The sequence below is a fragment of the Bacillus paramobilis genome (genome assembly GCF_038096195.1).
GTDB classification, from domain to species: Bacteria; Bacillota; Bacilli; order Bacillales; family Bacillaceae_G; genus Bacillus_A; species Bacillus_A mobilis.
Genome location: NZ_CP151108.1, coordinates 2,615,195 through 2,672,865 on the forward strand (window position 1 = coordinate 2,615,195; position 57,671 = coordinate 2,672,865).

Here is a 57,671-nt window from a genome sequence, read left to right on the forward strand (position 1 = left end):
TCGTAACGCAACTCGTGCAAGGAATTCAATATTTAATGAAGAAAAATAAAATACAAGTTATACAAGGTAAAGCGAGATTTGAAACGGATCACCGAGTGAGAGTTGCACATGGTGATAAAGAAACCGTAGTAGATGGAGAGCAATTCATTATAGCCGCAGGTTCAGAACCAACTGAATTACCTTTTGCTCCATTTGATGGGAAGTGGATTTTAAATAGTAGCCATGCAATGTCCCTAGAAAATATACCGAAATCATTACTAATCGTTGGAGGTGGTGTAATAGGGTGCGAGTTTGCAAGTATTTATAGTCGTCTTGGAACAAAAGTTACGATTGTTGAAATGGCACCGCAATTATTACCTGGTGAAGATGAAGATATCGCACATATTTTAAGAGAGAAACTAGAAAATGATGGTGTAGAAATATTTATAGAAGCAGCTTTAAAAGGATTAAATAATTATAAGAAGCAAGCTTCATTTGAATATGAAGGAAATATCCAAGAAGCCAATCCGGAATATGTACTTGTTTCTGTCGGCCGAAAACCACGTGTACAAGGATTAGATTTAGAAAAAGCAGGCATTCAATTTTCAAATAAAGGGATTGCTGTGAATGAACATATGCAAACAAATGTATCACATATTTACGCAGCAGGTGATGTGATTGGTGGAATCCAGCTTGCTCACGTTGCTTTCCATGAAGGAACGACAGCAGCATTACATGCGAGTGGAGAAGATGTGAAAGTTAACTATCATGCAGTACCTCGATGTATATACACATCCCCAGAAATCGCAAGTGTAGGTTTAAATGAAAAAGATGCAAGAGAGCAGTACGGTGACATACAAATTGGTGAATTTCCTTTTACAGCGAACGGAAAAGCGCTTATTATTGGAGAACAAACGGGGAAAGTAAAAGTTATTGTGGAACCTAAATATCAAGAAATTATAGGGATTTCAATTATCGGTCCTCGTGCAACCGAACTGATCGGACAAGGAACCGTAATGCTTCATACAGAAGTTACCGCTGATATAATGAGAGATTATATTGCAGCGCATCCAACTTTATCTGAAGCGATTCATGAAGCATTATTGCAAGCGATAGGACATGCTGTACATGCTTAAATGAAAATATAATAAACCACTATTCTCTAAATGAATAAGAGAATAGTGGTTTGGATTTTTACAGAAAAAATTGAATATCCTATTATTTTTTTACGTCAATCGCTGAAGTAATATCGTTCCAATCAGCAGCTAAATTAGCAGTTTTACCGTACCAATCAGCATGTTTAAATACAACACCTTTTCCATATCCCTGTGTAGAAGTATGCTCCCAAAGTGTCGTTGAATAACTTGCTGAAGGCGATGCTGTACTTACAGAAGAAATTCTGTCATTCCAGCTAGAAGGCAAGTTTTTAAAACCGCTGCTCCAGTAAATATATTGGCCACCTTTATCTTTATGTTCATAAAAATCAGTACTACCAGCACCGCTACCTAAAGGATTAATTTTATTTTTAAGTGCTTTTTTATCCTTTTCAATATAAGCATCTAATGTTTCACGGCTAGTAAAACCATAAGCTAGCCAATCTCCATTTTCATTTTGCTCAGGTAACACCATAGTAATTTGGATGTCTTTTTTCTCCTGATCACTTAATTTTGCAAAGGAAGTAACATTCTGTTCATCAACTTTTAAATAATCAAATGATTTAATTACATTACTTTTTTCTTCAGCACTTGCTACTCCTAGTCCGCCAGTTAATGCAAATCCCGCTACTAATGTCCCTGCTACTAATTTCTTCAACATATAACCATCCCTTTTTGTTTAGATTTTTGTACAGGTGAATCTTTGTACTAGTAAAATGTATTCTAATTATTGATTGTTGTAAATATTCTGAAGTTTTAGAAATAAAAGGCGGAATATTTACAGTTTTGCATTTATTCTTTAGAAAAAATAGTTATTGGAATGATATAATAAATAGATATATCGCTTTTGTTGGATGTTAAAATGTTTTAGGAGGAAAGCCATTGAAGTATTTCAATAAAGATTGGTATAAAGAAATACAAATTATAGAATTTATAAGTTATATAGAGTCTATAAAAGAATGGTCAGAAATGGATATACAAAGTTTAATTGAGGAAATAAAGGAAAGGAAAACAGATTTATTAAAATTCCTTCCTGAATCCATACATCCATTTATTCATAGCAACACAATTAATTCAGAATATCCTTCTAGTGAATTGAAAAAACTTATGAAAGAATGGATAGGGGATTGTGAGAAAAGAAGGGCTCATTTAGATCGATTCTATTTAGATCACTTCCATTCAATTAAGAAAAAACTCCCAACAAATGTTATTCAGTTACATGAATACTTACTACATGACAGTGTAGTCAAATCAGTAGAGAGAAGATCAAACGATACGCTAATTATTATTTTAGATTGCAGTGGTACTTTCAGTGAATTTGATAGACTGCAAGTAACTTTTACAGGTGTAACGAAATGTTCTATTCCGGAAAATTTTGAAGGTGCTTGGTGGTTATGTCATGAAATAACTCTTATTGAAGAAGGTTTTGAATTGGGTATTTTATTTGATTGCCCATTTGAAGAAGTTACGATTTGTGCAAAAGACGTATTGCTTGAGTTAGGTAACTAGTAAATTTTATCACTTTACAAACAAAAAAACAGTCTTATAAGACTGTTTTTTATTTAGATGCTAAATTATCAAGTTTCCAATAAGTATCTGTTAACGGCGCAGCTTTGCTATCTATGTATAAATACATGGTATTTAAATCTTTTGGAGAAGCTTTCATATTAAATACAATGTCGGTAGTTAAAGAAAACTCAGAAGGAACCTTTTTAGCATTTTCATTTTGTATTACTTCACCTTCGTATTTTTCACCCGTTTTTTCATCTTTTATGAAATATTTTATTTCTGAAAGATCTATCGTTTGTCCGTCAGTACGAGCATTATTTATCGTAACTCGAGCTGTGAGACGCCACTCTTTGTCTATTTTTTCGAATTTAGCATTTTCAACAGTTGCTCTATAGTATTCATTTTTATATATTTCCCCATAGTGCATTGCATCCTTTTCAAGAGCGCTCTTTTCTTGTTTCGGTGTAGTATTCCCATTACATCCTGCCATTAGTCCTGTAAATAATAATGCTGTACAAGTTACTTTAATTATAGATTTCATAATAATTCCTTTCTGCGTTAAAAAGTAAAGCATAGGAATAATTTTACATCAATAGGAAGGGAAATGGAAGTATATTTATGTAATATATAGATGTACATTTATTTTAGTTGTCAAGTTAATGGGATAGAAAGTGGGAGTAAACGGTATAAAACTGAATAAATAAGAATTGAAAATATTGTAATACAGAAAAAGCATGCATATAATTAAAATAAAGATGAAATTTCAGAATCTTCAATGACGGTGGTGGGTACATGTTTACTGAAGAGCGTAGAGAGAAAATTTTAGAGTTACTTAAGAAAGAGGGAAGAGTAATCGCTAAGGATCTTGCGGAAAGTTTCGATATGTCTATTGATTCGATAAGAAGAGATTTATCTATTATGGAGAAGGACGGCCTATTAAAAAGAACACATGGAGGTGCAATCGAACTTACGCGAGTGAGAAACTTAGCTGCCGAACCAACGAAACGTTATCGTGATAGTTCAATAGAGGAAGATACGATTGCGAAAGTTGCTGTATCCTACATACAAGAAGGCGATTCCGTTTTTATTGGCGGGGCTTCTATTCATTATGCCATGTTAAAATGCTTACCTGAAATGTCATTTACAGTGATTACGAATTCTTTAGAAATTGCTAGTAAGTTACGGGATTATAAGAATGTAGATACATACTTAATTGGTGGAAAGGTGAAACCATCAGGAAATATGACAGATACACTTGCCTCTGAAATGATCAGTAGATTATCAATTGATATTTATTTCTCTACAGGTGGTGGTATTTCATTGAATGGTATAAGTAATACAACGCCGGAAGATGTTTATTTTGGAAAAGCAGTAAGTAAAATTGCGCGAAGAAACATTTGTTTAGCTCCTCATACGAAACTCGGAATAGACTGCTTTGTAAAAGGAGAGTCAATGAGTGAGATTAACCTTATAATAACAGATGAAGAGGCTAGTAAAGAAACGATTCAACAATTTGAGAAACAAGGTAAAGAAATTGTAATAGCATTAATAGACTGACTACATTTAAAAGGAGTTTCAAATGATTATAAAAGGACAAGAGTTTCATATAAATGGATTAACTTATACAATTCGTTCTGCAGCTGAAACAGATGCGGAGCAGTTATCAGAAATTAGAGTTCAGATCGATGGTGAAACTGAAAATATGGATAGAGAAGCTGGAGAGGGATTTATAGATAAGGTAGGTTTTCAAAAAATAATAAAAACAGATAGTGAAGAGATAAAGAATCTGTTTTTAGTTGCAGAAGTGCACAACCAAATCGTAGGATTTTCAAGATGTGAAGGATCAAATTTGAAGAGATTATCCCATAAGGTAGAATTTGGTGTTTGTATTTTAAGAGAGTTTTGGGGATATGGAATAGGTAAGAGTCTATTGCAACAATCTATTCATTGGGCTAATGAAAATGAGATTAAAAAGATATCATTACAAGTCTTAGAGACAAATGAAAAAGCCATTCAACTATATAAAAAATTAGGTTTTGAAGTAGAAGGTATTTTGAAACATGATAAAAGACTATCGGATGGGAAGTATTATAATACGGTTGTAATGGGAAGTTTCATAAAAGAGGTGTAGTGGGATGTTTTACAGAAGAAAGTACTATTTAGTAAAGAATGAATTTGTAGAAATATTTAATGAGCATTTTACTAATACGAACTTACCCAATCAATTAAAGCATGGTTCCAGGCTAATAGGACGCTGGATGAAAGATAATAATGATGGTACAACTGAAATATTCGCCATATGGGAATATGGTAGTTATAAACAGTATAAAGACATTGAATCGAAAATTAGAAGCGACGAGATGCATGTTAAAAGAATACATGATTGGTATGAAAAACATGGTGGAAGAGAATCTGTTTTTCAGAAGTACATAATAGAGTTAAAAAATGAAGAGTTAGCATGTACTGTAAAGTGATAGAGGAGTGAGAGATTATGAGAATTAAAACAAAATTATATTTTAGTTTAGCGTCTACCATTTTATTTGCAATAACGTTCATAGTTTTCTTTATAAATGATACTCCACAAAAGTGGTTTTGGTTATGTATTTTCTTTGCGTCCATTATACAAAATATAGTTCTACTAAAAAAGAATAAAGAAGCGCATTAAGATATTCAAATTATTAACATTTTTGTGTCGTCTTTCTAGTTTTATTGAAAACGCTTTTATTCAGTTTTATAATAAAACTATGTTTTTACAGATCTCCAAAACAATGAATAGGGAGATGATACAATGTTAGCTTCACCGTTTTACTTACATACATGGAAAAAGTTTGTTGATGAAGGTGTCCTTGATTCGAATCGTATGAACGAAAGAATTTCAGAGTCATGGCATCGATGTAAACAAGCAAATGTGAATCCTCATATGAATAAAGGTCAGAAAATTTTGTCTTCTGATATTTTTCAGGATCAAAAGAAAAAGAGTGAAATCTTCCTTGATATAGCAATACCTCAAATACAAAATATGAGAAAAACCATTGATGAACTGCAAATGATGGCATTATTAATCGATCCAGACGGTTACGTTCTATCGCTAAGTGGAAATAAACAAACGTTAAAACGAGCGAAACATATTAACTTCATTGAAGGTGTGAAATGGACGGAAGCAGCTGTTGGTACAAATGCGATAGGAACCGCGTTACAGATTGAAGAGGCTATTATGATAAGTGGTACAGAGCATTATTCTGTCGCATCTCATAGCTGGAGTTGTGCGGCCGCTCCCATTCATAATGATGATGGGAAATTAATTGGAGTTCTAGATTTCTCCTGTCCAATTGAATTTTCACATCCATATATGCTTGGAATGGTAACCTCGATTGCACATGCAATTGAACGTGAATGTAGTATTCGAGTGCATCAAAATGAACTGCATTTAATCCATCGTTTTTTAGATGTAATTGACAGTGATGAACAAGTTGTCATTTGTAATCATCGAGATGTTATCGTTTCTGCAAGTAAGAAGGTTCGAGAACGAGTTTCTAATTGGTCACGAATGAAACTTGAAGATTTAAGGCAAAATGGATTGAAACCTAAGTTAGAGGTGCCAGTATATAGTAATGATAGAATGATTGGGAAATGTATTTATGTAAAGGAAAATAAACAAGGAAATTTATTTTCAACTGCCCCATTTATTAGTGGAATTACTTTCCCAGGAGTTATTGGGACAAGCAATGCATTTCAACATACTTTAGAAGAAATTAAGCTTGTATCTCCAACTGACGCTAGTGTATATGTTTGTGGTGAAACAGGTGTAGGGAAAGAATATGTAGCGAGAGCGATTCATGAAAATAGTCCAAGAAAAAATGGCCCTTTTATAGCTGTTAACTGTGGTTCATTACCGAAAGAATTAATGGAAAGTGAATTATTCGGTTATGCTGAAGGTGCGTTTACAGGTGCGCGGCGCCAAGGGTATAAAGGGAAATTCGAACAAGCAGACGGAGGGACAATATTTTTAGATGAAATTGGTGAAGTACCGCCAGAGATGCAAGTCGCATTATTACGTGTTTTACAAGAACGAACAGTAACCCCAATTGGCAGTTCAAAAGAAGTACCGTTAAGTATTCGTATTATTACTGCAACACATAAAGATTTACTGCGATTAGTTGAAGAAGGCAAGTTCCGTCAAGATTTATACTATCGTTTACATGTTTATCCACTATATGTTCCGTCGTTAATAGAAAGAAAAGAAGATATTCCGTACTTCATACAAGATTTTTGTAGACGAAAGAATTGGAATGTGGTATTTCCAACGAGCATTTTTAATCAATTTTTACAGCATACATGGTCCGGAAATATTCGAGAGTTATTAAATGTGTTAGAACGTATTTACATTTTGTCGCAAGGACGGGAAATATGCGAAAAGCAAATCTCTTTTTTATTACAAACTATGATGGGAAATCAACATCAACTTGCATTACAAGTAGAAAATATAACAAAGCATACATTCAATCTCCGTGAGAAAATACAGCGTGATAGTATGATTGAAGCGCTAGAAAAGACGAATGGAAATGTTTCATTAGCTGCCAAACTGTTAGATGTACCTCGAAGTACATTTTATAAACGAATGCAAAAATATAAGTTATAAAGTAGATTTTTGTAATCTACTTTTTCTTTGTGGGCTCATGTTCTGTCGGAATGTGCGCTTACCGGGGAAATAATAGAATAGTTAGAAATTAATTTCCGGGAGGGGGACTTATGTGAAGTATATTGAAATTGGCATCGGAAATAGGTGGTTCGTTCGAACAGAAACTGAAAATACAGATGGAACTGAATTTGAAGAACGTGGAATTATAAAACCAATTTACTTTGAGTCTTTATATGTACGAATTTGGTTTCGGAAAACGTGTTTAATTTTTGATACGAAAGAAGGATTTAAAAAAGTTAAAAAGAGGAGGATTGAATATAAATTTATAGTCGGGATTGTAAGTAGAATGAATAAAGAAAAGGTGTGCTAACATACGCAGTTATATTGGCTAGGAAATTCTTTGGAATTATATCAAATTCATAAAAAGTAATTTTGTAAATATATATTGTTAATAAAGCCGCTAAGGAAACTTAGCGGCTTCTTTTTAAAGAGGAGGGATCTACGCATGAATAGGATCTTAACGATTTTACTTGCAATTATTGTAATGGGATTTTCCATTTATAGTTGGAATGATGCTTCGGAACAGAGTATGCTAATTTTGCAATTATTATTAGGTTTTATGCTTGCTGGTATGGGGATACAAAACATTAAGAAAGATGAAAAAGAGAATAAGAATATGGGACTGTTGCTTTTACTTACATCGCTAATTTGTATCATTGTATCGGTAATAAAATATTTAAAATAACCTGTTACTTAATATGTTGAGTAACAGGTTATTTTTTTGAAGTTTGCTCATTAAAAATTTTAATAGCTGTTTGATACATCTTTCTATCAATACAAAATCTTTCTGTCATCCAATAAGCGAGTTCAGAAGAGGTAAGGTTATGTTTTCTTTTCTTACCTTACCTTGGAAATATCGTTTTAAAACATTATCATTAAATGATAGAAATTCGTTTACTAGTTTTTCTGACAACATATTTTTTTCCTTTCTATATAGAAGTTAGCATTAAAAATATTATACAATTAATATCAGAAAATACAGTTATTTATTAATGGAGTGTGAGAGATTTATATGTCTATGTCGCTATATTATAAAAAAATCCGGGAGAAATTAGGCCATGAACTAATTTTTGTGCCGAGTGTAGCTGCTGTTATAAAAAATAGGCAAGGAGATATTTTGTTTCAATATCCTGGCGGGGAATACTGGAGTTTGCCAGCTGGAGCAATTGAACTTGGAGAAACTCCAGAAGAAGCAATAGTTCGGGAAGTTTGGGAAGAAACAGGATTGAAAGTGCAAGTGAAAAAACAAAAAGGAGTATTTGGAGGTGAAGAGTATCGTCATACATATCCGAATGGTGATGAAGTAGAATATATTGTTGTTGTGTTTGAGTGTGAAGTTACTAGTGGCGAGCTAAAATCGATAGATAGTGAATCTTTAAAACTACAATATTTCTCTTTATCTGAAAAGCCACCTTTAGCGTTACCATACCCAGATAAAATATTTTTATAGATGTAAAATAGCACACCTTATTTATTGAAGGTGTGCTATTTATATAACCCCGTCGTATACATTTCCGTCAATGTATGTACTATCTCTTCTAACTCTAATTTTTTATCATTTTTCACAATCGTCCAAAGAAACATCTCATTCATCGCGAACCAAGCACGGGCTACAATTTCTTTATTTAATTCAGTCTGTGCTAATTCACTTTCTTGAGAGTACGTAATATCCTGCGTAATATTGTTTATAAAGCGTTCCTGTATCTCGTCCCATTTTTGACGTATCTCTTTTGATAATCCGATTGCTTCTTGTACAACTTGCAATATAGCTCGTTCTTTCTCTGCTAATTGTAGAAATGCTCTAACTTGATTTTGAATCATGCTACGTGCTTCTTCTTTTGTTTGAGGCGAAAAGGAGCGCTCAGCAATATCATAAAATTGATTCATAACATCTTCCATTAAAACAATGAGGAGATCATCTTTATTTTTAAAGTATACATATGCGGTGCCATAACCAGTTTCTGCATGTTTAATAATTTGTGTAATTGTCGTTTTTTGAAATCCGTTATGTATAAAAATCGTGTAACCAGCGTGTAATAGTTTCTTCTTTGTTTCTAAGGAGCGGTGTTTTCTTGATGAAAGAGTATTGTTTTTCAAAGAATCACCTCTTTATACTGAAATATCTGAAAATATAACTGTATTGTAAAAGAAATGTATATATAAAGTCAACTGACATAATATCATTGACGTTATATCAACTAAGGTGATATATTTCAATTAGTTAGAATAAAAAGAAAATTAAGAGAAGGTGACACCATGTATAAAGAACCATTTCAATCAACTTATGAATATGCGCTTGAATGTGATAAACATGATGAACTGAAAGATTTTCAAACTGAATTCTATAAAAAAGAAGGAACAATATATTTAGATGGAAACTCATTAGGACTACTTTCAAAAAGAGCAGAGAAATCGTTACTCACTTTGCTAAATTCATGGAAAGAGTATGGCATTGACGGCTGGACAGAGGGTGAGCATCCGTGGTTTTTCCTCTCGGAGAAATTAGGTGAGTTGACTGCACCTCTTATTGGAGCTTTACCAGAAGAAACTATTATAACCGGTTCCACGACTACAAATATTCATCAAGTAATTGCGACATTTTATGAGCCAAAAGGAATACGTACAAAAATTCTTGCGGATGAATTAACATTCCCGTCAGATATATATGCACTTCAAAGTCAAATTCGTTTAAAAGGATTAGATCCAGATGAGCATTTAGTACGAGTGAAGAGCTGTGATGGTAGAACACTTTCAGAAGATGATATTATTCACGCAATGACAGATGATATCGCGTTAATTTTATTGCCTTCTGTACTATATAGAAGCGGACAAATTCTTGATATGAAACGTTTAACAGCGGAAGCGCATAAGCGTGGTATTCATATCGGATTCGATTTATGTCATTCAATCGGTTCTATTCCGCATTATTTCAAAGAATGGGATGTTGATTTCGCTATTTGGTGTAATTATAAATATTTAAATGCAGGACCTGGTGGTGTTGCGGGGCTTTATGTAAATAAAAAGCATTTTAATAGACTTCCAGGATTATCAGGTTGGTTTAGTTCTAGAAAAGATAAGCAGTTTGATATGGAACATACATTAACAGCTGCTGATCATGCAGGTGCTTATCAAATTGGTACACCGCACGTATTAAGTACTGCACCGTTAATCGGTTCTCTTGAAATATTTAAAGATGCTGGAATAGAACGTTTACGTGAAAAATCGCTACATATTACAAGATACATGCTTAATTTAATTAATCATGAATTAAAAGATTTCGCATTTACAATTGGCAATCCATTAGAGGATGAAAAACGAGGCGGCCACATTTATTTAGAGCATGCTGAAGCAGCACGCATTTGTAAAGCGCTAAAAGCAAATGGGGTTATTCCTGATTTTCGTGCACCTAATGGAGTAAGACTTGCGCCGGTTGCTTTATATAACACATACGAAGAAGTGTGGCATTCTGTTCAAATTTTAAAGAAAATCATGAAAGATGAAGAATATAAGCAGTTTGAAAATAAGCGAGAGGTTGTGGCATAAGCATGAAAACTTCAGAGTGGATTGATATTTCACAACCGCTAAATAACGATATTGCCACTTGGCCAGGAGATACACCGTTCTCGTATGAAGTTTCATGGTCAAAAGAAGAGAGTGGGTCAGTAAATGTCGGAAAGTTAACGATGAGTATTCATACAGGTACTCATATTGACGCACCGTTTCATTTTGATAATGATGGAAAGAAAGTAATAGATTTAGATGTTCAAGTTTATGTCGGTCCAGCGCGCATCATAGATGTTTCTAATCTTGAAAGCATTGGGAAAAAGGAATTATCCAGCTTTCGTTTAGAAGGCGTAGAAAGATTGTTGTTACGCACATCTTCACATGGTAAAGCGAATGAATTCCCAGATGTAATCCCGCATTTACGTGCAGATATAGCACCGTTTCTTTCAGAGAAAGGTATCCGTTTAATCGGGATAGATGTACCCTCAGTAGATCCATTAGATGATAAAGAATTAGCAGCGCATCATCAATTGTTTAAACATGGCATACACATTTTAGAAAATGTCGTACTAGATCATGTAGCAGACGGTGATTATGAATTAATCGCATTACCACTTGCCTTAACAGATGCAGATGGAAGTCCAGTTCGAGCAGTTATTAGACCAATTTAAGTAGAAATATATAAAAGGGGCGTTTAGCTAATATGAAAGAAAACGAAAAGGTAATTATGGAAAAAGGAATTCATACGGACTTTAAAGAGAATATGACGTACGGGGAGTATTTACAATTAGATAGTTTACTATCTTCTCAAAAGAGATTATCAGACCATCATGATGAAATGTTGTTTATCGTAATTCACCAAGCAAGCGAGCTTTGGATGAAATTAATTTTACATGAGTTAAATGCAGCAATCGAATCTATTAAAAATGATAAATTACAACCAGCTTTTAAAATGTTAGCACGTGTATCAAAAATTCAGTCGCAAATTATTCAATCTTGGGATATCCTTGCGACATTAACACCATCAGAGTACATTGAATTCCGTGACTCACTCGGTCAAGCTTCAGGGTTTCAATCGTATCAATATCGTATGATTGAGTATGCACTTGGCTATAAAACACCGCACGCATTAAAAATTTATGAAAAGGATCCAGAATTACACGCTCGACTTCATACAGCGCTACATGCACCAAGTTTGTATGATGTGGCAATTCAAGCTCTTGTAAAAGAAGGATTCCCGATCCATAAAGATGTGTTAAACCGTGATATTACGCAGCCTTATGAAGAAGATGCAACAGTAGAAGTAGCTTGGATTGAAGTGTATGCGGATGTGAAAAAACATTGGGATTTATATCAACTCGCTGAAAAATTAATCGATATTGAAGATTGGTTACAACAATGGCGTTTCCGTCATATGAAAACGGTAGAACGCATTATCGGACATAAAATGGGAACAGGCGGCTCTTCTGGTGTATCTTATTTAAAACGAGTACTTGATCAACGTTTCTTCCCAGAGCTTTGGAATGTTCGTACAAAATTATAAAAAGAAACCTGTCAGTAATGAACTGACAGGTTTCTTTTTTATTTAATCACAATTATGTTTTAATTGAAGTTACACGATATAATAAATCAAGTAATGATTTAATTGGAGGTAAAGTTTTGAATTTCAAGCAACTAGAAAATAAATTTGAAAAGAAAAAAGTAAATACATTTCTTGTTTATCAAAAAGGTGAGTTAACAACTGAGTATTATAAAACGTTAGAGTGTGAAAATAATCTGTATAAAATAAATTCGATTACAAAAAGCATCGTATCTATATTAATTGGTATTGCAATAGATAAAGGCTATATAAATGATATACATACACCAATTACAGCGTGGATTGAAAATGTATCTGAGGAAAAGCAGGATTTGACTCTGTATCATTTATTAACGATGACTACAGGTGAGGATTGGAAAGAATTTGGAAATGGAGTAGTATTCCCAAATGATTTTGTAGAATCGGAAAACTGGGTCCAATACATATTAGAAAAACCAATTATTGAAGAACCTGCTACAAAAATGAATTATAACTCAGGTTCTTCGCATTTGCTTAGCTACATTATTCAAAAAGCTACTGGAATGTCGACAGAGCAGTTTGCGAAAAGGTACTTATTTGATCCGTTAGAAATCACCGAGTTTGAGTGGCAACAAGATCCCCAAGGAATACATGTCGGCGGATTCGGCATGAAAATGAAATCTAAAGATTTATTAAAGCTCGGAATATTATGTTTGCAGAATGGATATTGGCAGGGGAATGAAATTGTATCCTCGAAATGGTTAGAAGAATCGAGTACAGCTCTATTTGAAACGTATGAACATGTTGGGGCGTATGGATATCACTGGTGGGTATTGAATAACGAAAGATTTCACATACCGTATTGTATATATTTTGCTATGGGATACGGCGGACAATACATCGTTATCATTCCGCGGTTAGAGCTTGTTGCTGTCATAAGTAGTCATATGCCAAAACGCGGACTCGTTCCATTGAAATTATTTATGGAGCATGTACAGGAGAATAATAATAAGTTTATATAAGAAGAGGAGACAATGTATGAAAGGTGTAAAAACATTATCTTTATTTAGACTATGTTTAAGTCTTTTAGCATGTAGCGCGATTATTACGCAATTTATAATAAGAGCACAAGTGAAACCATTCAATCCAGTTAATTTTTTTAGTTTTTTCACGATTGAAAGTAATATCTTAGTAACAGTTATTCTCCTTCTTAGTAGTATAGGAACTGCTACATTTGGTCGATCAGAGCAGTTTAGTATACTTCGTGGTGCGGCAACTGTATATATACTTACGACAGGGCTCATTTATTTTTTACTATTAAGAGGATTAGAAGAATCGCTTCAAACCGCAATACCATGGGTAAATACGGTGCTGCATTATATCATGCCAATTGCCATGCTTTTAGATTGGATTTTAAATCCACCAAGTAAGAAGATCACTTGGAAACAAGCGGTAAGTTGGCTCTTATTCCCGTTTTTTTATGTTGTATATAGCTTAATACGTGGTTTCATCGTGAATTGGTATCCATATCCTTTTTTAGATCCGAGAATAGGGGGATATGGTAAAGTTTTTTTATACAGTATAGGGATAGCAGTTGTAATAGGCGCTATTTGTATATTGGTAAGGTTTTTAGGGAATCGAAACTTTAGGAAAGAATTTTAGAAATGAAAGAACCCGACTGTTTATAATTTAAACAGTCGGGTTCTTTTATTTTATCTACTCGTCTTCTGAAACGACATTTTTATAAACTTATCCGTCTTCGTTTCAAACTCTACATCAACAAAAACACCATATTCTTTCCCATCCTCACGTAGCCACAATTTAAATTTTTCGACTGTAATCTGAACGGTTTTTGGTTTTCTACCTATATGAAGATAATCAATAATCTCTGCTTTTGGATATTGTTCTTTCGTCTTTTCTACAGCAAGTTTCCCCCATTTGGCATACGGAGGCTGCGCATGAACAATTGATGGCTCAGTATATATGTTTGAACATGTTGTTATGAACAGGATGGCGATTGCGATACGCTTAAACAATTTTTTCATGATGAACTCCTTTTATCTTTTTTTATATTGTTTACATATTTTTTTAACGATATGAGTTTGGATTTTTTTGTCTTCTTTACATAAAAGCGAGGCTTTTACAAAACATAACCAAGAAATCATTTACATAATTAAGGAGGGAAAATTATGCGCCAAAAAGCTATTTTTAAAATAGCAGTTTTACTTGCGTTCATCGGGCTATCTTTGATGGTAAGTAGTATACAACTAAAAAATGTAGAAGCTTTTTCTAATCAAGTCATTCAAAGAGGAGCATCTGGCGAAGATGTCATTGAACTGCAATCTCGTTTGAAATATAACGGATTTTATACGGGAAAAGTGGATGGTGTTTTCGGATGGGGTACATACTGGGCACTTCGAAATTTTCAAGAGAAATTCGGATTACCTGTTGACGGTTTAGCTGGAGCTAAAACGAAGCAAATGCTTGTGAAGGCAACGAAGTATGACAAGTCGACTGCTAATAAAGGAACGACAACGAATAAAGGCAATAGTGGTGGTACTGCACAAGAAAATAAACCACCTCAAAATAAAGGGACAAATGTTCCAAATGGCTATTCTCAAAATGACATTCAGCTCATGGCAAACGCAGTGTATGGAGAATCTCGAGGTGAACCATACTTAGGACAAGTTGCAGTAGCAGCGGTTATTTTAAATCGTGTTACAAGTGCATCTTTCCCAAATACCGTTTCGGGTGTAATCTTTGAGCCAAGAGCATTTACAGCGGTAGCAGACGGACAAATATATTTAACGCCAAATGAAACAGCGAAAAAAGCTGTATTAGATGCAATTAATGGATGGGATCCAACAGGAAATGCATTGTACTACTTCAATCCTGATACTGCAACAAGTAAATGGATCTGGACTCGTCCACAAATTAAAAAGATTGGGAAACATATTTTCTGTAAATAGAGCGGAGGTGGAACTATGTTACGAGGTATTATAATCGTATTATTAACAGTCGGTGTAGTCGGAACTGGTTACTGGGGCTATAAAGAGCACCAAGAGAAGAATGCGGTATTAATTCGAGCAGAAAATAGCTATCAACGAGCGTTTCATGATTTAGCATATGAGGTTGATTTATTGCACGACAAAATTGGAACAACGCTTGCGATGAATTCACGTGCATCTTTATCACCTGCATTAGCAGATGTATGGAGATTAACATCTGAAGCACGTTCGGATGTAGGGCAATTACCATTAACGTTAATGCCATTTAATAAAACAGAAGAATTTTTAGCAAATATCGGTGATTTTAGTTACCGTGCAGCTATTCGTGATTTAGAAAAAGAGCCGTTAAATGAGCAAGAGTACAAAACATTGGAAACTTTATATTCAAATGCTGGAAATATACAAGATGAGTTACGAAAAGTACAACATCTAGTTTTGAAAAATAATTTACGCTGGATGGATGTTGAGATGGCACTCGCATCAAATCGTGATCCTGCAGACAATACAATTATTGACGGATTAAAAACAGTAGAGAAAAACGTAACATCATATTCATCTACAAACTTCGGACCTACCTTTACTAGTGCACAAAAAAATAAAAAAGGCGGATTTGAAGCAGAAGGGAAAGCAATTTCTAAAGATGAGGCAGCGAAAATTGCAAAATCGTTTTTGAACTTAAAAGGAAATGAAAAAGTAGATGTTGAGAAAAGTGGAAAAGGTGCGAAAGAATCTTTTTATAGTGTGAAAATAAAAGATCCAGCAACGAATAATGAGTTTTATATGGATATTACCGGAAAAGGCGGATATCCAATTTGGGTTATGAATAATCGAGATATTAAAGAACAGAAAATTAGTTTAAACGATGCAGGAAGTAAAGGTTTGACATTCTTAAAGGACCATAAGTTTAATAATATGGAGCTTTTTGATAGCTCACAATATGATAATGTTGGTGTATTTACGTATGTAGTAAGTGAGAATGGCATACGAATTTATCCAGAAGCAATTCAAATGAAAATTGCTTTAGATGACGGTTCTATCGTTGGATTTTCCGCAAAAGAATATTTAGCATCACATCAAAAACGAACAGTGCCATCAGCAAAGCTAACTGCAGCAGAAGCAAGAAAGAAAATCAATCCAGATGTTAAAGTTATGGAAGAACGAAAAGCTGTCGTGGTAAATGATTTGCATAATGAAGTACTTTGCTATGAGTTTGTAGGTACTTTAGGGAAAGATACGTACCAAATTTTCATTAACGCAAATAGCGGCGCAGAGGAAAAAGTGAAGAAAATGCAAGCTGTTGAAAAAATTTACGATTAAACTTTAATAGTAAAGTGGTGAGAATAATGAAGATCCTAATATATATGTTGATGCTTTGCTTTTTAATAACAGGATGCAGTATTGGAAAAAAGGACAATCCAAACGAAAAAACAGAGCAAAAAAATGTTTCGATGAAAAATGTTAACTATACAAACAAACCAAATAAGCCAAATGAAAAAGCAGCGGACCATTTAGCTTCTTTAGCCGCTAGTGTGCCAGGTGTCAATGATGCAACTGCCGTAGTAGTCGGCAAATATGCTATTGTAGGTATTGATGTAAAAGCAAAACTTGATCGAACTCGCGTTGAGTCTATTAAATACTCTGTTGCAGAAAGTTTGAAAAACGATCCTGACGGTGCTAATGCAGTCGTTGTAGCAGATGTTGATACGTATGAACGACTGAAACAAATTGGAAAGCAAATTAAAAAAGGAAAAACAGGTGAAGGTATACTTGATGAGCTAGCTGCAATCGTTGGCCGCGTAATGCCGCAAGTTCCAAATGACATGATTGAAAATCGAGAAACGAATCCAATTAAAGATAATGATAAACAATTACCAAAAGATGAAGAACAAGAACTAAGAAAAGAACAAAATGACCAATCAAATAATCATTTGAATAAATAAAATTAACCCCGTACTTACTTGTACGGGGATTTTTCAATATAATATTTAATATTCAGTTTATTTTCAAGGGAATATATGGTTTAATTATGATGGGAGGGACAACTGTTATGATGAAAAAAAGCGCATTAATAGTATGTAGTTTATGCTTAGGTTTCAGTATGACAGCGTGTGAACAGAAGAAAGAAGTGAAGAAACAAACAGAGACTTCTTCTACTGTGATGGAAAGGCAGCAGAAAGATTTTATCAATATAAATCATTTCTCGAACATAAATGAAGGTATGACTTATACAGAAGTGAAAGATTTAATTGGTTTTGATGGTAATTTACTTTTAGAAGAAGGTGTAGAAGATTCTACACAAATTAAACAAATTTTTTCTTGGAAGGGAAGCGATTCAACTTCATTAGTTGAAATTACCTTTTTAGATGGAAAAGTGCATTCAAAAGTGCAGCAAGGTTTAAGTTAATAAGTTGAAAAATGGGAGAGTTTCGCATGAGCATACATACAGGGGAAATTCAATTAGTTCCGTATAAGGAGAAATATAAGGAAATCATACAAACATTTACTTTACCAAGTGAACAAGTTCAATTCACATCAGATCCAGGTGAATTATTGGAGAAAGTAAAAAGTGATCGAACAAAAAATGTAATTGTTATTTTAGATTACAATGGGGTACCTGTTGGTCTTTTCGCATTGCAAACAGGAGATAGAGTACAGGAGTTCACAGACAATCAGGAGGCTATACTTTTAACATCATTTTCTGTAAATCACAATAGACAAAGGAAAGGATATGCTAAAAAGTCATTGGCACTATTACAGGAGTTTGTAAAACGTTATTTCCCGATGAAAAATGAGGTTGTACTTGCTGTAAATGAAAAAAATATTCCTGCACAAAATTTATATGAAAAAGTCGGCTTCCAAGATAAAGGCTTTAGAAGAATGGGACCAATTGGTCAACAAATCATAATGCATTTACCTATCATAAAATAACGAGAAGAAAAACTTACTCTTGCATAACAAAATAGTAAGTTTTTTTATGTAAACAATAAGAGAATACATATTAATAGGCTAAATTTAAGAGTAAAGAAATTATAGATAGTTCCACAAAAAATAAAGTTACTTGAAATATATTTATTTTTATAGTTCCACAATCATTAATTAATACTTTTGGGAGGCGTAGCTTTATGGAAATCATTCAATTACTAAAGAAGGATGACTTATTTAATAAGGCCATAGATGTTTTTTGGAAAGAATGGGGTGAGGAAAGTGGGCGTGCATTCTATGAAGATTGTATGATTAATGCTTTAAATAATCCAAATGGCATACCGAGTTTTTACATTGCAAAAGTAGATGATGAGATTATAGGAACGTATGCATTAATTCGCAATGATTTAAATAGTCGTCAGGATTTGAGCCCTTGGCTAGCATGTTTGTTTGTAAATGAAAAATTTAGGGGCAATTCTGTAGGAGCAAAATTGTTGAATCATGGACTGCTAGAAGCTGCAAAGAGAGGGTACCAATTTCTTTATCTTACTTCAGATCTTAAAGGCTATTATGAAAAATATGGCTGGGAAAAGATTGGAGTTGCTTATGGACCTAGTGGAGGGTACATACCTTTGTTTAAAAAGTCAACTGCTTTATAACGAAAGCACTTTTTACTCAACAAACAGATGCTTTCGTTGAATAAAATTAAACCGCTATAAGAACCTTACTATAATAAAATGTAGTAAGGTTCTTATAGCATATTAAATATCTTTACATCAACTTTGAAACACATTTAAACGAGGAGAAACGATATGACAATTTATATTGCATTACTAAGAGGAATCAATGTAGGTGGGCATAAGGTAATCAAAATGGCTACTTTAAAACAAATGTTTGAATCCATAGGGTTAAAACAAGTGAAAACATATATTCAAAGCGGTAATATCGTGTTCAAATCTGAGGAAGATATAAATTTCCTAAAGGAACGAATACAATCTGGAATTAAAAACGTTTTTGGTTTTGATGTTCCGGTCATGTTAAGAACATGTGATGAATTTATAAATATGATAAAAAGCTGTCCTTATGAATTCGATTCATTGCTAGAAGGAGAAAGTATATATGTTGCCTTCTTAGCAAATGAACTTTCTGAAAAAGAAAAAGATCAGCTGCTTATGCAAAAAAATGAAACTGAAGTTTGTTATATACATGAAAAAGTTGTGTATTTGTTATTCAAAAACAGCATTCGAAATTCTAAATTAATGAACCAGTTTCAAAAGTTACAGACACCAGTCACAATAAGGAATTGGCGGACTGTGAATAAATTAAAAGCGATAGTTGAGAGTATGTAAATTTAAAAAGGTGAGATTTTCTGTATATAGAAAATCTCACCTTTTTATTTATATTGTTTTGCGACTATAAGTTCGACAATAGGATAAATAAAGAAAGAAGAACAAAGGGCGATAAAAAGAGGAAGATTCTTTATTTCATCGAGTAATAAGAATGCAAATCCTTCTGATGCTATTAAAATAAAAAACATTAGGCATATAAGTACAAAGTAAGCAACTTTAAAGCTTTTATATTTAATTTGTTGTCCCATTTCATCTTGGCTTTCTTCCGACACTCCGTTTGGATCTCCCCAAGTAAGTTGATTAATTAAATTACCAAGTATTAACGAAAAAGCGAATATTGTTCCTCCTAAAATTGAACCTTCCGTTATATATTTATATGCGCCATGTAAGAGGATTCCGAGTAATGATGTAACGATAATTATGAAAATGATTTTTTTATGATTCAATTTAGAAATGACACCTCCTATAATGTAAAAAACTCTTTACATACATAGTATAAAATTGGAAAAGTTTTATGTCAAATACTTTTTACACAATAAGGAAATAATTTGATATTTTATTTTTATCTTTTATAAAAAATTACATTACATTTGAATGTAAAAGAATGGGCTCGCATATATTTGGAAGGGATGTCAGATTAATTTAGGGGGTAGTTATGTCTATTCTATTAAAAGCTGGTGCTGATGCAGGAAATAACGGTTTGAAGTTAATGGTGAAAGGGCAAGAGCCTATATTTATTCCGAGTATATATTCTTTATATATAGGAGAGCCTACAGGATTGTTAGATGAAGGAGATGTTTCATTATCTGAATTAGAAAATCACATTGACGTGACCATTAGTTCTCCATCGCTAATGTTAAATAACGTGCGGTATATTGTTGGAGAAAAAGTCATTCAAGATCAATTAAAAGGGACTGAGGTTGAGAAGAAATCGAATAAGTCAACTGATGAGTTAATGGTTATTACAATTCTATCTGGTTTAGCAGTAAGTGCTATGCGTCAAAGTCCAACGTCTAGTCATATTAATATTCGTTACGATTTATCTGTTGCTCTTCCTATGCAGCTTATTACTCAAGAAATAGCTGCGGAAAATGCGAAACGTTATATGGGCAATCATAAGGTTGTGTTCCATTATCCAAACGGACGTGATGTGACAATTAATATTTCAATCGAATATTGTAAATGCCTACCTGAGGGCGCTTCTGGTACGTGGGGCATTGTATATGATGAAGAAGGAAATGTAGTGAAACATAAAATAGAATGTGAACAAAATCAAGTTTCAGAAATTGATTTTGTTGATAAAACTTTATTGTCTTTTGATATTGGTGCAGGGACGACAGAAGAAGTAGTTTCACTAGGTGTGAACTTTAGACCACAACTAAGTAAGGGCTTATCATACGGTGTGAAAGAAACGTTACTACAAATTATTACAAGATGGAATCGGAAGTATCCAACAAAGACGATTGATAGTATTACAGAGTTTAACCAAATTTATTTACATGAAAAGCACCCAAGAAATGCGTTACTAGTTGAAGAATCACAACCAGCATTATTAGGTTTAGCAGCGCGTGTCGCAACAGATATCATAAACAAAATTGATGACATGAAAGACGATCCATACGTATTTATTTATGGCGGGGGCGCAGTAATTATTAAAAACAGTTTAAAAATGATTTTAAAACAAAAAGGACGACTAACAAATGTAATCTTTGTAGATAATCCATTATTTACAAATGCACGTGGATTATTAGTCTACACTTGTTCGCCAAAATATAGAGAGCATAAGCAAAAAGAGTTAGGATTTACAAACTTAACGATAAGTTAGTTGGTGGAAGTATGCGATCTAGGCGATATAAACGTGGTGATCGAGTAAAAATCAATATTCATAAATCAGTATCACCTGAAATGATTGCATGGCTGAATAAACAATCAAACCCAACCAATTTCTTTTTCTTTGCAGCGCAGCAACTCTTTAAACAAGTAGGAGATATTGATGTGTCAAAAGCTATACCAAGTAGCCATGTTTTCTCATTATACGTAGAACCATCTTCCATATTAAAAGTTGAAGTAAACCCTTTTAAAAACGTACCACTAGAAGCTAATAAATCCACCGAAAATATAAAAAAAAAATCATGGGAATCTGTTGATCAATTAGATTGTCCGTTTTTTTAAACATAGAAAAAATAAGTATTGCCCATCACTATACATACGGATACAGTGATGGGCTTTTTTACATGTAACGAATAGAAGGGGCACAAATTATGGTGTGCCCCTTCTATTCGTTATTTATCTATATTTTAGATGTATGTTCAATAACTGCATGAATGATGTCTTCCCAGTCATCAGGATGATTTTCATGTCCTGCGCCTTCAAGGGTTAGTAGGACTGAGTTAGGAATTTCATCAATAAGTGCGAGACCATGTTCAAAAGGGAGTGCAGTATCGTCTGTTCCGTGAATAACTAATGTAGGTGCTTGTATGGAGTGAAGCACACCTTCATAAGCATCATCACCTTGAAGTAAAGCGTGATTAAACATACTTAGTAGATTGTTTGCGCGTTCTATTTCTTGTTTTACTTGAGTATAGACTCTTTTTTCATCAAATGTTCGTTTAGATCCACATAAAAGGCGAGATCCGGAAACTAAATATTCTGCTACAACATTTTCATTTGTCCAATCTAAATGCGTGCCGTTTGCGTGATGTGTTAAAATCCTTTCATCCATCGGGGGTAAATCGCGCGTGTTATCGTCAGAGCCTATTACACTTGTAGCTAGTAATGTTAACGACAATATTCTTTCGGGATATTTTACAGCAGCAATTTGAGCTATCATACCACCTAAAGACATACCAAATAGATGTGCTTGATCAATATGATAAGCATCAAGTACCCCAATTGCATCTTCGGCCATAATTGTAACTGTATAATTGGAAGTACCGGGTTCATATGAAACAGAGCGTCCTACATCACGGTTATCAAAACGAATAACAAATTTCCCTGTGTTAGCCAACTGTTCACAAAACTCTTCATCCCAATAAACCATTGAACACGTAGCACCCATAATTAATAAAATAGATGGGTCTTTAGGGTTCCCAAAGCTTTCTGTACATATATCAATCCCGTTTATTTTAAATATCTTTTCAGTCATAAAATTATCCCCATTTCTTTTGAATGTAATTAAAAATACAGTTTTGAATGATTCTAAGGTGTGTGTAAGATTCATTTTGGAATTCATAATGTTTCTTACGTATTTACCTCCAAAAATAAGTTTATGATAATTCAAGGCAAAAAATTTTGAGAAATATTTGTAAGTTATTAAAATAAACAGCAAGGAGGAATGGAAATGAAAGCAATTGTTATAGATCAATATGGTAGTGTTAATGAATTAACAGAAAGACAAGTTTTAAAACCGGTTGTTAAAGATAACGAGGTATTAATACGCATTCTCGCAACATCTATTAATCCTGTTGATTGGAAAATAAGAAAAGGAGACTTACAACAACAGTTACGATTTTCATTTCCAATCATTTTAGGGTTAGATGTTGCTGGAATTATTGAAGAAGTTGGGGAAGAGGTAGAGTGTTTCAAAACAGGTGATAAGGTGTATACGAAACCTGAAAATATAGGACAGGGCTCTTATGCTGAATTCATTACAGTAAAATCGGATTTAGTATCCTATATGCCTACAAATCTAAGTTTCGAAGAGGCGGCTTCGATTCCTCTTGCAGGACTTACAGCGTGGCAAAGTCTTGTAGATTACGCAAAAATAAAAGAACATGACCGAGTACTCATTCATGCGGGAGCTGGTGGAGTTGGAAGTTTAGCAATCCAAATCGCAAAATCAGTTGGAGCTTTTGTTGCGACAACTGCAAGTAGTAAGAATGAAGAGTTTTTAAGGTCTTTAGGAGCGGATCTTGTTATTGATTATAAAAAAGATAAATTTGAAGAACTACTATCAGATTTTGATATTGTGTTAGATACAATAGGTGGAGAAGTACAGGAAAAAAGTTTTCAAATTATAAAACCTGGTGGTGTTTTCGTTTCGATTGTTCATGAGCCAATTCAAAAAGTAAAAGGGATAAAATCAGGTTTTTTATGGCTAAAACCAAATGGAAAGCAACTAGAAGAATTATCAGATTTAATTGTACATGGAAAAATAAAACCAATCATAAGTAAAGTTGTCCCGTTTAATGAAGCAGGCGTTAGAGAAGCTCATATTTTGAGTGAAGGTCAACATGTTAGAGGTAAGATTGTAATGAAAGTGGAATAAAAATGATTAATTATCCTTCAAAAAGTAAATACGCCAAAGCAAAAATATTTTGGGGTATTTACTTTTAGCTTAAAGATATTGTGCATATGCTTCTATAGCTTATAGTTTCGTACTGTATCATGTAATTTCTCTAAACCAATCAACATATCTTTTTCATTTAACATAGAATAGCTAAGCCTTAATTGGTTTTTATTTGTATCATTATTTAATAGACAAGCTGTTCCTGGTAAAAAAGAAACATCTACTTCATTTGCTTTTTGTAATAAGCTAAAGGGATCTATCGAATCAGGAAGTGTAATCCATAAATTAAATCCACCATTTGGTATTTGAAATCTTATTTCTTTAAGTGGTGATAACATATCAATCGTTATATCACGTCTAATTTGTAAAGCGGTACGTAATTTTTCTAAATGGTTTTTCATACGTTCTGCACGTAAAAACGGTAGAAGTGCTTTTTGTGTTAATAAAGGACTACCGATATCCATTGAACCTTTTACAGCAAATAACCATTCGAAAATAGGTCCATCAGCAATAAGCGAGGCGATACGCAGTCCAGGTGCTAACGTTTTACTAAATCCTTTTATATAAATTACGTGGCCATTCGTATCAAATTTTTTGATAGGAGGGGGAACAGTCGCACCCTCAAAATATATTTCTCCGAAAGAATCATCTTCAATTACAAAAAACTGATATAGCTCTGCTAGTTCTATAAGTTCCATTCTCCGTTCTTTACTCATTACTGTACCTGTTGGGTTCTGAAAAGTCGGATTCGTATACAATAATACGGGATTTTTACTTTGACAAATATCATCGACTAAATCGGATCGAATTCCATGATTATCAAGTGTAACTGGAATGATTTGAGCGCCTTTATTGATAAAAATATCAAGTGCTGCACTGTAACACGGACTTTCCACTAATACAATATCACCAGGTTTTAATAATGTTTGAGCAATTAAATCTATCCCTTGTTGTGCTCCGCTTGTGATTAATAATTGAGATGGGTCTGTCACTAATTGCTGGTGTTCATGTAAGTAATTTGCTATTTCAACTCGTAGTTCATAATCGCCTTGAACTGGCCCATATGTTGCAAGGATCATCTGGTCTTTATTCAGTATTTTATGCATTTCATCAGCTAAGAATGGATTTGGCAATAAACGAGGATACAAAATCGCTTGTGAAAAATCGTAATATTTCCGGTGCTGATTCATTGCATATTGAGATCGCATAACATTTATCGTTTTCGTTTGTTGCCAGTTATACGGAATTGGTTTGAAATCTTTCTTTCCATGTTTATGTATATAAGCACCTTTTCCTTTCTGGATGCGAATATATTCTTTCTTTTCTAATTGCTTATATGCTTTACGAACAGTTAGTAGGCTAATCTGTAAATCTTCGGCCATAGAGCGTAAAGATGGAAGTGCGTCACCATGCGAGAGCATGCCACTTTGTACTCTTTCAGCAATTTGCATATATATTTGCTGATAATACGGTATGTTGGATTCTTTACGAAGGACAATCTTCATGGTTTCACCTTTTTCGTTTTTATTTAATTAAAGCGAAAAATTTAAAGAGAATCAACTACGATTTTAGGTAACTGTTATATACATAGTTACACTGTTATACACTACACCTTCTATACTCATGATAAGAGTAAAAAGGAGGAAGAAAAATGGTCATTTTCAATTATATTTTAGTATGTATTATTTTTGGAACAACATTTTTAACGATAAAAATTGGGATTGAGGCAGGAGCGCCTCCATTATTTTCGGCGGGCATTCGTTTCTTTTTAGCAGGCGTAATTTTGATGATTATATTTAAGTTAAAGCGAAAAGAAATTATGCCACATGTATTTTCGAAGCGTATTATGTATGCTGGTTTTTGCTTAACGTTTATGACATTCGCTACATTGTACTGGGCGGAACAATATATTTCTTCAGGGTTAGCTGCTGTGCTTTCTGCAACGGGACCGATGATGATATTGTTATTACAGGCAAGGAGAAATAAGACGAAATTACAAAAGGAGCAACTACTAGCTTTAATTATTGCACTAATAGGTGTTGTTTTTGTTTCTTTACCAGGAATGCATCAAGAATTAAGTTTCATATGGAGTATCGCTTGTATTGTTTTAATAATAGGAGAGTTATTTTACGGAATAGGCTCTATTCGCTCAAAAGAAATACTTTCGGATTTACAAAGTGTATCACCATTTCTCATTAATGGCATTCAAATGTTTTATGGAGGTGTTTTACTACTAATCGTGTCTGTCATAGTAGAACAACCGAATGTAACTGTATTAGCTTCATGGAGTGTACAGTGGCCTATTTTATATCTTATCTTTATCGGATCAATTGGTGGGCACGGATTATATTATTGGCTCTTATCAAAAACAAATCCTGTATTCCCATCAACATGGTTATACGTATCACCTTTAATTGCTATTATTGTAGGATATATCATATTAGGAGAACCTTTAAATCCTACAATGGGCATAGGTGCTTGTTTCATTTTGGTTGGAGTATTTTTAGCTAACCGATCCACACTCCGGTCTTATTTCAAACAAGGTAGATTATTTGAGAAGGAAATGTAGTTGTATAAAGAAGCAGCCCTGTATAAAGTAGGGCTGCTTTAATTTTATTAATAATACGGATTGACTTTATTTATGGGAAAGTCGTAATATTATTAGGCTATATGAAAGAAAACCAAAAAAGAGGGGGAGTTATTATGAAAATAAATTGGACTGAAGTAAAGGAAAAAATTCGACCGCAAATTTCAAAACCATCATATGAAACTTGGTTTACTAATACATCTGTTTATTTAGAGGATGATATATTAACAATTTATTGTCCGAATGAATTTGCACGTGATTGGTTAGAATCTCATTACAAAGAATTAGTATTTCATACATTAAGAGAAATGTTTAATACGACGTTTGAAATCCAGTTCGATCTATGTAATGGCGAACCATCTAAGTTGAAAAATATTCAAAAAGAAAGGCTTAGTAGCTGGGATGAAGTAAAGAAAGCATTAAGGCCAAAATTAACAGAGAAAACATTTATGACATGGATTAGAAATACAAATGCTACGATAGAAGATAATACATTAATAATCTATTGTGAAGATGCGTTTCATCGTGACTTGCTTGAAGGGGAGTATAAAAATATAATTTCAAGTACCGTACAGAATCTAACTAATGAAGAATATCAAATTTGGTTCGAAATAGAATCAAAAACTACTTCTATTACACATATTCATCATATGCAAAATAATTCACTCACTTTCGGACAAGAAGAACCCAATACAATTTGGAATGAAATAAAAGGTAAAATGCAATTAATAATTTCAAGACCTTCATATGAAACGTGGGTTAAAGAAACGACAGCCAGAATAAATGAGAATTCATTGGTCATTTATTTTGAAAACGAATTCCAACAAGGATGGGTTGAGCATTCTTATAAAGATTTAATTTCAGAAATAGCTAAAGAGTTAACTGGAAATACATATGAACTTCAATTTGAATTAGAATCAAATAAAGATGCGGTCAGTAATGGAGAAAAATCAAAATCACCTACTGAAAATACTATTTTTGAATTATGGGAGCAGTTCAAATCGTCCAATGATGATTTAAAATATAATAATGTAGAAGATAGCGAAAAACGTATCCAAGCATTAGAAGAAAAAATAGTGAACTTGGAAAAGGTGATTGATACATTAGTGGGAAAATTAGAGGTAGTAGAATCAAAAACACAGTTGGAAAAATAACCAACTGTGTTTTTTACTTAATTTACTTTGTTTATAAATCCTTTATAATGACGTTTCACAAGCTGACTTTCTAGCGTCTTCATCGTTTCAAGTGCTACACCGACGATGATAAGTAAGCTTGTACCACCAATTTGTGCAGAAGGTGGTAATGTAGCAATTTTTGTGAATACGAGCGGTAAAATGGAAATTGCACCTAAGAAAATCGCACCGATAAATGTTAAACGGTATAAAATTTTCGTTACATATTGTTCTGTTGATTTACCAGGACGAATACCAGGTACATATCCATTTTGCTTTTTCAAATTCTCAGCCATTTGTTCAGGATTTACTTGAATAAATGCGTAGAAGTATGTGAAAGCAACGATAAGACCGACATAAAGTGTCATTCCAAATGGATGTGCAAAATCAAGATTTGCAACGATCCATTTTGAGACGCTTGAATCAGGGAAGAGCTGCGCGATTGTACGCGGCGTCATTAAAAATGCAGAAGCAAAGATTACTGGAATTACACCAGCACTATTTACTTTAAGAGGTAAATGAGTGTTTTTTGCTCCTTGATATTGATTGTTTCCTGAAACAGCTTTTGCATATTGAATCGGTATTTTACGCACGGCTTGTTGTATGTAAATTACGCCAACAACTATCGCTAAAATTACGAGACCAATTAAAACCATCTTTATGATATGCATGAATAATTGATCGCCTGCATTTTGAAATTGTTGCAAATAAATTTGGTTCGCAACATTTGGAATCGCTGCTACAAGTCCTGCAAAGATAATCATCGAAATACCATTACCTACTCCATTAGCGGTAATTTGTTCACCTAACCAAAGTAAAAATGCAGTACCTGCAGTTAAAACTGTCGCAATAAATAAGTATGTAGTCCAGCTTTGATCTGTTATTAATTGTCCACCTGCTATATTATTAAAACCATAAGACATCCCAATGGCTTGTATGAATGCGAGAATGATTGTAAAGTATCGAGTGAATTGAGCTGATTTCTTACGGCCCATCTCTCCTTGCTTTGCCCATTCCGAAAATTTAGGTATAACGTCCATTTGTAGTAATTGTACTATGATGGAAGCTGTAATATAAGGTGTAATACCTACAGCAAAGATTGAGAAGTGTTGCAGTGCTCCTCCGCCAAATACGTTTAGCATACCTAAAACGTTAGCTTGATCTTGTACTTTTAATACCTCTGCGTTAGTATGAGGAACTGGAATAAACGTGCCAATTCGAAAAACAATTAGCATCGCTAGCGTAAAAAGAATTTTGTTTCTTATCTCAGCTACTCTCATGAAATTTGAAATCGTACGAAACATGTTGTCGCCTCCTATATTTTTATCAGTTCAAAACTGATTATTATATCCCGATGAAGTAACCACAAACCTCCTTCCGCATTAAATTCATTTGACAAATGGATTTACATACATTTTGTAGTTTTCTCGGATATAAAAATATAAGGTTTTTTAGCGACCTATAAACTTTTCATAATCATTCAATACACATAATATATCGAATAAATTAACAAATGTACATACATACGCATGAAAAATGAATGAATAGGGGCATTTTTTACATTTATTTAATGCTAGATTGATAATTAGGAACGTTTTATGTAGTTGTATTGAAAGGATTCGGTGGAAAGTATTAGGGTGTAGCTGTAGCACATGATAACCTCAAGGAAATCTTCAAGGATGTTGAGAAAACTCATATATTTAGTCGTGAATTAGCGAAACTATTAAAGCAAGAAAAGATTTGATTGAAATAGTAGTGAAGGAAAATCTTTTTTCTATAGAGAATATTTCTAACGCAGGAATCTAAGTATATAGGTTCTAATGAAAGGAGAATTCACATGAATATATTTGTAAATGACAAGTTTTATGAAACGAGAAATCAATTATTTGAGGAAATTACTTTGTTAAGTGATGCTCAATTTAATAAAAAACCAGATAAGGATAAATGGAGTATAGCACAAGTTTGTCATCACTTAGTTTTATTAGATGAGAGAGTTATAACGGTTATTTCGTCAGGATTAAAAAAGATGGATAGTTTCCAAAATGAGCGTAAAGAAATTCACACTATTGTATTAGATAGATCGATAAAATTTATAGCACCAGAAATGATTGAACCAAGTATAGAACCATTTGAAGTGCTGCAAATGGTTGATTTGTTAAACGACTCTAGAAAAGAATTGATGCGTTTTCTGAGTACAATAGAAGATGAATCTAAATTAGCAAAAAAATCAGTGATCCATCCAGCTCTTGGAGAATTACTTCTTGATCAGTGGATAGAGTTAATCTATTTGCATGAACAGCGTCATATAGAACAAATCAAAGAGATACAGTTGCTTTGTGAAGTTGAAAAGTAAAAATTATTATCTATTTATTGAGCGATTTAGGATAGCATCAAGGGTTCGAGTGATAAAATACAAATCCTGATTAAAATTATGATGAATTTAGTTGAAAGCAACCAATGAGCAGAAGAAAATAAGAAACTAGCAGATCTTACTCTTGAAAAGGAAACGAACATTCGAAAAAAACTGAATCCGAATTACTGTATAAGTGTAACCTCGTCTTAAATGAAGGCGGGGTTATTATTTTTGGAAGTGATCTCAGCATTTTCATTTAGAAGGAAATAAATTAGCAATGAAATCCGAAAATGTAATCAGCATTACACACTATATCTTTAAGTTATAATGATTTTCGGAAATGAGTTATATGTCCATAATTTTGAAAGTACATATACATCTACCATTGGTTTAGCGCTCTTCACACGTTGGAGGAAGAAGTAAATACTATTCTGCTAGGGGGTATATGCATTTTATTCTCTATATTTTCACAACAGAACCACCTCCAAAATTATCTTTTGCAGTTGAATTTTTCCGAATAATAAGTTACATTTTTAAAGTTCAAGCAACTTTATAGCAGTACAAAAAGGGGAGAAATATTGTTATTATGCAAAAAATGAAATGGAAGAACTATGTATGCTATTTTATTATTCTTATGCTTCTTGTAACAGCAGTAACAGCCAAACCAGCTATTTCTAAGGCTGAGGAATCTGATGTTAATATTACATTGTTAGGTACGGCAGATATTCATGGTAGATTTATGCCTTGGGATTATGCACTTGATGGAGCAAATACGAGTGGAAGTTTAACGCAGCTTTATACGGTTATAAAGAAGGTGCGTCAGGAAAATCCCAATACTATATTAGTAGATGCTGGGGATACAATTCAAGGAAACTCGGTAGAGTTATTCAATGATCAGCCACAATCGCCAATGATGGTAGCGATGAATACAATGGGATATGATGCTTGGGCATTTGGAAATCATGAATTTAACTTTGGATTAGATACATTGAAAAAAGTTAGTGAGCAATATAAAGGCAAGACGTTAGCAGGAAATATTTATAAGGAAAATGGAGAGCGTTTTCTTCCTGCATATACAATTGTTGAAAAAGGTGGAATTAAAGTCGGAATTATTGGTATGAATACACCAATGATTAGTGATTTCGAAAAAGGGACAGATCATTTGGATGGATTGGTAGTGAAAAATCCAGTAGAAGAGACAAAAAAGGCAATTAAAGAATTAGAGGGTAAAGTAGATGTAATGGTAGGGGTTATGCATATGGGACTAGAAAATGAGAATGGAATCCCTGGTACTGGTGTTCAAGATATTGCGAATGCTTGTCCGGAACTAAGTGCTATTTTTGCAGCTCATATGCATAAACTTGTTAAAAAAGAAGTTGTAAATGGCGTTATTATTACAGAACCAGATAAATATGGAACACATATCTCGCGTATTGACCTTACTTTTACAAAGCAAGATGGAAAGCTGGTTTTAAAAGATAAAACTGCTACAGCTATACCTGTAAAAAATACTGATGGAACAACAGTAGTATCTGATCCTACACTTGAAGACACACTGACACCTTTTCACGAGTATGCGAGGGGAGATGCAAATGTTGTAGTCGCTCAATTAAAGGGTAGAAACCTTGTTCCTGAAAATGAAATAAAGGGTATTCCAAGTGTGCAGATTCAAGAGACACCTTTATCAGATTTCTTTCATGAAGTTATGCTCTACTACAGCAAAGCAGATGTAGTAGCCCATCAAATTGATAATGACTATGCCCGTTTGGATGTAGGTCCTATTAAGAAAAAAGATATTGCATATAATTATCAATATGCTTTGGGTGAAATTACGGTATATAAGGTAACTGGGAAAGACTTAAAAGACTATATGGAATGGGCGGCAGGGTATTTTAACTCATCTCGTGCCGGAGATGTAACAGTTAGCTTTGATAAAACCCGTCGTGCTTCTAAATACAGTACGAATGATTTCTTTGGAGGCGTAAAATACGAAATTGACTTAACAAAACCATATGGAAGTAGAATTACAAATTTACGTTCTATTCGTACAAATAAACCAATCAAAACGAACGATGTTATGAAGCTGGGAATGAATGCGTATAGAATGGAGGCTCTTCAGGCAAAAGGTGGAGCTTTAGAGGGACGGAAATTTGAACAAATTTGGTCATCTAAACAAGAGAATGCATTCGGGGAAACTGGTGGAACCATTCGTAACCTTGCTATTACATATTTAAAAGAGGTAAAGAATGGTGTATACACACCAAAAGTTATGCATAATTGGAAAATTACTGGCGTGAATACACATTCTTCAGAGCATAGGGCTGTAGTGGATCTTGTAAATAAAGGGATTTTAGAAATTCCAAAAACTGAAGATGGAAAATATACAAATATAGCATCTATAAATACTAAAGATTCAATTACAAAAGAAGAGATTGTAGCACTCTCACACAAAGCTAATATTAATCCAAATCAGTTTAATCATGTAAAAAGAAAAGGTGAATTTTACAAAAAACTTAGTAGGATAATTAAATAAATATAAAATAGATGGCTCTCGTGCAAAAAACTATTAAACTTGGACATACCATTATCCTAAAAAAGTTTGTGATTGGTATGGAAATATAAAGACTCAACGATAAAAAAACCCCTGGATCATTAAACAAATCCGGGGGATTTTTTATTTAAATAATTATGGTTTTATTTCTTACTATGCATATTTATAATATCCTTAAAAGAACATACCTTACAACATTATATTAAAAAACTAAATTGTAGATGCGCTGCCTCATTAAAGTATTTGTCTACTATATACATCTTAAAACAAAACATGAAATTTCTTTTTCTTGTTTATCAAGGTCATTAGTATTCATTTGGTCCATCTTTATTCTAAATCAACTTCATTTCCGAAATATAAGTTTAAATAAGTAATATAAATTATAAGATGTTCTATAATAATTGTTATTTTAATAGCATTAAACCTACTCTTAAAATAGTAAAGAGTGGGTTTTTATGTTGTTATTTAGATGTAAGGGTACTTTGATTAGAATGAATATAGATAATTAACAACTAACCAATTGGAGGAGCACCTAAAAGGGCTCTTTTTTATTGAAATTAATATACATATATGTGTCGTTCTTTCTTTATACCATCGACCACATATATGTAATTTTGCATAATGTTACATAAATTGTGTATTTTCTCTTTTTTTCGACAGAAACAGGAAGTATACTTTGTACAAGCTTTCTATTTCAAAAATTATACGAGGTGAACAAAATGAAAAACAAAAAGACATTAACTAAGGTAGCATTAACAACAGGCTTAGCTTTAACAGCTGTAGCACCATACGGGGTAGGTCATGCAGAGGAAACAGACCAACTACAAATTCAAATTCAAGAGGAATCGTTCCGTTCGGGTGAACTTACACAACCGTCACAAAAGGCACCAGAGAATGTAGTAAAAGATGCTCTTAAGAAGAAAACAGAACAAGCTCTTTCTCCAAAGCAAGTCAATGGAGAAACAGGAGTAGATTATAAAGTTCTTCAAAAACGTGGTTCATATGATGGGACTACACTTGTACGTATACAGCAAACATACGAAGGAAAAGAAGTATATGGTCATCAATTAACTGCACACGTAGATAATAACGGTGTTATTAAAAGTGTTTCAGGTGATAGCGCGCAAAATTTAAAACAAGAAGAATTGAAAAAACCTATCAATCTATCAAAAGATGAGGCGAAACAATATATTTATACGAAGTACGGGAACGATATCAATTTTATTTCTGAGCCAGAAGTTAAGGAAGTTATTTTTGTTGATGAAAATAATGGACAAGCAAGTAATGCATACCAGGTTACATTTGAAGCTGCAACACCAAACTATGTTTCCGGAACATATTTAGTAAATGCACAAAATGGTGATATGTTAAAAAATATGGTACAAGAATCTAACTTAAAAGCAAGTGAAAAACTAGTTGGAGCATTAAAGAAAAGTAAAAAAAGCAATCTTACATCATTAACTGGAACAGGAAAAGATGATTTAGGTATATCACGTACATTTGGTATCTCTAAACAAAGTAATGGCAAATATGCTCTTGCTGATTATACAAGAGGGCAAGGAATTGAAACATATGATGTGAATTATAGAGATATTACTAAAGAAGAAAGCTATTATCCTGGTACATTAGCAACTAGTACTTCGACAACATTTAACGATCCAAAAGCAGTAAGTGCTCATTACTTAGCAACAAAAGTATTTGATTTTTATAAAGATAAATACAAGCGTAATAGCTTTGATAATAAGGGACAAAAGGTAGTTTCAGTTGTACATGCTTGGGATTCTGGAGATACGAATGATCCGAAAAATTGGCAGAATGCTTTAAGTGCGAATAATGGAAGTATGCTTGTATATGGAGATCCTATCGTCAAAGCATATGACGTAGCTGGCCATGAATTTACACATGCTGTTACTTCTAGCGAATCTAATCTTGAATACTACGGTGAATCTGGTGCGATTAATGAGGCGCTATCTGATATTATGGGAACATCTATTGAGAAATACGTAAATAATGGAAGCTTTAACTGGACGATGGGAGAACAAACTGGATCTATTTTCCGTGATATGGAAAACCCGGCTTCTGTTCCTTCTTCACTTGGTGTACCTTATCCAGATGATTACAGTGAATTTAATGATTTTAATGGATGGGATCAAGGTGGCGTTCATTTTAATTCAAGTATTATTAATAAAGTTGCGTATCTCATTGCAAAAGGTGGAACTCATAACGGTGTAACTGTTAAAGGGATTGGTGAGGATAAAATGTTTGATATCTTCTATTATGCAAATACAGATGAGTTAAACATGACTTCTAATTTCAAAGAATTGAGATCAGCATGTATTCGAGTGGCAACGAATAAATATGGAGCAAATACTGCTGAGGTTCAAGCAGTTCAAAAGGCATTTGATGCAGCAAAAATTAAGTAAGTTAGAAATATAGATTTAATTCATATATTTTTATATTATGAAAAACGGCTACTGTCATTTTAAAGATAGTAGCTGTTTTTTTGCAGCAATGTATGAGCGATAATAAAGCTATCTATCTTCAATAAGTTGCGATAAATATATAAGGAATAAAATTTAAAAACTGAAAATTAATAATATATTGACCTCTTGATAGGAAGTACTATAGAATGAAAGCGATAACAAACGATTGCTTTAAAATGATTTCTCTGATCTTTTAGTATTTATACATATATGCAGACATAAACAAATCTATTTTTTTGAACATTAATGCAAACGTTTTCGTAATAAGAAGATCATTGAAATCCATATGTGAAAATTGCCAATATGGGGGTGAAGTAAAAGAGATTTCTAGATTAATTTAAATAGTGTAATTTAGTACGAGCATAATAAATGGTACGTACTATTTAAAGAAAGGATGTATGTGGTGCAAATGATAAAAAGATTAATTAACAAATCCGTTGTATTACTGACTATAATCGTTATGTTATCATCTGTTTTCTCTTTTCAAAGTGTAAAGGCAGTTTCAAATTCGAAAACAACTGAAGTTATCATTCATTACAAAGAGCAATCTGGAAATACAAAAGAATGGAACCTTTGGACATGGGGAGAAAATGCAAATGGTAAATCATATGAATTTACTGGCGAAGATGATTTTGGAAAGTACGCTAAGATTAATATAGATGGTGACTATAATCGTGTAGGATTTATCATTCGTACGAATGAGTGGGAAAAAGATGGTGGCGATCGTTGGATTGAAAATATAAAGGATGGTCGTGCTGAAGTATGGATTCTTTCTGGTGATGATAAAGTATATAACTCTAAGCCCTCTTCGGATCTATCCATTCAAAAAGCAACTATTGATAGTTTCAATGAAATTACTGTAACGACTAATGTCCCGTTTCATATTAAAGAACGGAATATTGAAATTGAAGGCATTAAAATTAAAGATATTAGTCCTTATGATATAAACAGTGGAGATATTACTAATAAGGTGAAAATAATTACGGAACAGAAAATTGATTTAAAACAGACCTACAAAGTTAAAATAGAAAACGTAGCTGATACGAATACTGAAATAGGTAAAGTCATTCGTAGCGAAGAGTTTGATAAATTATTTTATTATAGTGGTAACGATTTAGGTAATATATATACGCCTCAGCATACGAAGTTCCGTGTATGGGCTCCTACTGCGAGTGAAGCGAAGTTAGTTACATATAAAAAATGGAACGATAAAATAGGTACTGAAATAAACATGCAACAAGGTGAAAAGGGCACTTGGAAAGCAGAACTTAAAGGGAACCAAAAAGGTCTCTTTTATACGTATAAGGTGAAAATTGGTGATAAGTGGACTGAAGCAGTTGATCCGTATGCACGTGCTGCTTCTGTAAATGGAGATAAAGGTGCGGTTGTTGATTTAGAAGAAACAAATCCGAAAAAATGGAACGCTAACAAAAAGCCGAAATTTAAAAATCCGGAAGATGCTATTATTTATGAATTGCATGTACGTGATCTTTCTATCCAGCCCGAAAGTGGCATTAAACATAAAGGGAAATATTTAGGTGTAACAGAAAAAGGAACAAGAGGGCCTGGAGGTGTGAAAACAGGAATTGATCATATGAAAGATCTTGGTGTTACACACGTTCAGCTTTTACCGATATTTGATTATGCTTCAGTAAATGAAGAGGAATTAAACGAACCACAATATAACTGGGGATATGACCCGAAAAATTTCAACGTTCCAGAGGGATCCTATTCTACAAATCCATATGAGCCAACTGTTCGAATAACTGAATTAAAGCAAATGATTCAAACACTGCATGATAATAATCTTCGTGTTGTTATGGATGTAGTCTATAACCATATGTATAATGCTGCTGAATCTAATTTTCATAAGTTAGTTCCAGGTTATTATTATCGTTACAATGAAGACGGAACATTTGCAAATGGCACCGGAGTAGGAAATGATACTGCTTCAGAACGAAAAATGATGAGGAAATTTATGATCGATTCTGTAGCATACTGGGCAAAAGAATACAATTTAGACGGATTCCGTTTTGATTTAATGGGTATTCATGATTATGAAACGATGAATGAAATACGTAAAGCTGTTAATCAAATTGACCCCTCTATTATACTGCATGGAGAAGGTTGGGATTTAAATACACCTCTTGCAGCAGAGTTGAAAGCAAATCAAAAGAATGCAGAAAAAATGAAAGGGATTGCCCATTTTAATGATAATATACGTGATGGATTGAAAGGTAGTGTATTTGAGGAGAAAGAAAATGGGTTTGTAAATGGAAGGGAAAACATGGAAGACCGTATTAAAAAAGGTATTACGGCAGGAATTGACTACGATACAAATTCGTCTACTTATCAAGATCCGGAGCAGGTACTAACTTATGTGGAAGCACATGATAATCATACTTTATGGGATAAACTTGAGTTGTCTAATCCAGGTGACAGTGAAGAAGTACGAAAACAAATGCACAAATTGTCTTCTTCAATTTTATTAACATCACAAGGCATTCCATTTTTACATGCAGGACAAGAGTTTATGCGCACGAAATATGGTGATCATAATAGTTACAAATCTCCTGATTCAATTAACCAGATAGACTGGTTGCGCCGTGCAGCATTTAATAATGAAGTAGATTATATGAAGGGCTTAATAGAATTACGCAAAAAGTACTCAGCTTTTCGAATGACATCTGCAGAACAAATTAAAAAACAGGTATCTTTTATTGATGCTCCCAAAAATGTTGTGACTTATTCAATAGACGGAAAGGGCAATGGGAATAAAAACGAAAACTTTATGGTGGTTCACAATGCGAATAGAGAAGCTGTTGACATAACGCTTCCATCGAAAGGTCCTTGGAAAGTACTAGTAGACGGTAAAATAGCAGGTAGTAAAACACTTTATGTTGTCCATAATAATAAAATTAAAGTTCCTGCATTAAGTTCGTTAGTTTTAAAAACAGAGAAACCGATTAAATAAATGCAAAAAGCGGAGTGAAATGTTATTTTCACTTAGTTTTTAAAGTTCAAGCAATATAATTTCACATACTGTAATTTCATTACAATTTAATAAAAAACATAAATAAAAGGAGAAGAACTTACCAAGGTTCTTCTCCTTTTATTTATGTGTAATAAGAGTATCCATAGTTGCAGTATACATTTAACTTTTCAGCGGATAAGTGTCTACAAATAAATTATATCAATCAGAAGTTGTTTACATAGAAATATGCGATTCTAAAATTGTTGCAAAACTAATCGTTTCATATTGAAAGACGAATATAAACCTAGAGTTACAAGAGGTTTGAAAATAGCGAAAGGCAAGACGATGAATCCATTTACTAAGTGACGAGAAAATGACAAAACTGTAAGAATGCACGAATGTTTGTAAGAAAGTTCGATGTTTTCCTTTTTCTTTTTTTATTAAAGTGAAAAAGAAGAAAGCGATGTCATAAGAGGTTGATATTTTTAGATGAGTGCAATAACCAAAACTATTCATGCAATGAAGGTATATTGAAATCAGTAAAACAACTTACTAAAAAGGAGGGATTTGAAAATGTCTTTTTCACAATTCAATATTGATATTTTCCGAGCAATTAATAATTTAGGTAAACAATATTCATTCCTAAACTCAACTATGGTATTTTTGGCAGAATATACGGTATATATTTTTGCATTAATTATTTTAGCTTATTGGTTTACTGGTTCCAGAAGAACTAGGGTGATGGTTATACAAGCGATGGTTGCTTTTGTAATTGCTGAGGTGATTGGAAAAATAGCAGGGGAATTTCATCTGAATTATCAACCATTTGCAGTATTGCCTGATGTGAATAAACTTGTCGACCATACTGTAGATAATTCATTTCCTAGTGACCATACAATTCTCTTTTTTTCGATTTGTTTTTCGTTTTGGCTTGTTCGTAAAAAAACTGGATGGTTATGGCTTATACTTGCATTTAGTGTAGCGATTTCTCGTATTTGGGTAGGGGTTCATTATCCTTTTGATGTTGCAATAGGGGCTTTAATAGGATGTGTTTCAGCATTTTTTTCTTATTGGTTAGTACAGAAATTTTCTTTTATCAATCAATTGCTTACTCTATATGAAAGAGTAGAGAAACATGTTTTACCATCCAAAAACAATTCAAAGGGATTTTGAGTATAGAAATATAAAAAAGACGTTATCCTTTCCTATAATTCTACAGAAAGGATAACGTCTTTTTCGTTTTATCGAAAGTGCAAAATATTAGATTGATAATGATGTATAGGGAACCCATAGTTGAATATAAGTCTCTTCAACTCTATCCAACCATTCAAAATAGCTTATTTTTGTATTAAAAAGTGTACCTTTTAAAATGACGTGATTTCTATGAGTACATTTAACAATCCCTATGTAGATATTTAAATAGGTTCTCTATATTTATTGTATATAAATTATACAATAAATATTTTTTATATTACATACATTAAATTAAGCTTAACCTCTCTCTTTTCCTATAATTCTCTTTACGCTTTTGGATTGGCTTTTCGGTTTTCTTGACCAGGCCAATGAATAACTACACATAAACTCCTTATATCTATAGATAAACTACTGATTAGCTCCATATAGACTCTAGATAACATATATAGAATACAAGTTATCAAGGAGGTAAGAAAAAATGAATTTTATGAAACGCGCAATTCTCAGTTTGAAAAAAAGGATAGGAACATCATTAATTTTAATGGCAGTATTTCTGATTGTTACAAATTTGGTTCTTTCAGGATTCACAATCCAAAATGCATCAAAAAAGGCAGCTGATGCTGCAAGAAAAAAACTTGGTGCAGATGTTACTTTAGGTCTTGATTTCGACAAATTAGGTCAAAAAGCTCAGGAAACTGGAGAAATGCCAAAGCCACCGCAGCTCGATACAAAAGAAACAGATCAATTAGCGAAATCCAAGTATGTAAAAGACTATAATTACATAGCTAACACTTTCGGTATTTCTGATGGACTTAAACTAGTAGGAGCTTCAGAAGGAGAAGAAGAAGGAAAAGGTAAAGTGGGAATGGCGGCTGTGCGAGGCGGTTCAAGCTCTGGTACAGAAATAGATATGAATGCTTCGTTTATGATTGAGGGAGTCCGCAAGACTGCATTACAAGAAAGCTTTAAAAACGGAAAAAGTAAAATCATTGATGGAAAACCAATTACAGAACAGATGAAAGATCAGAATGTAGCTTTAATGGAAAAACGATTAGCGGAATTAAACAATTTGAAAGTAGGAGACAAAGTAAAAGTACAATCAGGGGATAAGAAGGAAACCCTCGAGATTGAAATTATCGGTATTTACGAAACGAATGAACAAGCAATGGGTCAACAGGCTCCTCCTATTATGGATCCAGCTAATAAACTATATATGCCACATTCAACTATGAAAAAATTAGAAGTAGATCAAGGTATAAGTAGTGTTCAAGTCGTGTATTTCTTGAATGATCCACAATATATTGATGCATTTAAAAAAGAAGCAAAAAAATCTAATATTGATTTTAATTATTATAAATTAGATGCGCATGATTCATTGTACAAACAAATGATTGGTCCTATCGAAAATATTTCTTCGACTTCTCAAATGATTATTTATATTGTATCGATTGCAAGTGCGATTATTTTAGGATTAATCATTATGCTATCAATTAAAGGACGTCGTAAAGAAATGGGAATTCTATTGTCTATTGGAGAGAAAAAGTGGAAGCTGATGGCGCAGTTCGTAGTAGAAGTAGTGTGTGTCGCTATTTTAGCATTTGGATTATCCATAACAACAGGAGCTAAAGTTTCTCAATATATCGGGGATAATTTACTTTCGAATGAAATTGCTACAACAAGCGAAGAAACGGACACCATGCGAAATAATAGTACTGTAATGATGTCTGGACCTGGTGGCACGCTACAAAATCAAAAAGAAGATCCAATTGATAAAATTGATGTAAGTGTAACAGGAGAAGATGTAGGGAAAATGGGAGGGATTGGACTAGCTATTGCTATAATAGCGACGCTTCTTCCGGCATTATCTATTCTACGTTTAAATCCAAAACAAATTCTTTTAAAAGATGAATAAGGAGGCTTAATATGGAAACGATTTTACAATTTAAAAATTTGGATTATTATTATGAAAGTAATGGGAAAAATGTAGCAATACTAGACAATGTCAACTTTTCTTTTCAAAAAGGGCATTTCTACACGATTTTAGGACCATCTGGATCTGGTAAAACTACAACTCTAAGCTTAGGTTGTGGACTGGATATCCCTAAAAATGGTTATGTCCTGTATAATGGCAAAGATATTCGGAAGATTGGTTTAGATCGATACCGTAATCAAAATGTATCTGTAATTTTCCAATCTTATAACTTAATTACCTATATGACAGCTCTTCAAAACGTCTTAACAGCAATGGAAATTACAGGTGTCAAAGTGAAAAATAAGACGGTAAGGGCATTAGAATTATTAGAGAAAGTAGGACTCACAGAAATAGAAGCGAAACGAAACGTCTTGCAACTAAGTGGTGGGCAACAACAACGTGTAGCAATTGCTCGAGCACTATCTTGTAATGTTGATTTACTGATTGCAGATGAGCCGACAGGAAACCTCGACGAGGAAACCACAATGGATATAATAGAACTGTTTCAAGAACTTGCACATAAAGAGAATAAATGCATTATTGTTGTGACGCACTCACAGGAAGTTGCTAAAAAATCAGATCGTGCAGTGTATTTAAGTAAGAAGAAGTTGGTCGTAAATGAAATCTAATATAAACATCGTAGTTGTTCAATTCACATAATTTTCAAAATGCAACCCTTTCAAAAGCTTATATTTGATTTATAATAAAATCAAGCCATAATCAAAATGGTCTCCCTGTACTGAATGTAAAATAGTTTGTTGTTCCCGTTTCAATAATATAAGAAAAAGAACTTGTAGGATATTCTACAAGTTCTTTTTCTTATAATTGGTTACCTATATCATGGGATAATCACACATAAAAAACGGGACATTACCTAGATATATAATCTAAATGCTGTCCCGTTTAACTGTGTATCTGTATAGTTATTGCAGAATTAAACCTACAATCATAATTAAACTAAATACTATTATCCAACCAAACGCACAATAGCCAAAAATTCTAATCCATTTAGGTAATTGATTCATGTTAATTTTATTTGAGGGAACTCCCTGCATAGAAAACATCATTTTTTGATCTCTATCTCTATTATTTTGTTGTTCATACATAACATCATAACCTTTCCAGAACTATTGTGTTTATAGTATATCAGCCTGAAGAAAATTATGTACAGAATAAAAGGGGATAACTTAATATTATGTGGCGAATTTTATAAATACTGAAAAAGATCCCTACATAAATAAGACTATGTTTCTTCAAGTATTAACTTGCTGGATATACATTAGAACCAATGTAACGTTCTTTTATAATTTGAAGATGATGAAGCTCATGACCAGCAATGATGTATGCTAATGCACGAACTGTAACTTCAGAATTATTCGCATTTCCTCTTTGTGACCAAGCTTCTTTATCTAAGCTTCTAAGTAAATACAGGGTAGATTGGCGAACAGCTATTAAATTCTCAAGAAGATCTTGCATAGATTGCTTATCAAAAGCAGCTCTAAGAACATACATATCATCATTATAGCCTGGAAGTTCTGTTTTCTCGCCTCGAGCGATAGATAGTAATCGATACGCCATAATCCGTTCTGTATCGGCTATATGACCGATTACTTCTTTTACACTCCATTTAGTAGGAGCATACCGGAAAAGTCCCTCACTATCAGAAATTCTCTTTAATAAAAGATTCGTTTCCTTCATTTGTTGTTCTAGAATATGTATGATATTTCCGTCTGATACCAATTTGGTATACGTTGCATAATAGGAGTTATATTCACTTGCCTTTGGTCTTATTTGCATACGAATCATCCTTTATGTTTTATGTTTAATCTTTACATATAGCTTATCATAAAAGAATTCCAAATTAATCTGAAAAATGGAGGGAAATATGCATTTTTCAGATTAATTTTCAGTTGCATAGATGAAATGCATCTCAAATAAGAGAATCTAATTTGCTGCTAAGCGGAATTTCGTTTTTTTGGCGGTTATAGTAGAAGGTGAATATTTAAGTTGGATACAGTTTGTCACTACCTATGACAATCGCAATTTAAGAAGTAGCATATATCATTAATTGAAAAGCCTGTTAATCAGTTTATACTTACTACAAAAACAAACAAACTCGTCCTATTTAAAGGAGAGTTTGTTTGTTTTTGTGTTTAGATAATGGAATACGCATGCTAAATTGCACACTATGTTCCATATTTTTTATAGAATACTTTATATCTAGTCTTTCAAGAATTTGTTTAACAATATATAGCCCCAAACCACTTCCTCCAGTATTTCGATTCCTAGATTTTTCAATTCGATAAAATGGTTTGAAAATTTGTTGTATGTCTTCATCTTTCATATTGATACCTGTATTTATAATTTGCATTTCGATTTGACCATGTTTAGAATCTTTACTTAATTTTATATAGACTTTTTCATTATGTGGTGAATACATAACTGCATTATGGATAATATTTTTACATGCTTTTTCAAAAAGAACACGATCTGTATAAACAGAAAAATCAGAGTCAATTTCTTTTATTATTTGGATGCTTTTTTGAGAAGCGAAAAATTCGAGATCTTTTGTAATTGTACCTATTAACTTTGAAAGATTAACTTCTTCTATTTTTAGTTTAAAAGTGTGTTGTTCTAACTTTGACATACTTAAAATTTCACGAACTAATTGTTCTATACTTTCAATAATTTGATGATTTTTCCTTAAATATTGATCACGATTTTGATAAGGGCCAATATTGTATATCATCCCTTCTAAGTATCCTTTCATTACAGTAAGAGGGGACTTTAATTCATGTGCTACAATGGCAAAAAACTCTCTGCGTTTTGTTTCTATTTCTCTTTCTTTTTCAATATCATTTTGTAATTGTTCATTTGCTTTTTTTAAATCAAACATAGCTTGTTGTAAGTTAATAGACATGTCATTCAAACTATTAGATAATTCTCCTAACTCATCTGTAGAGCGAACTTCAATTTTTTCGGAGAAATCTAAATTTGCCATCTTTTGTGCACCCTCATTAATATATATAAGTGGCTTTGTAATAAACCTCGAATAGAAATAAGCACTCCCTATACCAATCACAAGCACGATGATACTAATATAGGGGAGAAAGCGCACTAATACCTGCGAAGCTTCATCAATCGGCTGAAATGTTGCGAACACTACAAGCGTTAAACTACCATCTTGGAATTGGATTGGTTCCGTAACATTATATGAATTGCTAATGGTACCTGCATTCTCAAATCGTGTGGCTTTAGTAACTACTGTTGTTTGTGTACCACTTTGAATAAAAGAAAATGAAGGCGAGTAAATAATTACTCCTTCTTTATTTTGAAGCGAAAGCATGGCGTTATTTTTTTTTGCGTATTCATCAAAAAGTGGTATCGCATCTTGAAACGTAAGATTTTTGGACTTATCAATTATCTCTTTTATCCCTGTTTGAAGTTGATCTGTTTTGTATTGCTCATAAAACGTAGGGAGAAAGAAATATAAAGTTAAATAAATCAATACTGCAAAGGATAACAAAATGAGAGATGTAGTCATAAAGAGTTTATAAGTAATTTGCTTCATCTTCATGATTTTTACAATTCTATTCATCAATTTTATAACCAATACCCTTTATTGTTTTAATATAGGGGATGGCTAGTTTTTTACGTAGGTTTTTAATATGTGTATCTATTATTCGTGTTTCTCCAAAATAATCGTATCCCCAAACTTTTTCTACGATATTTTCTCTTGTAAGTACTTTTCTCTCATTTTGAAATAGTAGTTGCAGAATTTCGAACTCTTTTGTCGTTAACAAAATTTCAACATCATTTACATATACTCTATATGCATCAACATCAATACGCACTTCTTTAAACACCAAATGATTATTTACATTTTTATCATAACTTCTTCTAAGTACAGCTTCGACTCGTCTAATTAAAACATGAAACGAAAAGGGTTTTGTAATATAATCATCAATCCCAAGATCGAACCCTTTCATTTGATCTTCCTCTTCTTCTAACGCAGTTAGCATAATAATTGGTATGTTTGACTGACTTCGAATCATTTTAGCAACTTCAAATCCATTAAGATTGGGCATCATTACATCTAGAAGAACTAAATCAAAGGATTGCTTATTAAATTGTGTCATACCCTCTAGTCCATCTGAAGCAACTACCACTGTATACTGTTGTGTCATTAAAAATTGTTTAATTAATTCCTGAATTTCTTGATCGTCCTCAACCACGAGGATATGATAGTTCTTCATAATATCACCTCTGGTAGTCATTATAGCCGTACTATCTGTAGTTTATGTGGAGAAACAGCGGGAAACTTTATAGGACGTTTAACGTATTAGCTCCATTTTCAAGATTGTGTATTCTCCGTAAAAAAGTATTATTACCCATATTCCTTTTTTATGGAGAAATATTTATGTGCTTGAAAAACTTATCATATAAAAAGCTGAACGATTAATATTTACGAAAAAATAATGTATAATAATGTGAAATTTATTAAGTTTTTTAATTTTTCCGAAAATATATTTTCGGAACTTTAATAGAAGGAAGAAAGGGAGATGAATTTAAATATAAAAGAAGCCAGCGAAATTCTAGAGCGTACGCCACAAACTTTGGAGTTTTTTTGCTAATTTAGTAAAGGCCTAAGGTGCGAACTAAGGATTATTTAAATTATGTGAGAAAGGTTGTGAAATTATTTAATGAGTTATAAAGCGATGCTGTTTGATTTAGATGATACGTTACTTGATAGAGATAAGGCAGTAGATAATCTGTTTTTATTAGTTTTAGAAAAGTGTTATGAGGATGTTAGTGATACAATCAAAAACAATATGCTACAGAAATTCAAAGAATACGATAAAAGAGAATACGGCATTAGTAATAAAACGATAGTTTTAGAATCATTATTTGATGAATTCGCGCCAATATATAGATTACCACACAATTATATCCAAGATTTTTGGAATGAAAATTTCCCTACATGTTTTTCAATAGACCAAAATACTATTCATTTCTTAAATCATATAAAGAGTCACTTTAAAATTGGAATTATAACAAACGGCTCAACGCATAGACAAAAATCTAAAATAATTAACACGAATTTAAACAATTACTTTGATACGATTATTATTTCTGAAGAAGTAGGATTGAGTAAACCTGATAAACGTATATTCGAACTAGCATTAAATAAGCTTAATGTGCAACCAGAAGATGTATTATTTATTGGAGATGACTTAGAAAAGGATATTGCTGGTCCTCAAAATGCAAATATAAACGGTGTGTGGTTTAACCCTCAGAAAATCAAGAATACTACCCAAATACAACCATATGCCGAGATTAACACTTTGGATAGTTTGTTAAGTTATGTTTCACCACAATATTTTTATAACAAGTAAAACCAATCTCGGTATTTAATAATTTCATTGACCGTATTAGTAATATAAATAATATATATATGAAATAAAAAGAGGCTATTTTATTCACTGTATCTAATTTGAACTATGATTACTATGAAGAGCTGCAATACAAGTTTACTCTTACTGTGTAAGTATAAAAGGAGTGGGACTATGGAAATAAAGAAATTAGTTATCAATGGAATAAATATAGCGGTCATAAAAAACGATAAAGTATTACTTTCCGATGTTCAAACTGCATTGGATCTTATGGCAACAGTTCAATATGAGGTGAATGCGAAACATATTATCATCGACAAATCATTAATAAGCGAAAGTTTCTTTGACTTAAAAACACGACTTGCTGGTGATATTCTTCAAAAGTTTATAAACTACAGAGTAAAGATTGCTATTATTGGAGATTTCTCTATGTATACTAGTAAAAGCTTAAAGGACTTTATATATGAATGTAATAAAGGAAAAGACATTTTTTACTTAGCAACTGAACAGCAAGCAATTGAAAAACTAAGTACATTGAAGCTTTAATAATGCCCCAGTAAAATCTCTTTCTTTTTCACGTCGTTTATTATTTACAACATATAAGAACTGATGTTTGTGATAAACTAAGAGGTGAATAAAGGGGGGATTTTCTTGAATAAATTTAATAATGTAATCCGAAATTTAAACAATATAATTTACAAACCTAACGAATTAATAATCACGAATCTAAAAGAAGAACAGCAAAATGCAGAATATGCAGGTTGTTTATTTCACTTAAATAACAAGACTATCCGTTTTAGAGTATCAAAAATTACTCCTAATAAAATCGGGCAATTTGTTTCTTTTTGGGAAAAAGATGACAATATGCAAAATCAAGCATTTTCTTATGACGCTGCTCCTGACTTATTAGTTATCACTTGTATTGATGATAATAAACTAGGACAATTTATTTTCCCTAAAGAAATTCTACTTAAAGAAAAAATATTGAAAACGCAAAGTCAAAAAGGAAAGATGGCTATAAGAGTTTATCCGCTTTGGGATACTCCTGTTAGCAATCAAGCGAAAAAGAGCCAAATGTGGCAACTTCAATATTTTGTTGATTTAAGTGATCGTAATAATTTACCTACAGATAAACTATTACATTTGTATTCGTAGCTTCTTGTTTTAAGTAACCTTGTGGGTTAGACTTTTTGTACCGGTACAGTTAAACGAAATGTACATTGTTTCAGTACCCCATCAAATTTACAATCAGCATATACTATTTTAACTTATACATGTTAAGGGGTGCTGACTATGACAAGTCTAAAAGAAAAGATGTTTACAAGGTTGAAACTTGCAAACCGTACTGAAGTGAAGTTTGAAGAATTAAATACAATTCTCTTTGCATTTGCACACACTATACCATTTGAGAATTTAGATGTTATAGCACGTAATGCGAATACAATTACTACGGAAAATTTACAGAATAAAATTTTAACTACATCCCGCGGCGGACTTTGTTATGAATTAAATACTCTTTTTTACTACTTTTTAAAAGAATGTGGTTATGATGTACAACTTGCCCTTGGAACCGTATATAAAAATGATATAAACGCATGGGCACTTGAGGATGGGCATATAACGATTATTTTAAATTATACTAACGAACAATACTTAATTGATGTAGGTATTGCTTCATTAGTACCTTTAATCCCTGTACCTTTTACTGGTGAGTCTGTTTCCAGTAAAAACGGTACGTATCGAGTGAAAAAAAGAGACACAAGTAAAGGGAATTACGTTCTAGAAAGAAAAGATACGAACGGAGAGTGTAAAGTTTGTCATGCTTTTTATAATCGTATCATTGATGAGGCAGTAGTGAACGATGTTCAAAGAAGAGTAATAGAAGATGGGAAATCTATTTTCAATAAGGGCCCAATCGCAGTCAAATTAACGGACTCTGGCCATGTTTCTTTAACAAATACTAGTTTAACTGAAATTATTCATGGTGAAAAAGTAAAACGTGAAATTACAGAAGATCAATATAGAGAGCTTTTATATACTTTATTTGCTATTGAGTTGTGATGTAATGAATAGCTAGCCGGTTCTTATGCAGAATCGGCTATTTTATTAACTTTATTTTAAAACTACTATTAAAGTTTGATTTTCTTAATAGATATAATACACTAGAACAGTATGAACAATGAATTTTGAATGAAAAGGAAGATTTTTATGTCAATTATTGATAAATTGAAACTTAATAAGTATACAAATATGGTCGTAATTCATGAACCTAGTGATTATGACATTTTTACAGGGAAAGAAACTGTATTTTCAAAAGAACACGATGCCATTTTTGTTTTTGTAGAAACACTTGATGAAATGGTAAAACAAACGAATTTTATTGTTAGTAATGAAGAATTACTAATTGAAAAAGGTTATATATTCTTCGCGTATCCAAAAAAAGGTAATTCTCGTTATAGTACGTTTATTCACCGTGATGAGATGTTTCCTGCATTAAGCGTTGGCGAAGATGGGTATGTAGGACAGAGTGATATTAAATTTGCAAGAATGGTAAGTATGGACGATGTTTTTACTGTTGTAGGTTTAAAGCGTGAAAAGAAAAAAGAGAAGAAAACGCCTGCTATGAGTCAATGTGTTGCTGATTATGCAGATCGTATTAAAGATGTTGAAGCATTATTGGTTAACCATCCGAATGAACTTACGTTTTATCAAAGTTTAACACCTGGATATCAAAAAGATTGGGCACGTAATTTATTTTCTGTAAAACAAGAAAAAACACGTGATAAACGTCTTGAGAAAATGATTGAAATTCTTTCACAAGGATATAAAACAATTGAATTATTCCGTAAGAAGAAAAAATAATAACTAGGAAAGTCACAATGATGCAACAATTAATTATGCTTAGCACATTGAAAAAAGGATTCCTTTCAGTATACTAAAGTATGTTCTTATATTTAAATAATTAGCAAAAAAGAAAAGGTGTTTAAAATGAAATCGTATATTGTAGTTGGAGCGGGTATTTTAGGAGCGTCTACTGCTTATCATCTTGCTAAAGCAGGTGCGAACGTTACTATCGTGGATCGCCAACAATTAGGTCAAGCAACTGATGCAGCAGCAGGTATTGTATGTCCATGGCTTTCTCAGCGCCGTAATAAAGCGTGGTATAAAATCGTTAAAGGCGGTGCACGTTACTACTCTTCGTTAATCCAACAATTAGAAGAAGACGGTGAAACAGATACAGGTTACAACCGTGTAGGTGCAATTAGTTTACATACTGACGAGAAAAAACTAAATCAAATGGAAGAGCGAGCTTATAAACGACGTGAAGATGCACCAGAGATTGGTGAAATCACTCGCTTATCAGCTGAAGAAACGAAAAAATTATTCCCAGCATTATCAGAAGAATATAGTTCTGTTCATATTAGTGGCGCTGCACGAGTAAATGGAAGATCATTACGTAATGCATTAATAAGTGCTGCGAAAAAACATGGTGCTACTTTTATAAAAGGAGATGCTGTATTAGTTCGTGAAGGTAATCGTATTACTGGAGTTACAGTAAACGATGAAACAATTTTAGCAGAAAAGGTCATTGTAACTGCAGGCGCATGGGCGAATGAAATCTTGAATCCGTTAGGCATTAATTTTTTAGTTACATTCCAAAAAGGACAAATTGTTCATTTGCAAATTGAAAATACAGCAACAGGAAATATGCCAGTTGTAATGCCGCCAAACGATCAATACATTTTAACGTTTGATAATGGTCATGTCGTAATTGGTGCAACACATGAGAATGACACTGGTTTCGATCATCGTGTAACAGCAGGTGGTTTACATGAAGTATTCCATAAAGCATTAACAGTTGCACCTGGTTTAGAAGATGGTACTATGCTTGAAACGAGAGTTGGATTTAGACCATTTACTCCAGGATTCTTACCTGTTATTGGACCACTACCTAACTTTGAAGGTATTCTCATTGCAAACGGATTAGGCGCTTCTGGTTTAACGGCTGGCCCATATTTAGGTTCAGAACTTGCTAAATTAGCACTCGGCCAAACAATAGAATTAGATTTAAACGATTATGACGTTGCTGGTGCAATTGAATAATATGGGGTACTGCTAACATTTAGAAAAAAACACGCTAAGCGAATTCGACAGGAAATAAGCGGTTTTTCCCTCCGTTAAGAGTAAGTCTGTATATGAAAAATAAAATTCTTTAAAAATAGAGGGCTGACACCATAAACCTGCATTATTAATGTAGAATTGTGATGTTTGCTCTTTATTTATATTTATTTAAAGCTTATTTTTGAGAGGAGGTTAAGCAATGAGAGCACCATATCAAGTATTAATATTTCCTTATATAAAAACTGACGATTCTATTCAATATGCCATTTTCAACCGAAGTGATTATGGTTATTGGCAAGGAATAGCTGGTGGTGGAGAAGACGGTGAGATTCCTATTGAATCAGCAAAACGGGAAGCGTTTGAAGAAGCTGGTATTACAAGAGAATGCCCATATATAAAATTAGATTCTGTGTCTTCACTACCAGTAGAGGATGTAGTTGGAGGATTCCTTTGGGGAGAAGATGTTTATGTAATAAAAGAATTTTCTTTCGGAGTTAAAGTCCCTACAAAAAACATCTCATTATCTAAAGAACACTTCATTTATAAGTGGTTATGCTTTGAGGAAGCAGTAACGCTTTTGAAATGGGATAGCAACAAAACAGCATTGTGGGAATTAAACAAAAGACTATTAAAACAATTAAAGTGTTAGCTAATAACGATATTAGTGGAACAAGAATTAAACAATTTAAAAAAGCCTTGCTACATATGGAGTGTAGCAAGGCTTTTATTTTTCGTAGCAATATTTATAGACATATGTAACACATCCCTTCTTGTTTTTCACATAAACATTTTTTCTTTTATACAATAAAAGAAATTTAACAAGAATATATATACAGTATTACAAATCAATATTTTTCTGTTAAACCACCTGTTTTAAATAGAAATACGACTGATAAAACGATAACAACAGCCTTCAAACTCCCCCAATATGGATAAACAGTATGATCTGTTAAACTAGCATATTGAAAAATATTCTCTAAACCGAAAATTCCTATAATGACTGCCAAAAGAAATGCAGCTTTTCCTATATTCGTATTACGATAGAGGGTAAATAAGTATATTGCACATATAAGCGGTACGATGATTTGTAGTAAGATTGCCATAGATTGTCCCCCTAATTTATGTTTTATACTTATTATTATACTATAAATGTAATAATAAGGGATATAAGTTAATTGATGCTAAGTAGAAAACTGACTTGTCTATAGTTTTGATACTAATTGAACTACTCTAATCATATTCTTCTATATAAAAAAGAATACAAAGGGGTGTAAAGTTAATTGACAAAAGTTAAGGTTAGTTTACGACCCATTGTTCATAACATAAATTTACCCACTGTAATAAAAACAGTTATTCTTCCAGGCGAATCGACTGAAAGGCTATTTATCGCAACCCAATTAGGGGAGATTTTCTACATAGGAGACGGCGTCATAAAAACATTTTTAAATATTCGTCATTTGATAATTACATTAGGCACATCTGAAGAAGGTGTTTCTAGTAGTGGCTATGATGAGCGGGGATTGCTAGGACTTGCGTTTCATCCTCAATTTTATCAAAACGGTTTATTTTATCTTCATTATTCAGTAGCTGGAACCCAAGGTCCAGGTGCGCTTTCTGAACAATTTAAACCGAATCCTTGTGACCCGAAAACTTTAAACTTAAAGTGGCTAAATAGAGATACTCAATATGATCATATTGATACAATTGAAGAATGGATTTTACAATCAAACGCTCAACCTCAAAAACGTAGAACATTACTTCATATAAAACGCCCATTTTTTAATCATAATGGAGTAAATACATTAAACTTTTCTCCAGAGACGGGGAAACTTGTTTTTACAAATGGTGATGGTGGCTCGGGTTATGATCCATTTAATTTAAGCCAAGATGATTTAGAAATAGCAGGTAAAATCATTGAAATCGATGTAAGCAAAAATATATTTATAAATAATCCTCCAGTAGTTACGCGCTTTAATGAACTTCCTCTATCTATACAAGAAACACTTACAGTAATTGTGAAAGGTGTTCGTAATATAACCGGCATTTCATTCCAAAGATTTTATAATCAATATATCAAATACGCCGGTAATGTCGGGCAAGATATTGTAGAGTCTATTTTTTCATTTGTCCAATATAAACCGATACCGGTTACTGAACTTGTTCAAATGCATGTAATGAGATTAACTCCCAATCAAGATGGATTTATTAATTTTGGTTGGAGAGGATGGGAAGGAGAATTACCTACTTCTTTTATAAGGCACTGTTCTGAGAATCCTAATTTGGATGAGAGAACAATGGCTTATTATAATGAAACAATAGAAACATCAGTGAAGCGAATTCAGCCACTAATTAGTTATTTTCATAAAGACCCCAGACCAGATAAGTTTGGAGGAACTTCACTAACAGGAGTTCAGCCATATATGGGAACTGCAATCCCAAATTTAAATGGTAGCGTTGTGTTTACCGATCTTGCTAAGAAAGAAGATTCACGGCCGCCAGTTAAAGGTGTTTTAGCATATGTTAGAGCAGGTACAGACGGTAAACATACTGACTTTCATGTTATTGAAACCAATTATGATTTCGGTACGCAAGCAGCTTATTATATGAGTTTAGGAACAAATTCGGATCAAACCAGGTTATATTTAGGAGTTTATGGTTCTATGAAAGTAACTGACTTTAACAAAGGTACTATTTTTGAAATTGTTCCTTAATATGATATAAATTCTCTGATTCATTCTTTTTACAATTGTCTAATGTATAGTGATTGATTTCTAGAAGAGGATACAAATAAACAATAAGTGTATGAATAAAATAGAAAAGTGATGAATTAGGTATCTTTAGGGGGATTTTGATGAATCGGTTTGTACGTTATTGGTGTCAACTTATGATAGAGAATGATGCGAACTTTGTTCATAAAAGAAAATTGTCCCTAACAAATAAGTTAGTCATTACAGCTTTAATGAGTGCTTTGGCCACTATGTTTCAAGCGGCGGGAAACTTAATTCCTGGTATAGGATTATTCATTAGTCCTTTTGCGACGTTACCAATTTTTTTGGCTATTTGCTACTCTATTCGTGAGGGAGTACTTTCTTATATTCTTACTATTCTCCTATTATTTATTATTGAGCCAAGTGAACTAATTGTATTTCCCTTTACTACAGGCTTATTAGGTATAGCCTTAGGACTTTCCTTTATACAATTCAAGAGGAGAATTTGGGTAATTTCCTTTTCTGCGATTTGTCTACTTATAGGAATTATGATTGTTCTAGATATTTTCCGTTTTCCAGTACTTGGTCCTACTATTCATACAACTATGGATATAAAAATTATTTTATCAATATTTATACTAAGCTTTCTATACTGCTGGATCTATGCAGGGCTTTGTAGAATATTGTTGAATAGAGTATATAAAGTATATAAAGTATGGTTCTAACAACTGCATAGAATGGAGATTTAAATCATGTATAACATTGAAATTAGAAGACCTAATTCGGATGATTTAGTGGAACTTCACTTGTTTTTCCATATAGTTATAACGAATGCATATAAAGACGAAGGATTATCACAATTATCGGATGACATAGAAAATGAAATTAACATGAAAAAGCAATATTTGAAAACAGATTTTGATAGTAATGGAGAAAAACGTTACTTTTTATTAGCAATTGATACAAATAACGATAAAATCATTGGAACAATTGAAATTGGTCCAGCAAGTACGTTGATTAATAGTTGTACAGGCGGTGTACTTAAGGATTTGTATGAAATAGGAACTGTATTTATACTTCCGGAGTATCAAAGAAAGGGTATAGGGAGTTTACTACTAAACACAATGTTTCTTACGCTACTTAGCAGGGGAATAACAGAATACTGTTTAGATAGTGGCTACAAAAAAGCGCAAAGTATATGGACGAAGAAGTTTGGAGAGCCTAGTTATGTACTGAAGGATTATTGGGGAGAATCAAGTGATCATATGATTTGGAAGAAGAGTTTACATGATACTCCTATAATATTTGAATTATAAAATGAAATATGCCTCTGAACGTAGCTTTTCTTACGTATGTATGCTATTATTTATCTTTATAATAAAAGAGGACGTGAATGAACTTGATTAAAATTAATATTCCTGAAGCTGATGTTTCAATTACTGAACGTAAACAAGTTATTAAAGGAGATGAGCCAATCATTACTCCGATTAATGGTTTTATCGATTTCCACTTGTTCCCTAGAGATAAAGGCGGCATTTTTATGTTTTATAATATTAATGACGAACTTCTTTTCGTAGGTAAAGCTCGTAAAATTAGACAACGTATTAAGAAGCATTTCGAAGACAATGTTTCACCAATTAAAAATCACCGTGATGAAGTATACCGCATTGATGCATGTATCGTAGAAGATCCAACAGAAAGAGAAATTTACGAAACATTTATCATTAATGAATATAAAGCAAAATATAACGTTGATAAAGTATTCTATAAATAAGTAACAAAAAAACAATCCTAGCACATATACTGGGATTGTTTTTTTATTTAAATTTAGTCCTCATATTTTTCACCTTTTTTTAAATGATTCGCAACAATAAAGCAGCACACACCTATACAAATAAGTACAATTCCACTTGTTTTATGTTTCCCTTCAAAAAAAGGAATATCTGAAATAACATTTGTCATACATAACCCCACAAACACAAGGATTGGTCCTATCCAAAGTAATACATTGCCGAATTTCGTATGTTGCCACATAGTAACCCTCCTGACCTCTTTTTACATATATATCCATAAAATGAAAGTAAATTCATAGAGAAATATAGTTTTTTTCATATCGAAAATTTAACCTTCATATATTGGTACAAGCAAACGAGAAAGGGGACTATCATGAATTGGTTAGAAGCTTTTATTTTAGGAATCATACAAGGTTTAACAGAGTTTTTACCGATAAGTAGTACAGGTCATCTTTATTTAGGAAGGCATATGTTTCAATTAGATGAAGCCGGATTGTTTTTAGATACGATGCTGCATATTGGGACTTTGCTTGCGGTGTTTATTTATTACAAAAAAGAATTTATATATTTAATTAAAAATCCATTTTCAAAACTAATGCTACTACTTATTGTCGGAACGATACCTGCAGTTGTAATTGGATTGTTATTTAAAGACTTCTTTGAGGATATTTCAAAAACAGGTATTACGATTGGTTGGGAGTTTTTAGTGACAGGTTTATTTTTATATATGGCCGATAAACAAAAAAATGGTCGTAAAAAAATGGATGACATTACATATAAAGATGCATTTATCATCGGTTCTTTTCAAGCAGCTGCTATTTTTCCGGCAATTTCTCGTTCTGGTATGACAATCGTCGCAGCATTATGGAGGAAATTAGACCGCGAAACCGCTGCTTACTTTTCTTTTTTATTATCAACGCCAGCCATTGTCGGAGCTATTATTTTGCAATTAGCAGATGTTTATCAAGGGCAAGCAGAATCTATTTCTAGTACATCTTTAATTGTCGGAACGTTATCAGCTGCGTTTTTTGGTTACATAGCCGTTTCATGGATGATTCAATACTTAAAACGTCACTCATTAAAAGTATTCGCGTATTACGTATGGGGATTAGGTATTTTAATATTAACGTTGCAATATACTCATGTGTTTTAATTTAGTAACAGATCCTGTTTCATTCATACAAGGCAGGGTCTTTTTTCATTAAGGGGGCAAATATGTTTAATAAGGCTATCGTTATCGGAGGAAGTATAGCAGGAAAACTCGCAGCAAAAGCATTATCAACTGCTTTTAAAGAAGTACTCATTATAGAAGCTGGTGAAAGATGGGATGGAAAAGCTTCTAGAAAAAGAGTTCCACAAAGTAATCATCCTCATGTGTTATTAAAAGGTGGAGAAAAAGCGATTGAGGAATTGTTTCCTACTATCACTAATGAATTAATTGAAGCGGGTAGTATCGTAAATAACTTTACCCGTGATTTAAAATGGCATCAATTTGGTTTATGGAAACAAACATTCACAGGAGAAGTACATATGATTCAACAAAGTAGATTTTTGCTTGAATGGCATATTCAAAAACGAATAGATCAGGTTTCTAATATTACTATTAAATATGAAACATTGATTGAAGGGTTATTAATAGATGGAAAACGTAACAAAGTATGTGGAGTAAAAGCGAAATGTTTAGAGACTGGCACACAAGAAGAAATTCAAGCAGATATAGTTGTTGATGCAAGTGGATTCGGTTCAAAAAGTATAGCGTGGTTACGTGAATATAATATCGAAGTGCAAGAAGAGAAAGCGCGTATTGATTTATTTTACGCAACTAGAATGTTTAAACTTAAAGGAAATGAAAAATTAGACTGCTGTAATATGCTAATGTCTCCAAGTTTCCCAGATAATCCGTATGGCGTTCTTATTCAAACGATTGAAGATAATCGTTATTTTGTTACTTTCAGCGGATATGCAAATGAAACAGCGCCACAAACAGATGAGGAATTTTATAATTTTGCTGAAAACCTATCAATTTCTAATGTTACTGATTTTCTAAATAAAGCAGAGCCAATTTCACATATTAAAACGTACAAAATTCCTTATCAAGTACGTCGGCGATTTGATTTAGTGAATGATCTACCCGAAAGACTATTAGTAGTTGGGGATGCACATTGTCGTTTTGATCCTGTATTCGGGCAAGGTGTTTCAGTTGCTGCTATGGAAGCTCACCAATTACAGTTACTTTTACAAAGAAGACAAAAACTTAATAAAGCATTTACTCAACAGTTTTATAAAGAGACCGCTCATATCATACAAACTCCATGGGAAATGACTACAACGGAGATATCACGCCATCCTCAGCTAAAAAGAGAATTAACGATAAAGCAAAAAATTCAGCTTTGGTATAC

At 32.9% G+C, this 57,671-nt stretch carries 60 protein-coding genes (2 of these 60 running past the window's edge); 46 read left to right on the top strand and 14 right to left on the bottom strand.

Going from position 1 to position 57,671, the window contains the following annotated elements; all coding sequences use genetic code 11:
- Positions 1-1,115: the 3' portion of a dihydrolipoyl dehydrogenase gene (lpdA, locus tag AABL52_RS13545; protein ID WP_341519654.1), read on the top strand. 265 nt of this gene lie to the left of the window's left edge; the window shows 1,115 of its 1,380 coding nt (coding positions 266-1,380); its start codon lies beyond the left edge, outside the window; its stop codon occupies positions 1,113-1,115.
- Between the two features lie 82 nt (positions 1,116-1,197).
- Here the strand turns inward: lpdA and AABL52_RS13550 are convergent, their stop codons facing one another.
- Positions 1,198-1,794: a hypothetical protein gene (locus tag AABL52_RS13550; RefSeq protein ID WP_000914461.1), complete on the bottom strand. Its 597-nt coding sequence runs from the start codon at positions 1,792-1,794 to the stop codon at positions 1,198-1,200.
- 221 nt (positions 1,795-2,015) lie between these two features.
- Here AABL52_RS13550 and AABL52_RS13555 point away from each other — a divergent pair, with 221 nt between their 5' ends.
- Entirely contained in the window at positions 2,016-2,642 is a 627-nt protein-coding gene (locus tag AABL52_RS13555; protein ID WP_341519655.1) for a DUF4085 family protein, read from the top strand.
- A gap of 49 nt (positions 2,643-2,691) precedes the next feature.
- On the opposite strand, the gene AABL52_RS13560 is transcribed toward AABL52_RS13555, so the two are convergent.
- Positions 2,692-3,183, bottom strand: a complete 492-nt coding sequence (locus AABL52_RS13560; RefSeq protein ID WP_341519656.1) for a hypothetical protein — start codon at positions 3,181-3,183, stop codon at positions 2,692-2,694.
- 251 nt (positions 3,184-3,434) lie between these two features.
- On the opposite strand from AABL52_RS13560, the gene AABL52_RS13565 reads away from it, so the two are divergent.
- The 7 genes from AABL52_RS13565 (at position 3,435) to AABL52_RS13595 (ending at position 8,791) form a co-directional block, all read left to right on the top strand.
- The gene (locus tag AABL52_RS13565; protein WP_341519657.1) at positions 3,435-4,199 is read left to right on the top strand and encodes a DeoR/GlpR family DNA-binding transcription regulator; all 765 of its coding nucleotides are present in this window, start codon (positions 3,435-3,437) and stop codon (positions 4,197-4,199) included.
- Between the two features lie 22 nt (positions 4,200-4,221).
- Positions 4,222-4,773 carry a GNAT family N-acetyltransferase gene (locus AABL52_RS13570; RefSeq protein ID WP_341519658.1) on the top strand — a complete coding sequence of 184 codons (552 nt, stop codon included), beginning with the start codon at positions 4,222-4,224 and terminating at the stop codon, positions 4,771-4,773.
- Positions 4,774-4,777: 4 nt separating this feature from the next.
- Positions 4,778-5,116 carry an NIPSNAP family protein gene (locus AABL52_RS13575; RefSeq protein ID WP_341519659.1) on the top strand — a complete coding sequence of 113 codons (339 nt, stop codon included), beginning with the start codon at positions 4,778-4,780 and terminating at the stop codon, positions 5,114-5,116.
- 314 nt (positions 5,117-5,430) lie between these two features.
- A complete protein-coding gene (locus tag AABL52_RS13580; RefSeq protein ID WP_341519660.1) occupies positions 5,431-7,281 on the top strand; it encodes a sigma-54-dependent Fis family transcriptional regulator in 1,851 nt (616 codons plus the stop codon).
- A 112-nt stretch (positions 7,282-7,393) separates the two neighbouring features.
- Positions 7,394-7,651: a DUF3977 family protein gene (locus AABL52_RS13585; protein WP_087956147.1), complete on the top strand. Its 258-nt coding sequence runs from the start codon at positions 7,394-7,396 to the stop codon at positions 7,649-7,651.
- Positions 7,652-7,786: 135 nt separating this feature from the next.
- Positions 7,787-8,026, top strand: coding sequence for a DUF3953 domain-containing protein (locus AABL52_RS13590; protein WP_341519661.1), 240 nt, complete (start codon positions 7,787-7,789; stop codon positions 8,024-8,026).
- 327 nt (positions 8,027-8,353) lie between these two features.
- The gene (locus AABL52_RS13595; protein WP_033656069.1) at positions 8,354-8,791 is read left to right on the top strand and encodes an NUDIX hydrolase; all 438 of its coding nucleotides are present in this window, start codon (positions 8,354-8,356) and stop codon (positions 8,789-8,791) included.
- A gap of 35 nt (positions 8,792-8,826) precedes the next feature.
- Here the strand turns inward: AABL52_RS13595 and AABL52_RS13600 are convergent, their stop codons facing one another.
- Positions 8,827-9,438: a TetR/AcrR family transcriptional regulator gene (locus AABL52_RS13600; protein ID WP_098145581.1), complete on the bottom strand. Its 612-nt coding sequence runs from the start codon at positions 9,436-9,438 to the stop codon at positions 8,827-8,829.
- 159 nt (positions 9,439-9,597) lie between these two features.
- On the opposite strand from AABL52_RS13600, the gene kynU reads away from it, so the two are divergent.
- The 5 genes from kynU (at position 9,598) to AABL52_RS13625 (ending at position 14,065) form a co-directional block, all read left to right on the top strand.
- Positions 9,598-10,884 (top strand): kynureninase, encoded by a 1,287-nt coding sequence (kynU, locus tag AABL52_RS13605; RefSeq protein ID WP_341519662.1) that lies wholly within the window; start codon positions 9,598-9,600, stop codon positions 10,882-10,884.
- A gap of 2 nt (positions 10,885-10,886) precedes the next feature.
- Complete coding sequence (kynB, locus tag AABL52_RS13610; protein WP_341519663.1) at positions 10,887-11,516, top strand: arylformamidase; 630 nt, start codon at positions 10,887-10,889, stop codon at positions 11,514-11,516.
- Positions 11,517-11,548: 32 nt separating this feature from the next.
- The gene (gene kynA, locus AABL52_RS13615) at positions 11,549-12,388 is read left to right on the top strand and encodes a tryptophan 2,3-dioxygenase (protein WP_341519664.1); all 840 of its coding nucleotides are present in this window, start codon (positions 11,549-11,551) and stop codon (positions 12,386-12,388) included.
- Between the two features lie 116 nt (positions 12,389-12,504).
- Positions 12,505-13,425, top strand: a complete 921-nt coding sequence (locus AABL52_RS13620) for a serine hydrolase domain-containing protein (RefSeq protein ID WP_341519665.1) — start codon at positions 12,505-12,507, stop codon at positions 13,423-13,425.
- A gap of 16 nt (positions 13,426-13,441) precedes the next feature.
- Positions 13,442-14,065, top strand: a complete 624-nt coding sequence (locus tag AABL52_RS13625; RefSeq protein WP_341519666.1) for a Pr6Pr family membrane protein — start codon at positions 13,442-13,444, stop codon at positions 14,063-14,065.
- Between the two features lie 50 nt (positions 14,066-14,115).
- Here AABL52_RS13625 and AABL52_RS13630 read toward each other — a convergent pair whose 3' ends face one another.
- Positions 14,116-14,448 carry a DUF3889 domain-containing protein gene (locus AABL52_RS13630; RefSeq protein WP_000732615.1) on the bottom strand — a complete coding sequence of 111 codons (333 nt, stop codon included), beginning with the start codon at positions 14,446-14,448 and terminating at the stop codon, positions 14,116-14,118.
- Positions 14,449-14,592: 144 nt separating this feature from the next.
- On the opposite strand from AABL52_RS13630, the gene sleB reads away from it, so the two are divergent.
- The 7 genes from sleB to AABL52_RS13665 all read left to right on the top strand — a co-directional run bounded on the left by sleB (position 14,593) and on the right by AABL52_RS13665 (position 19,682).
- Positions 14,593-15,372 (top strand): spore cortex-lytic enzyme, encoded by a 780-nt coding sequence (gene sleB / locus AABL52_RS13635; RefSeq protein WP_001249053.1) that lies wholly within the window; start codon positions 14,593-14,595, stop codon positions 15,370-15,372.
- A gap of 15 nt (positions 15,373-15,387) precedes the next feature.
- Positions 15,388-16,728: a germination protein YpeB gene (gene ypeB / locus AABL52_RS13640; protein ID WP_341519667.1), complete on the top strand. Its 1,341-nt coding sequence runs from the start codon at positions 15,388-15,390 to the stop codon at positions 16,726-16,728.
- A gap of 26 nt (positions 16,729-16,754) precedes the next feature.
- A complete protein-coding gene (locus AABL52_RS13645; RefSeq protein WP_341519668.1) occupies positions 16,755-17,351 on the top strand; it encodes a YhcN/YlaJ family sporulation lipoprotein in 597 nt (198 codons plus the stop codon).
- A 107-nt stretch (positions 17,352-17,458) separates the two neighbouring features.
- The gene (locus AABL52_RS13650) at positions 17,459-17,815 is read left to right on the top strand and encodes a hypothetical protein (protein ID WP_341519669.1); all 357 of its coding nucleotides are present in this window, start codon (positions 17,459-17,461) and stop codon (positions 17,813-17,815) included.
- Between the two features lie 26 nt (positions 17,816-17,841).
- Positions 17,842-18,339 (top strand): GNAT family N-acetyltransferase, encoded by a 498-nt coding sequence (locus AABL52_RS13655; protein ID WP_341519670.1) that lies wholly within the window; start codon positions 17,842-17,844, stop codon positions 18,337-18,339.
- Positions 18,340-18,533: 194 nt separating this feature from the next.
- Complete coding sequence (locus AABL52_RS13660; RefSeq protein ID WP_341519671.1) at positions 18,534-18,992, top strand: GNAT family N-acetyltransferase; 459 nt, start codon at positions 18,534-18,536, stop codon at positions 18,990-18,992.
- Between the two features lie 153 nt (positions 18,993-19,145).
- A complete protein-coding gene (locus tag AABL52_RS13665) occupies positions 19,146-19,682 on the top strand; it encodes a DUF1697 domain-containing protein (protein WP_341519672.1) in 537 nt (178 codons plus the stop codon).
- 44 nt (positions 19,683-19,726) lie between these two features.
- On the opposite strand, the gene AABL52_RS13670 is transcribed toward AABL52_RS13665, so the two are convergent.
- Complete coding sequence (locus AABL52_RS13670) at positions 19,727-20,128, bottom strand: hypothetical protein (protein ID WP_341519673.1); 402 nt, start codon at positions 20,126-20,128, stop codon at positions 19,727-19,729.
- A 209-nt stretch (positions 20,129-20,337) separates the two neighbouring features.
- On the opposite strand from AABL52_RS13670, the gene AABL52_RS13675 reads away from it, so the two are divergent.
- Together AABL52_RS13675 and AABL52_RS13680 are read left to right on the top strand one after the other, a co-directional pair.
- Positions 20,338-21,507 (top strand): ParM/StbA family protein, encoded by a 1,170-nt coding sequence (locus AABL52_RS13675; protein WP_144611562.1) that lies wholly within the window; start codon positions 20,338-20,340, stop codon positions 21,505-21,507.
- An 11-nt stretch (positions 21,508-21,518) separates the two neighbouring features.
- Positions 21,519-21,854 carry a hypothetical protein gene (locus tag AABL52_RS13680; protein WP_097844822.1) on the top strand — a complete coding sequence of 112 codons (336 nt, stop codon included), beginning with the start codon at positions 21,519-21,521 and terminating at the stop codon, positions 21,852-21,854.
- Positions 21,855-21,972: 118 nt separating this feature from the next.
- Here AABL52_RS13680 and AABL52_RS13685 read toward each other — a convergent pair whose 3' ends face one another.
- The gene (locus AABL52_RS13685; protein WP_341519674.1) at positions 21,973-22,827 is read right to left on the bottom strand and encodes an alpha/beta fold hydrolase; all 855 of its coding nucleotides are present in this window, start codon (positions 22,825-22,827) and stop codon (positions 21,973-21,975) included.
- Between the two features lie 195 nt (positions 22,828-23,022).
- On the opposite strand from AABL52_RS13685, the gene AABL52_RS13690 reads away from it, so the two are divergent.
- The gene (locus tag AABL52_RS13690; RefSeq protein ID WP_341519675.1) at positions 23,023-23,949 is read left to right on the top strand and encodes an NADP-dependent oxidoreductase; all 927 of its coding nucleotides are present in this window, start codon (positions 23,023-23,025) and stop codon (positions 23,947-23,949) included.
- Positions 23,950-24,041: 92 nt separating this feature from the next.
- Here AABL52_RS13690 and AABL52_RS13695 read toward each other — a convergent pair whose 3' ends face one another.
- Positions 24,042-25,475: a PLP-dependent aminotransferase family protein gene (locus AABL52_RS13695; RefSeq protein WP_098259298.1), complete on the bottom strand. Its 1,434-nt coding sequence runs from the start codon at positions 25,473-25,475 to the stop codon at positions 24,042-24,044.
- 146 nt (positions 25,476-25,621) lie between these two features.
- On the opposite strand from AABL52_RS13695, the gene AABL52_RS13700 reads away from it, so the two are divergent.
- Positions 25,622-26,539, top strand: coding sequence for a DMT family transporter (locus AABL52_RS13700; RefSeq protein WP_341519676.1), 918 nt, complete (start codon positions 25,622-25,624; stop codon positions 26,537-26,539).
- Between the two features lie 134 nt (positions 26,540-26,673).
- Positions 26,674-27,711: a DnaA N-terminal domain-containing protein gene (locus tag AABL52_RS13705; RefSeq protein WP_341519677.1), complete on the top strand. Its 1,038-nt coding sequence runs from the start codon at positions 26,674-26,676 to the stop codon at positions 27,709-27,711.
- 17 nt (positions 27,712-27,728) lie between these two features.
- Here the strand turns inward: AABL52_RS13705 and secY are convergent, their stop codons facing one another.
- Complete coding sequence (gene secY, locus AABL52_RS13710) at positions 27,729-29,033, bottom strand: preprotein translocase subunit SecY (RefSeq protein ID WP_341519678.1); 1,305 nt, start codon at positions 29,031-29,033, stop codon at positions 27,729-27,731.
- Between the two features lie 533 nt (positions 29,034-29,566).
- Here secY and AABL52_RS13715 point away from each other — a divergent pair.
- From AABL52_RS13715 to AABL52_RS13745, 7 genes are all read left to right on the top strand, one after another.
- Positions 29,567-30,082: a DinB family protein gene (locus AABL52_RS13715; RefSeq protein WP_001020420.1), complete on the top strand. Its 516-nt coding sequence runs from the start codon at positions 29,567-29,569 to the stop codon at positions 30,080-30,082.
- A gap of 586 nt (positions 30,083-30,668) precedes the next feature.
- Positions 30,669-32,615 (top strand): bifunctional metallophosphatase/5'-nucleotidase, encoded by a 1,947-nt coding sequence (locus AABL52_RS13720; protein WP_048566287.1) that lies wholly within the window; start codon positions 30,669-30,671, stop codon positions 32,613-32,615.
- 737 nt (positions 32,616-33,352) lie between these two features.
- Entirely contained in the window at positions 33,353-35,056 is a 1,704-nt protein-coding gene (locus AABL52_RS13725) for a M4 family metallopeptidase (RefSeq protein WP_341517668.1), read from the top strand.
- 463 nt (positions 35,057-35,519) lie between these two features.
- The gene (gene pulA, locus AABL52_RS13730; protein WP_341517669.1) at positions 35,520-38,090 is read left to right on the top strand and encodes a type I pullulanase; all 2,571 of its coding nucleotides are present in this window, start codon (positions 35,520-35,522) and stop codon (positions 38,088-38,090) included.
- Positions 38,091-38,663: 573 nt separating this feature from the next.
- The gene (locus AABL52_RS13735) at positions 38,664-39,263 is read left to right on the top strand and encodes an undecaprenyl-diphosphatase (RefSeq protein WP_341517670.1); all 600 of its coding nucleotides are present in this window, start codon (positions 38,664-38,666) and stop codon (positions 39,261-39,263) included.
- A gap of 499 nt (positions 39,264-39,762) precedes the next feature.
- Complete coding sequence (locus AABL52_RS13740; protein ID WP_341517671.1) at positions 39,763-41,196, top strand: ABC transporter permease; 1,434 nt, start codon at positions 39,763-39,765, stop codon at positions 41,194-41,196.
- 11 nt (positions 41,197-41,207) lie between these two features.
- Positions 41,208-41,885 carry an ABC transporter ATP-binding protein gene (locus AABL52_RS13745; protein ID WP_000447843.1) on the top strand — a complete coding sequence of 226 codons (678 nt, stop codon included), beginning with the start codon at positions 41,208-41,210 and terminating at the stop codon, positions 41,883-41,885.
- Positions 41,886-42,179: 294 nt separating this feature from the next.
- Here the strand turns inward: AABL52_RS13745 and AABL52_RS13750 are convergent, their stop codons facing one another.
- From AABL52_RS13750 to AABL52_RS13765, 4 genes are all read right to left on the bottom strand, one after another.
- Entirely contained in the window at positions 42,180-42,362 is a 183-nt protein-coding gene (locus AABL52_RS13750; protein ID WP_000273229.1) for a hypothetical protein, read from the bottom strand.
- Between the two features lie 154 nt (positions 42,363-42,516).
- Positions 42,517-43,053, bottom strand: coding sequence for a DinB family protein (locus tag AABL52_RS13755; protein WP_341517672.1), 537 nt, complete (start codon positions 43,051-43,053; stop codon positions 42,517-42,519).
- A gap of 328 nt (positions 43,054-43,381) precedes the next feature.
- Positions 43,382-44,854 carry a sensor histidine kinase gene (locus tag AABL52_RS13760; RefSeq protein ID WP_341517673.1) on the bottom strand — a complete coding sequence of 491 codons (1,473 nt, stop codon included), beginning with the start codon at positions 44,852-44,854 and terminating at the stop codon, positions 43,382-43,384.
- Positions 44,847-45,512, bottom strand: a complete 666-nt coding sequence (locus AABL52_RS13765; RefSeq protein ID WP_060486774.1) for a response regulator transcription factor — start codon at positions 45,510-45,512, stop codon at positions 44,847-44,849. The genes AABL52_RS13760 and AABL52_RS13765 overlap by 8 nt, the downstream gene beginning before the upstream one ends.
- A 447-nt stretch (positions 45,513-45,959) precedes the next feature.
- Between AABL52_RS13765 and AABL52_RS13770 the strand changes: the two genes are divergently transcribed.
- The 7 genes from AABL52_RS13770 to AABL52_RS13800 all read left to right on the top strand — a co-directional run bounded on the left by AABL52_RS13770 (position 45,960) and on the right by AABL52_RS13800 (position 51,420).
- Entirely contained in the window at positions 45,960-46,652 is a 693-nt protein-coding gene (locus AABL52_RS13770) for an HAD family hydrolase (protein WP_341517674.1), read from the top strand.
- 171 nt (positions 46,653-46,823) lie between these two features.
- Complete coding sequence (locus AABL52_RS13775; RefSeq protein WP_341517675.1) at positions 46,824-47,195, top strand: DUF4180 domain-containing protein; 372 nt, start codon at positions 46,824-46,826, stop codon at positions 47,193-47,195.
- 105 nt (positions 47,196-47,300) lie between these two features.
- The gene (locus tag AABL52_RS13780) at positions 47,301-47,804 is read left to right on the top strand and encodes a MepB family protein (RefSeq protein ID WP_341517676.1); all 504 of its coding nucleotides are present in this window, start codon (positions 47,301-47,303) and stop codon (positions 47,802-47,804) included.
- A gap of 138 nt (positions 47,805-47,942) precedes the next feature.
- A complete protein-coding gene (locus tag AABL52_RS13785) occupies positions 47,943-48,710 on the top strand; it encodes an arylamine N-acetyltransferase family protein (protein ID WP_341517677.1) in 768 nt (255 codons plus the stop codon).
- A 147-nt stretch (positions 48,711-48,857) separates the two neighbouring features.
- On the top strand, positions 48,858-49,511 hold the full coding sequence (locus tag AABL52_RS13790) for a YdeI/OmpD-associated family protein (RefSeq protein WP_341517678.1): 654 nt from the start codon (positions 48,858-48,860) through the stop codon (positions 49,509-49,511).
- 126 nt (positions 49,512-49,637) lie between these two features.
- Positions 49,638-50,753 (top strand): NAD(P)/FAD-dependent oxidoreductase, encoded by a 1,116-nt coding sequence (locus AABL52_RS13795; RefSeq protein WP_341517679.1) that lies wholly within the window; start codon positions 49,638-49,640, stop codon positions 50,751-50,753.
- A gap of 217 nt (positions 50,754-50,970) precedes the next feature.
- A complete protein-coding gene (locus AABL52_RS13800; protein ID WP_341517680.1) occupies positions 50,971-51,420 on the top strand; it encodes an NUDIX hydrolase in 450 nt (149 codons plus the stop codon).
- Positions 51,421-51,616: 196 nt separating this feature from the next.
- Here AABL52_RS13800 and AABL52_RS13805 read toward each other — a convergent pair whose 3' ends face one another.
- A complete protein-coding gene (locus AABL52_RS13805; RefSeq protein WP_341517681.1) occupies positions 51,617-51,874 on the bottom strand; it encodes a hypothetical protein in 258 nt (85 codons plus the stop codon).
- A 177-nt stretch (positions 51,875-52,051) separates the two neighbouring features.
- Here AABL52_RS13805 and AABL52_RS13810 point away from each other — a divergent pair, with 177 nt between their 5' ends.
- The 4 genes from AABL52_RS13810 to AABL52_RS13825 all read left to right on the top strand — a co-directional run bounded on the left by AABL52_RS13810 (position 52,052) and on the right by AABL52_RS13825 (position 55,253).
- Positions 52,052-53,482: a PQQ-dependent sugar dehydrogenase gene (locus tag AABL52_RS13810; RefSeq protein ID WP_341517682.1), complete on the top strand. Its 1,431-nt coding sequence runs from the start codon at positions 52,052-52,054 to the stop codon at positions 53,480-53,482.
- Between the two features lie 140 nt (positions 53,483-53,622).
- Positions 53,623-54,204, top strand: coding sequence for a hypothetical protein (locus AABL52_RS13815; RefSeq protein WP_341517683.1), 582 nt, complete (start codon positions 53,623-53,625; stop codon positions 54,202-54,204).
- Between the two features lie 27 nt (positions 54,205-54,231).
- Positions 54,232-54,795: a GNAT family N-acetyltransferase gene (locus tag AABL52_RS13820; RefSeq protein ID WP_016134637.1), complete on the top strand. Its 564-nt coding sequence runs from the start codon at positions 54,232-54,234 to the stop codon at positions 54,793-54,795.
- A 77-nt stretch (positions 54,796-54,872) separates the two neighbouring features.
- Entirely contained in the window at positions 54,873-55,253 is a 381-nt protein-coding gene (locus AABL52_RS13825; protein ID WP_340420118.1) for a nucleotide excision repair endonuclease, read from the top strand.
- Positions 55,254-55,306: 53 nt separating this feature from the next.
- Here the strand turns inward: AABL52_RS13825 and AABL52_RS13830 are convergent, their stop codons facing one another.
- Entirely contained in the window at positions 55,307-55,513 is a 207-nt protein-coding gene (locus tag AABL52_RS13830) for a hypothetical protein (RefSeq protein WP_016134636.1), read from the bottom strand.
- A gap of 132 nt (positions 55,514-55,645) precedes the next feature.
- Here AABL52_RS13830 and AABL52_RS13835 point away from each other — a divergent pair, with 132 nt between their 5' ends.
- Both AABL52_RS13835 and AABL52_RS13840 read left to right on the top strand, forming a co-directional pair.
- Positions 55,646-56,425, top strand: coding sequence for an undecaprenyl-diphosphate phosphatase (locus tag AABL52_RS13835; protein WP_341517684.1), 780 nt, complete (start codon positions 55,646-55,648; stop codon positions 56,423-56,425).
- 62 nt (positions 56,426-56,487) lie between these two features.
- Positions 56,488-57,671: the 5' portion of an FAD-dependent oxidoreductase gene (locus AABL52_RS13840; RefSeq protein WP_341517685.1), read on the top strand. 139 nt of this gene lie beyond the right edge of the window; only the first 1,184 of its 1,323 coding nucleotides appear in the window; the start codon lies at positions 56,488-56,490; the stop codon falls past the right edge of the window.

Excerpts from the sequence above, each read along its gene's own strand:
- AABL52_RS13550 (WP_000914461.1), bottom strand. The coding sequence starts at position 1,794 with ATGTTGAAGAAATTAGTAGCAGGGACATTAGTAGCGGGATTTGCATTA.
- AABL52_RS13560 (WP_341519656.1), bottom strand. The coding sequence starts at position 3,183 with ATGAAATCTATAATTAAAGTAACTTGTACAGCATTATTATTTACAGGA.
- AABL52_RS13565 (WP_341519657.1), top strand. The coding sequence starts at position 3,435 with ATGTTTACTGAAGAGCGTAGAGAGAAAATTTTAGAGTTACTTAAGAAA.
- AABL52_RS13570 (WP_341519658.1), top strand. The coding sequence starts at position 4,222 with ATGATTATAAAAGGACAAGAGTTTCATATAAATGGATTAACTTATACA.
- AABL52_RS13575 (WP_341519659.1), top strand. The coding sequence starts at position 4,778 with ATGTTTTACAGAAGAAAGTACTATTTAGTAAAGAATGAATTTGTAGAA.
- AABL52_RS13580 (WP_341519660.1), top strand. The coding sequence starts at position 5,431 with ATGTTAGCTTCACCGTTTTACTTACATACATGGAAAAAGTTTGTTGAT.
- AABL52_RS13590 (WP_341519661.1), top strand. The coding sequence starts at position 7,787 with ATGAATAGGATCTTAACGATTTTACTTGCAATTATTGTAATGGGATTT.
- AABL52_RS13595 (WP_033656069.1), top strand. The coding sequence starts at position 8,354 with ATGTCTATGTCGCTATATTATAAAAAAATCCGGGAGAAATTAGGCCAT.
- kynU (WP_341519662.1), top strand. The coding sequence starts at position 9,598 with ATGTATAAAGAACCATTTCAATCAACTTATGAATATGCGCTTGAATGT.
- kynB (WP_341519663.1), top strand. The coding sequence starts at position 10,887 with ATGAAAACTTCAGAGTGGATTGATATTTCACAACCGCTAAATAACGAT.
- kynA (WP_341519664.1), top strand. The coding sequence starts at position 11,549 with ATGAAAGAAAACGAAAAGGTAATTATGGAAAAAGGAATTCATACGGAC.
- AABL52_RS13625 (WP_341519666.1), top strand. The coding sequence starts at position 13,442 with ATGAAAGGTGTAAAAACATTATCTTTATTTAGACTATGTTTAAGTCTT.
- AABL52_RS13630 (WP_000732615.1), bottom strand. The coding sequence starts at position 14,448 with ATGAAAAAATTGTTTAAGCGTATCGCAATCGCCATCCTGTTCATAACA.
- sleB (WP_001249053.1), top strand. The coding sequence starts at position 14,593 with ATGCGCCAAAAAGCTATTTTTAAAATAGCAGTTTTACTTGCGTTCATC.
- ypeB (WP_341519667.1), top strand. The coding sequence starts at position 15,388 with ATGTTACGAGGTATTATAATCGTATTATTAACAGTCGGTGTAGTCGGA.
- AABL52_RS13645 (WP_341519668.1), top strand. The coding sequence starts at position 16,755 with ATGAAGATCCTAATATATATGTTGATGCTTTGCTTTTTAATAACAGGA.
- AABL52_RS13650 (WP_341519669.1), top strand. The coding sequence starts at position 17,459 with ATGATGAAAAAAAGCGCATTAATAGTATGTAGTTTATGCTTAGGTTTC.
- AABL52_RS13655 (WP_341519670.1), top strand. The coding sequence starts at position 17,842 with ATGAGCATACATACAGGGGAAATTCAATTAGTTCCGTATAAGGAGAAA.
- AABL52_RS13660 (WP_341519671.1), top strand. The coding sequence starts at position 18,534 with ATGGAAATCATTCAATTACTAAAGAAGGATGACTTATTTAATAAGGCC.
- AABL52_RS13665 (WP_341519672.1), top strand. The coding sequence starts at position 19,146 with ATGACAATTTATATTGCATTACTAAGAGGAATCAATGTAGGTGGGCAT.
- AABL52_RS13675 (WP_144611562.1), top strand. The coding sequence starts at position 20,338 with ATGTCTATTCTATTAAAAGCTGGTGCTGATGCAGGAAATAACGGTTTG.
- AABL52_RS13680 (WP_097844822.1), top strand. The coding sequence starts at position 21,519 with ATGCGATCTAGGCGATATAAACGTGGTGATCGAGTAAAAATCAATATT.
- AABL52_RS13685 (WP_341519674.1), bottom strand. The coding sequence starts at position 22,827 with ATGACTGAAAAGATATTTAAAATAAACGGGATTGATATATGTACAGAA.
- AABL52_RS13690 (WP_341519675.1), top strand. The coding sequence starts at position 23,023 with ATGAAAGCAATTGTTATAGATCAATATGGTAGTGTTAATGAATTAACA.
- AABL52_RS13695 (WP_098259298.1), bottom strand. The coding sequence starts at position 25,475 with ATGAAGATTGTCCTTCGTAAAGAATCCAACATACCGTATTATCAGCAA.
- AABL52_RS13700 (WP_341519676.1), top strand. The coding sequence starts at position 25,622 with ATGGTCATTTTCAATTATATTTTAGTATGTATTATTTTTGGAACAACA.
- AABL52_RS13705 (WP_341519677.1), top strand. The coding sequence starts at position 26,674 with ATGAAAATAAATTGGACTGAAGTAAAGGAAAAAATTCGACCGCAAATT.
- secY (WP_341519678.1), bottom strand. The coding sequence starts at position 29,033 with ATGTTTCGTACGATTTCAAATTTCATGAGAGTAGCTGAGATAAGAAAC.
- AABL52_RS13715 (WP_001020420.1), top strand. The coding sequence starts at position 29,567 with ATGAATATATTTGTAAATGACAAGTTTTATGAAACGAGAAATCAATTA.
- AABL52_RS13720 (WP_048566287.1), top strand. The coding sequence starts at position 30,669 with ATGCAAAAAATGAAATGGAAGAACTATGTATGCTATTTTATTATTCTT.
- AABL52_RS13725 (WP_341517668.1), top strand. The coding sequence starts at position 33,353 with ATGAAAAACAAAAAGACATTAACTAAGGTAGCATTAACAACAGGCTTA.
- AABL52_RS13735 (WP_341517670.1), top strand. The coding sequence starts at position 38,664 with ATGTCTTTTTCACAATTCAATATTGATATTTTCCGAGCAATTAATAAT.
- AABL52_RS13740 (WP_341517671.1), top strand. The coding sequence starts at position 39,763 with ATGAATTTTATGAAACGCGCAATTCTCAGTTTGAAAAAAAGGATAGGA.
- AABL52_RS13745 (WP_000447843.1), top strand. The coding sequence starts at position 41,208 with ATGGAAACGATTTTACAATTTAAAAATTTGGATTATTATTATGAAAGT.
- AABL52_RS13750 (WP_000273229.1), bottom strand. The coding sequence starts at position 42,362 with ATGTATGAACAACAAAATAATAGAGATAGAGATCAAAAAATGATGTTT.
- AABL52_RS13755 (WP_341517672.1), bottom strand. The coding sequence starts at position 43,053 with ATGCAAATAAGACCAAAGGCAAGTGAATATAACTCCTATTATGCAACG.
- AABL52_RS13760 (WP_341517673.1), bottom strand. The coding sequence starts at position 44,854 with ATGAATAGAATTGTAAAAATCATGAAGATGAAGCAAATTACTTATAAA.
- AABL52_RS13765 (WP_060486774.1), bottom strand. The coding sequence starts at position 45,512 with ATGAAGAACTATCATATCCTCGTGGTTGAGGACGATCAAGAAATTCAG.
- AABL52_RS13770 (WP_341517674.1), top strand. The coding sequence starts at position 45,960 with ATGAGTTATAAAGCGATGCTGTTTGATTTAGATGATACGTTACTTGAT.
- AABL52_RS13775 (WP_341517675.1), top strand. The coding sequence starts at position 46,824 with ATGGAAATAAAGAAATTAGTTATCAATGGAATAAATATAGCGGTCATA.
- AABL52_RS13785 (WP_341517677.1), top strand. The coding sequence starts at position 47,943 with ATGACAAGTCTAAAAGAAAAGATGTTTACAAGGTTGAAACTTGCAAAC.
- AABL52_RS13790 (WP_341517678.1), top strand. The coding sequence starts at position 48,858 with ATGTCAATTATTGATAAATTGAAACTTAATAAGTATACAAATATGGTC.
- AABL52_RS13795 (WP_341517679.1), top strand. The coding sequence starts at position 49,638 with ATGAAATCGTATATTGTAGTTGGAGCGGGTATTTTAGGAGCGTCTACT.
- AABL52_RS13800 (WP_341517680.1), top strand. The coding sequence starts at position 50,971 with ATGAGAGCACCATATCAAGTATTAATATTTCCTTATATAAAAACTGAC.
- AABL52_RS13805 (WP_341517681.1), bottom strand. The coding sequence starts at position 51,874 with ATGGCAATCTTACTACAAATCATCGTACCGCTTATATGTGCAATATAC.
- AABL52_RS13815 (WP_341517683.1), top strand. The coding sequence starts at position 53,623 with ATGAATCGGTTTGTACGTTATTGGTGTCAACTTATGATAGAGAATGAT.
- AABL52_RS13820 (WP_016134637.1), top strand. The coding sequence starts at position 54,232 with ATGTATAACATTGAAATTAGAAGACCTAATTCGGATGATTTAGTGGAA.
- AABL52_RS13825 (WP_340420118.1), top strand. The coding sequence starts at position 54,873 with ATGAACTTGATTAAAATTAATATTCCTGAAGCTGATGTTTCAATTACT.
- AABL52_RS13830 (WP_016134636.1), bottom strand. The coding sequence starts at position 55,513 with ATGTGGCAACATACGAAATTCGGCAATGTATTACTTTGGATAGGACCA.
- AABL52_RS13835 (WP_341517684.1), top strand. The coding sequence starts at position 55,646 with ATGAATTGGTTAGAAGCTTTTATTTTAGGAATCATACAAGGTTTAACA.